The following is a 42,275-nucleotide window of genomic DNA, read 5'->3' as shown; positions in this document are numbered from 1 at the left end:
CGCGGCCGGGACGGCTTCGGCCTGGGCGCGCGCGATCAGCGAGGCGACATCCTCGGTGGCCGGCGCGCCTTCAGGCTGGGGGTCGGGCTCGGCCTCTGCGGCCGCGCCGCCCGCCACGCGGGCCAGCAGAGCGTCAAGGTCGAGCGGGGCGTCGGCGCTGGCCTTGGCAAGGTCGTCGTCGCTCATCGGCGCTGCAGGCGCGGCCTCGCCGCCTTCGCGGCGGATGGAAAGCGTGCAGTCGTCCTCCACGAACTCGAACACCTCGCGGATCGAGGCTTCGTCCGCGTCGGTGGTGAGGCGGATGGTCCAGGAAAGGTAGGCGGTTTCGGCGGCCAGCTGGTCCAGCGGCGGCAGGGCGCTGTCGTCGAAGGTCACCTGGGTCTGGCCGAGGCGCGCCAGTTCGCGCAACACCAGGCCGGCTTCATTGGCCTTGGCGTACATTTCGGTCTTCGGCGCGAATTCGATGATCCACGCATCGCCGGCAGGTTCGGTCTCGGCGGTCGGCGCGAAGTCGTCCATCGACACCGGCGGCGGCAGATCGAGGTCGAGCGCGGCGGGCGCGGCGCCGTCATCGTCGATCGAGACGGTCATCGGCACGAAGCCGAAGTCCTCGTCGTCGCCCAGGTCGCCGTCGTCCACGCCCTCGTCGCCGATCAGCGACTTGAGTTCCGACAGCATGCCGGCCGAGCGGGCCTCGTCGACGAAGGTCCCGTCACGGGCGGCGGCCACGTGGTCGGCCAGCACGTCGAAGGCGCGCAGCAGGACCTTGGCGACCTCGTCGGTCAGCTCCATCTTGCCCGAGCGCAGCTCGTCCATGACCGTCTCGAAGACGTGGGCGAAGCGGATCAGGTCTTCCAGGCCGAAGGCGCCGGCGCCGCCCTTGACGGAGTGCACCGCCCGGAACACGGCGTTGATCGTCTCGGAGTCCGCATCGCCGGCCTCCATGGCCAGCAGACCCTGCTCGGCGTCGGTCAGGAGTTCGTCGCACTCCTGGAAGAAGGTCTGCTTGATGCTCTCGAACGGATCCAACGGAGCGCTCCGGATCGGGGTTAGGCGGCGACGCGGCGGACGGCTTCGACCAGCTTCACGGGATTGAACGGCTTCACGATCCAGCCGGTGGCGCCGGCGGCGCGGGCGCGCTCCTTCTTGGCCGCGTCGCTCTCGGTGGTGAGGACGAGGATGGGCGTGGCGCGGTGGCTGGGATTGGCGCGGACGCCTTCGATCACGCCGAAGCCGTCGAGGCGGGGCATGTTGATGTCGGTGATGACGACGTCGGCGCCGTTGGCCTGCAGGACTTCCAGGCCTTCCACGCCGTCGACGGCCTGGATCACGGTGTAGCCGGCCTGAACCAGCGCATGGTTCAGCATTTCCCGCATGGTGCGGCTGTCGTCGATGGTCAGAACGGTCTTGCTCACGAGGTACCCCCTAGGACCCGAATTGCAGCTCAGGCTCGCCGAACGCAGCCAATTGCTCTGAAAAGCCCGAAGACGGTTGATCCACAGTTAAGCTGTGGCCGTCCTCCGCCCAGATTTTCCGTGCAGCCATCAGGACTTGCAGGCAGAGGCCGCCCAGGCGGGTGACCTGCGAGGCGTCCAGCGTCAGCGGCCGGCCGCGCAGGGCCATGAGTTCGGCGCGCAGCGGCTCGGCCGCCTGCAGGTCGAGGACCGGCGGCAGGCTGACGACCGCGGGCGCTTGCGACTCCGACATTGATAGTCCCCCCACGGACCCGCGGGACGCGGGCCTTTAAAACTCTTCCCAGCCGTCGAGGTCGGGCTCCGGCTTGCGGAGCGCCGAACCGTCGCGGGACGGCCGCTTCAGAGCCGGCGCCGGCGCAGCCGGGCGGCGAGCGGCCGCAACCCCTTGCGGCTGGCCGATCTTGAACCGTGCGACGGAGCCCGCGAGCACCTCGGCCTCACCCGCCAGGGCGTGGCTCGCCGCCGTCGATTCCTCGACCATGGCCGCATTCTGCTGCGTGACTTGATCCATTTGGTTAACAGCGGTGTTGACCTGCTGCAGACCGACCGCCTGCTCCTGAGCGCTGGCGGCGATCTCGCCGACCAGGCCGTCGATCTCGGCCACGCGGCCGACGATCCGCTGCAGGGCCTCGCCGGTCTCGCCGACCAGGTGCACGCCCTGGCCGACCTGCTGGGTGGAGGCGCTGATCAAGGTCTTGATTTCCTTGGCCGCTTCGGCCGAACGCTGGGCCAGGGCGCGAACTTCGGAGGCCACGACCGCGAAGCCCTTGCCCGCGTCGCCGGCCCGGGCCGCCTCGACCCCGGCGTTCAGGGCGAGCAGGTTGGTCTGGAAAGCGATTTCGTCGATGACGCCGATGATCTGGCTGATCTGCTGGGCGGATTGTTCGATTTCGCTCATGGCCGCGACAGCCTGCCGCACCACCTCGCCGCTCTTCTGGGCGTCGCCGCGGGCGCCGAGCACGACCTCGGCGCAGGTCCGCGCCCCGCTGGCGGTCTTGTTGACCGTGGCGGTGATCTCATCCAGCGCCGCGGCGGTCTCTTCCAGGCTGGCGGCCTGCTGCTCGGTGCGGCGCGACAGGTCGTCGGCGGCGTGCGAGATCTCGCCGGCGCCGCTCTTAATGCCGCGGACATTGGTGATCACCACGCTCATGGCGTCCTGCAACTGGCCCATGGCGGCGTTGAAGTCGGTCTTCAGCTGCTCGGCCTTGGGCGCGAAGGCGGCGGTGATGCGATGGGTCAGGTCGCCGGCGGCCAGCTTGTCCAGGGCCTCGGCCAGGGCGCCGATGGCGATGGCGTCCTGCTCGGCCTCACGGGCCTTCTCGGCTTCGCGGGCCGCGCGCTCGGCCTCGGCCTGGGCGCGCTGCTCGGCGGTCTGGCCTTCCAGGCGCAGCTTCTCGATGCCGGCTTCCTTGAACACCGAGACGGCCTGGGCCATTTCGCCGACCTCGTCCTTGCGGCCCATGGCCGGGACGATGGCCGTGAAGTCTCCCTGGGCCAGACGGCGCATGGCGGCGGTCATGGCGGTGACCGGCGCGGCGATCATCCGGGTCAGCAGCATGCCCAGGCCGATGGCGATCATCACCGCCAGGCCAAGGCCGCCGGCCAGATTGATATAGGCGCTGCGGGTCGCCGAGATCTGCTGGGCCTGGAGCTGCTCGGCCTCCTTGGTCACCGCGGTCTGGACCGCCTCGATGGCGTCCTCGGCCGGGCTGATGACGGCGTCGGCCGAGCCATTGGGCCCGACCATGGCCACGGCCTGGGGCAGGGTGGCCGGATCGGCGCTCAGCCGAACCCCGGCCTCGAACACCTCGGCGTACCACTTGTCGGCCGCAACTCCGGCGGCGTCGACCTTGGCCGAAAGCTCGGGCTGGTCGCCCAGGCCCGCGCGGGCGGCGTCCAGGCGCTTCTTGAAGTTGGCGCGGTGCTTGTTGACCCGCTCGATGTAGTAATCGTCCTTCGACAACAGATAGCCGCGATAGCTGTTCTCCTGCCGGGTCATGTAGAATTTGGCTTCGTCGAGCGCGCCGAGGACCTGACGGCTTTCCTTGATCTCGGCCCGGGCATGGTCGAGCGTGCGCAGATTGACCAGCATCGCGCCGCCCATGCCGGCCATGGTCAGGGTGACCGCGGCGAAACCCAGGGTCAGTTTGCGGGAAATCTTCAGGTCGTCGAAAAACACTGGGTGTCCTCGGTCACAGGATGCGGCGCGCGGCCGGATTTCACGCCGTGGTCGAGGTCATGCGCCGGGCAGGTGACCTGGAATATGCTGCGGGCTGGGGGAGCGGCGCCGCGCTACACATTACTGTTCTTCCGCATGCCGGCGCCACGGCCGTCGCCTGGCGCTTTTTAGTTTGTCGAATACTTGAGGCTAGAAAGCTGCGCTGTCGCCGCCCTTTCGCCGCATTCCGCTCATGGGTAGGGCGTTCTGCTTGAACAAATGGTTACCACCTGGCCTGCCGATAGATGGACGCGGTTGAAAAAACAGGGTTTTGCGTCGCCTCTATGCGACAATCTGGCACGCGCCGCGCCGGCTTCGGCAGGTTTTGAGGTGGCGCAACCATGGGTTGGCATCCATGCTTACTGCGCAGTTTAGGCTGGTTCGCTGACGCTGACGTCATATTGAACTGAAGTTCAGTTTTAGATTTTTGAACGCCGGCTCTCTCCAGGGCCAAGCTTCCGAAGCGCAGCGCAAAGCGCGGGCGCGCTTGGGCTCGCGCTGGACGCGAGCGCCGGATTTGCGGCGTTGAAAAGGCGCCGATGAGGGCTCTATCGGCAGGTTTCGGCTCTCTTCGTCCAGGAACCTGCCGACGCTTGCCCGGGCGCGCCGAAGGACTAGCGTCGCGGCATGGCGCGCATCCTGATCCAGACCACCATCCCGACGACCGAGGACGATTGGCACGTCGGCCGCTTCTCGCTGCTGGCCGGCCATCTGCGCTCCCTCGGCCACGAGGTGACCGCCCGCGACCGGCAGGCGGGCGAGGACCCGGTGCTGATCGCCTTGGACCGGTCGGACTTCGACCAGCTCTGGCTGTTCGCCGTCGATGTGGGCGACGGGCTGAGCGCGGCCGAGGGCGAGGCCGTCGCGCGGTTCCGCGCCCGCGGCGGCGGGGTGCTGGCGACGCGAGACCACCAGGATCTGGGCTCCAGCCTGCTTGCCCTGGGGGAGTTGGGCCGGGCGCACCACTTCCACTCGCGCAATCCTGAGCCCGACCCGGCGCGCTGCTGCCGCGACGATCAGGAGACGACCTATATCGACTGGCCCAACTACCACTCTGGCGCCAACGGCGAGGTCCAGGCGGTCGGCGTGGCGGCGGCGGGCCATCCGCTGCTGGACGACGGCGCTGGCGGGACGATCGCATGGCTGCCGGCCCACCCGCACGAGGGGGCGATCAGCGCCCCGCCTGATGCGCCGGGGGCGCAGGTGGTGGCGACGGGCGTCAGCGCAGCCAGCGGGGCGGTGTTCAACCTGATCGTCGCCTTCGAGGCGCCGGGCCAGGGGCGGGCGGTGGCGCAGTCCACCTTTCATCACTTCTGCGACTACAACCTCGACCCGCGCCTGGGCTGTCCGAGCTTCGTCAGCGAGGCGCCTTCCGACGCCATCGTCCGCGACCCGGCGGGGCGGACTTCGGCCGAGCGCTACTTCCGCAATCTGGCCGCCTGGCTGAGCGCCTAGATCCGAGGCAGCCACATGAAGGCGACGGCGGCGGCGATCCCGACGCCCATGGCCAGGGTGGCGACCAGCAGGCCCCCGGCCATGAGACCGCGGGCCAGCGCTCCGCCGCGGTCGCGGGCGGCGAGGTAGAGCTCCATCACGCCCAGCGGAACCAGGACATGGGCGAAGGCCAGGAAGATGTCCCACGGGCCGTCGAAGGCGTCGGTATGGCCCACCGGCCCGCGGTTGACCGTGAACCAGAACATCATGCCCAGGCGGTAGAACCAGATGGCGTTGATCACGATGAAGGCGCGCAGGGCCCACCGGCGGTGCTCGGCGATGCGGCGCTGGACTGCGCGCCGCCAGGCCATGCCGCCGCAGAGCAGGATCAGGGCCGCGTTCAGGGCGTTGCCGGCGGTCATGTAGTCGCCCGCCACCGCCCCGCGGGTGAGGGCGATGAGAAGGCCGCTGACGGCGGCGGCCATGCCGGCCGACAGGAACAGCCGCCCGTTCCAGCGGTGCACAGCCGGCGCGCGGGCGCGAAGGCGAGGGACCAGTTGCAGCAGGCCGCTGGCCGTGACCAGGAAGGCGGCCGCCAGATGCACCCCGAGCGTCGTATTGCCCGGCGCGTCGCCGCGCACATAGCCGTGGCCGTCGGGCAGGACGACGTTCCAGCGGACGAGGTCGCCGCTCGCCACCCCCACTCCATAGACCGCGGCGATGTAGAGGCCGAACACCCAGAGCCCGGCGGCGGCGACGCACCACCAGAAGACGACGACGGCCCGCAGGGCGCGGTCGGCCGCTCCGTCCATCGATTGCTCGCTAAACGCCATGTATACGCACCCAGAACCTGACGGACGCCCCTGCCCGGCTGGAGAGGCTAGGCGGCGAGCGCGCGCCGTGGCCATGATCGCCGCCGCCAGAATCATGACGCCGGCGATCAGAGGATGAGATGACCAGATCCACGGTCTCGGCCGGATACGCAGGGGCGCTGCTGGACTTCGCGGTCTCGAAGGGTGCGGACAGGACCCGGCTGCTGGCCGCCGCCGGGATCGCGGAAGGCGATCTCGCCGACCGCGACAACCGCGTGGCGATGGACCGCTATGTCGTGCTGATGCGGACGGCCAAGGACATGACCGGCGACGGCGCCCTGGCCCTGCACTTCAGCGAGCACACGCGGCTGGACGCCTTTTCCATCGTCGGGCTGATCACCCATTCGGCCGCGACCATGGGCGAGGGCTTCGTGCAGCTCAGCCGCTACCGCCGGCTGATCGCCGAGGTCGACATTCCCGGCGGCGAGGACCGCTTCCACCTGGCGCGGGGCGAAGACGGCCTGTGGCTGGAGGACCGGCGGCCGAACCCCAACGCCTTTCCGGAACTGACCGAGTCGGCGCTGTCGCGGTTCGTCTGCGAGGTGCGCCGTCACCACGGCGACCTTGAGTTCGTGAAGGCGGTGGAGGTCACCCATCCGCGCCCGCCCCACGCGGCCGAGTACGACCGGGTGTTCGCAGCGCCGGTGACGTTCGGCGCCGCGCGCAACGCCATGCGGATCGCGCCCTCGTGGCTGTCGGCGCCGGTCCGGCGGCCGGACGGCTACGTCTTCGGGGTGTTCATCGAGCACGCCGAAGGGCTGATGGCGCGGCTGGCCGAGGGCCGGACCCTGCGCGGACGGGTCGAGGGCCTGCTGGCCGCGCGGCTGCACAAGGGGCCGATGAACATGGCCGAGGTTGCGGGCGAGCTGAACATGAGCCAGCAGACGCTGTACCGGCGGCTGAAGGACGAGGGGGCGAGCTTCGAGGCGGTGCTGGAGGCCCTGCGCCGCGACCTGGCCGAGGGCTATCTCTCCAGCCGCAAGCTGTCAGTCAACGAGACCGCCTACCTGCTGGGCTTTTCCGATCCGAGCGCCTTCTCGCGCGCCTACAAGCGCTGGACCGGGGCCAGCCCGAAGGCGGCGAAGGGCTGAGCGCTCGACACCCGTCATGCGCGCGCTAAGTTGGCGGCGCAACCGCGGCCCTGGGGGAGCTATGTTTCGGAAATGGGCGGCCCTGGCGGGCGCTTTGACGGCCCTCGTCGCGCCCGGCGCGGCGCAGGCCAAGTGGTATCGCGCCGAGACCGACCGCTTCGTCGTCTATGGCGAGGGGCGCGAGGCCAAGGTCCGCGAGATGGCCGCCAGGCTGACGGCGTTCGACGCGGTCCTGCGGCTGCACAATCCGCCGCCGGACGGGCGCAGTCCGCGCAAGCTGGACGTCTACATGGTCGGCGGGCTGGCGCCGGGCGTGGCTTTTGCGTCCTATATCGCCGGCGCGGTGCTGATCGGCAAGGGGCGCAAGGCCGAGGCCGACCGCATCCTGGCGGTGGTGGCCAATGCTCCGCACGGCGGGCGCATGGCCGCCCAGGCTCGTGCGCTGATGGCCGGGCGGACCACGGCCGAGGCCGAGGCGGCCGGCGCCAAGGAGGGCGAAGAGGAGGCGGAGCCGCCGCCGTCTGCGCCGGGCGGGGACAAGAAGGGGCCGGCGGACTAGGCCTGGGAGGCCGAGGCTTCGAAGTTCTTCAGGATGCGGTCGGCGTTCTCTTCGCAGGAGAGGCCGTCGGGGCGTTGCTCGATGTCGGCGACCAAAGCCTCCAGCCGCCGCCGTGTCCGCGCCAGGCGCCTTTCCATCGCGCGGATGTCGGCGAGCTTGGCGCGCAGGGCGCCGACCAGACCGCCATCGTGGACGCTGGACGGATCGCCGGGCAGGAGGCGGCGGACCTCCTCGAGGGTGAAGCCGGCGTCCTGGGCGCTGGTGATGATGTTCAGGGTGACGAGCGCGTCGGCGTCATAGGTCCGGTAGCCGTTGGCGCGGCGCGAGGCCCTGAGCAGCCCCTGGGTCTCGTAGAACCGGATGCGGGAGGCCGAGAGGCCTGTGCGCCTGGCAATGTCGCCGATCAGCATGGGCCGGGCCTCCGGTGTTGACCTTCAACCTAACTTAAAGGCTAGGGGAGGAGCCGTCGAGTGAGGAGCCGCCCCATGCGAGCCTATGTTCTCCAACGCTATGGCGGCGCCGAATGTGCGGCCCTGACCGACATTCCGCCGCCGACGCCGGGACCGCACGAGTTGCTGGTCGACGTGGGGGCGGCGGGCCTCAATCCGGTGGACGTCGGGTTCCGAAAAGGCAAGCTGCGACCCCTCTACCGGCTGGAGCTGCCGACCGCGCTCGGTTGCGAGTTCGCGGGCGAAGTGGCGGCCGTCGGCCCCATGGTCACGCGATTTGCGGTGGGCGACCGGGTCTACGCCCGGGTCGAGAAGCACCGGCCGGGCGCCTTCGCCGAACAGGCGCTGATCGGCGAGGACAACGCCGCCCCGATGCCGGCCAATCTCGATTTCGAGGCCGCGGCCGGCACGCCGCTGGCCGCGCTCACGGCCCTGCAGGCGCTGCGCGACGAGCTGAAGGTCGGGCCGGGCCGCAAGGTCTTCGTCTCGGGCGGAGCGGGCGGGGTCGGCACCTTCGCGATCCAGATCGCCAAGCTGCTGGGGGCGCACGTCACGACCACGGCGTCCAAGCGCGGCGAGGATCTGGTCCGCAGCCTGGGGGCCGACGTGGTGATCGACTATACCGCCGACGACCTCTCCGGGCTCGGGCGCGAGTTCGACGTGGCCCTCGACCTAGTGGGGGGCGAAACCCTGGAGAAGATGTTCGGCATCGTGAAGCGCGGCGGCCGGGTGGTGTCGGTGGCGGCGGTCCCCGAGCCGCGGACGGCGATGCTGGACCTGGGCGGACGCCGGGGCCTGGCGGTCCTATTCTGGCTCGCCAGCCTCGGCGTGCGGCGCAAGGCCCAGGCCGCGGGCCTCGACTACCGCTACATGTTCATGCGCCCCAGCGGCGGAGACCTGGCGACCCTCGCCGAATGGATCGAGCAGGGGCGCCTCCGCGTGATCCTCGATCGCGCCTATCCCTTCAGCGCCATCGCCGAGGCCTTCGCCTATCTCGAAGCCGGGCGGGCCAAGGGCAAGGTGGTGGTCTCTATGGCCGCCGACGCGGACTAGGCGCTCAGGCTGGCCCGCTCGTCCGGGTGGACGAGGTCGTGCAGCGCCGGGCGCGCGGCGATGTAGTCGCGGAAGAAGCTGCAATGGGGCCGCACTTTCAGCCCCTGCTCGCGGGCGTAGGCCAGGGCCGCCTCTGCGATCCGCGCAGCCAGGCCCTGGCCGCGGAAGGCCGGCGGCGTGACCGTGTGCGGAAAGACGATGGCCTCGCCGTCCAGGTGATAGTCGGCGAAGGCCACGGCTCCGCCAGGCAGGGCGATCTCGAAGCGGCGCGGCGTGCGGACGACCTTCTCCGTCGGGGGGCTCATGGCGTCGCCAGACCGGGGCGCTCGTCGGGGTGCACCATCTCGTGCAGTTCCGGGCGCTTGGAGATGTAGGCGTGGAAGAACGGGCAGTGCGGGCGCACCCACAGCTTCTGTTCGCGCGCGAAGGCCAGGCCCGCCTCGACCAGCCGCTTGCCCACGCCCTGGCCGGCGAAGGCCTCGGGCACCACGGTGTGCGGGAAGATCACGCTGTCGTCCTTCAGGCGATACTCGGCGAAGGCGATATCGTCACCGACCCGGATCTCGAAGCGCGTGTCGGTGCGGACGACGTCCGGCAGGTCGGTCATGGGCCTCTCCTTTGAGATTTCAGATAGACCCGAGGCGGCGGGGGCGGAAGGGGTGGCGTCAGTAGATCCGGTCGAAGCGCCAGCCGGTGAAGCTCATCAGGAGAAGCCCGGTTTCGCGGACCGGGCCTTCTTGGGGCATGTAGCGCATGAGGTAGCTGTAGTCGCCGCCGCGGTTCGCCTCGAATATCCAGTTCGCGCCGTCGGTCCCGCCGCGGCAGTCTCGGGGGGGCAGTTCGACGACGCGGCCCGCCGACAGCGTCTGTTCTAGCAGAGTCGCTTCGACCGGGTTGAGCGCGCGCTCTACGACGGCCTCTATGCGGCCTGGGTCGTACCCACCGTAGCCGGACAGCCGTTTGGCCGTCAGCCGCATCTCGCCGTCTGCAAGCCGGTCGACCCGAATGACGACAGGCGCATCAAAGCTGCGAAGCCAGGTGAAGCGGAGAGACTGCGCGTCATCAGATCTGGGCCGTTGGGCCGCCAGATAAAGCGAGGGTTCGTGGGCCGCCCGCAACTGGGTCGAGTACCAGTCGATTTCGAGGTCCGAGAGGGGGGCGAAATGGTCGATCCGCCCGCTCTCGGCGCCATCGCAGGGAATCGCCGCCAGCGTCCGAAGGCGGTCGGGGAAGTACTGCTGCGGCGGCGGCCAGTCGAACCGGCCGGTGCTGGCGGAGGCGACGACGACGGTGAAGCCGAGAACGACGAGGCTCATGACCAGCGCCAAGGGACTGACGCCGATATCGCCCGACGGCGCCGACCGAGGCGGCCAGGTCTGCGCCGCCCCGTATCGCGCCGATGTTGCTTGCGCGATGGGGCGGCGTGGCGGCCGCAGCGTCTCGAACGGGCGGACGTAGACGTCGGGGCGGCCGCGGCGCGCTGTCCACCAGACGTGCGCGGCGGCGCCGCCGCCGAGTGCGCCCGGGATGGCCAAGACGGTCGCGGCGGCGACGTCGCCAAGGAGTGACACGACACCCCACACGAGGAGGTATCCGGCGAGCGCGCCGCCGACGTAGTAGGACGGGCCGCTTTCCAGGCGCAGACGGCGAAGCCCGATTGCGAGCGGCAAGCCGAGCAGGGCGACACCGGCGACGGCGAGGAGGAAAGCCGCGACAGCGATGAGCATCATCGCCATCGGTACGGATAGTTCACTTCGCCAGCCGTCGAGCGCGAGGACAACGACAAGCAGCCACGGAACGACTGCGGTCGCCACGGTTCCCGCCAGCACAACTCTGAGGAACGACGCCATGGCCCAGCTTAACCCGAGCGTGTTTCTGCGCAATGGGAGGCTTGGTCTCGACATCGGCGCGGCGTGTCTCCGAAGATGTCGCCATGCCTGAAGACACGGTCGATCTCAGCCCCGACGACCTGCGCGCCGTGGCCGGCTATGCGGCCGCCTGCGCCGGGACCGTGCTGGCGATCTTCGAGACCGCGCGGCTGGGGGACGTGAGGCCGCGGGCGGCGGTCGAGGCCGCACTGGCCTTCGCGGGCGGCGCGGCGCGGAGTAAGGCGCTGCGCGGTGCGGCCTGGGCCGCGCAGGCGGCGGCGCGCGAAGCGGGGGACGGAGCGGCGAGCCAGGCGGCGCGCGCGGCCTTGGCGGCGGCGGGGGCTGGGTTCCTGCATCCGCTGGCCAAGGCGACGCAGGTCAAGCACATCCTTGGCGCGGGCGCCCACGCCGCGCGGGCCGTCGAGCTCGCGACGAGGAACGACGCGGCGGCGGGCGAAGCGCAGGTCGCGCGGATGCGGGACCTGGCGCCGCCGCGGGTCGTGCAGGTGCTGAGGCGCTACCCGCCCGCGCCGGCCGGCGGCGGGCGGGTCGGGGAGCTGATGCGCCGGCTCGACGCGGCGCTCCGCCTCACCTAGGCCTGGACGTCGAAGACCAGGTTGAAGGGGGTTTCGCTCGCGCGGCGGAAGTGGGTGAAGCCGGCTTCCTCGGCGACCTGCTTCAGGCGCGCTTCGCCGGCCTGGGCGCCGAGGCCGAGCCCCACCTCCTGGCTGAGCGAGGCGGGCGTGCAGATCATGGTCGAGGCCGAATAGAACAGCCGCCCGATCGGGTTGAGGTTGGCCGAGAGGTCGTCGTTGGCGAACGGCTCGACCAGCAGCCAGTGACCGTCGGGGGCGAGGTTCTTGCGGATGTTGCGAGCCGCGCCGACCGGATCGCCCATGTCGTGCAGGGCGTCGAAGATGGCGATCATGTCGTAGGCGCCGCCGTTGAAGTCCTTGGCCGAGGCGACCTGGAACTCGATGCGGTCCTCGACCCCGGCCTCGCGCGCCGCCGCCTTCGCCCGCTCGATCGAGGCGGGGTGGTAGTCGAAGCCGTAGAACTTCGACTTCGGATAGGTCTTGGCCATCAGCACGGTCGAGGCGCCGTGGCCGCAGCCGACGTCGGCGACGCGGGCGCCGGACTTCAAGCGATCCTCGACCCCGTCCAGGGCGGGGATCCACTCGGTGGTGAGGTGGGCGTTGTAGCCGGGTCGGAAGAACCGCTCGGTGCCGCGGAACAGGCAGGCGTCGTGCTCGTGCCAGCCCAGGCCCTTGCCGGACTTGAAAACCGCCGCGACCTTGGGTTCGTCGCGGAACATGGCGGCCAGCACCTCGAACCCGCCGGCCATGAAGGCCGGGCCGCCCTCGTCGGCGAAGACCATCGCCTGTTCCGGCGTCATGTAGAACGCCTCCTTGTCGGCGTCGTACTCGATGTAGCCGGAGGCCGCCTGGGCGGCGAGCCATTCGCGCACGTAGCGCTCGGCGGTTCCGGTGTGGCTGGCCAGTTTCAGCGGGGTCGCCGGGCCGATCTCGGCGAGCGCCTTGTAGAGCCCGAGCCGGTCGCCGAGCACGACGAGCGAGGCGGAGATCGCCGCCCCCATGTCGCCCACCATCTTGCCCATGAACGCGTCCAGCCGGGCTTGATCCACCTCTTGCATGTCGCCCTCCTTCTGGGGCGGGTTGCGGAAGACCCATGTTCTCCCACCGGCGGGCGGACGGTTGTAGACACCAGACCGTGCGGGCGTATCGCCCTGATTGCAGAGGCTTACCCGGCGCCGATCGCGACCTCGCCGCGGGGCGTGGCCAGGCGCGCATGCAGGCCCGGCGGGCCGTCATCGACGGGCACCTCGATCTCTAGCCGCTCGAGCAACAGGCGCAGGCTCCAGGCCTGGGGGTGGGTGATGCGCAGGGCCGCGAGGCGGCAGTCCCCTCCAGCCTCGTCGGCCGGGTGCGGGCTGTCGCCCCAGTCGATGAAGAACGGCGCCAGCGAGCCGTAGGGATGGCCGGCCGGGATCAGCATCCGCCAGCGCACCAGCCGCCCGTTCGGCAGGCGGCGCGACATCGGGATGACGCCCGGATGGGGCAGGCCGGCCTTCTCCAGCCTGGCGGCCACCCGGTCCAGGCGCTCGGCGGCGACGGCGAAGGCGTGCAGGCGCGGGGCCTTCAAGGCCGAAAGGCCGGCAGGGGCCGCCAGCGGGGCCTGGGCGGGATCGGGGGCCAGCACCTCCAGATAGGTCCGCGCGCCCAGGCCGAGGATGGCGTTGCGCGTTCCGGCGCCGGGATGGACGCCGCCCGCGCGCGCGGTCGCGCCGGTGAGCGCGGCCAGCTCCTCGACTGCGCGCTCGAGGTCAGGCGCGGCCCAGACCAGATGATCGACGCGCGCCATCAGCTCGCCCGGCGGCGGAAGGCGACGACGTTGTCGGCGGGCTGGGCGGCGACGTGGCGGGCGGCCGTCTGCGGCGCGCGCAGCACCAAGCCGTTGACGCCCAGCGCCTGGCCGACCAGGCAGGCCGCGGCGGGGAAGGGCGCGCGCGGGGCGTCGGCCAGCAGCCAGGTCAGATGCGCCTCCAGCCGCACATAGTCCTCGTCCTGGGCGGCGGCGAACAGGGCCAGCACCGACTGCTCGTCGCGGGTCAGGCGGTAGGAGCCGGGCGCGGCGAGCGTGATGCGCCGCCGGCCGGCCAGGCCCAGCTCGCGCACGAAGACGGAGAGCGCGGTCAGCGCCTCCAGCCCCAGCGGACCGCAGGTCTCCTCGAACTGGCGACGGACCAGGCCGCAGTCGCCGGCCCCGAAGGCGTTCGCCCGGAACGCCCAGAGCAGCATGTGCTCGCCCTGGCTCAGGTCGCTGAGTCGGACGTGGGCGTCGTCGGGATGGGACATGGCGGGCTCCTGAGGGTCCGCCGAGCGTATTGATATTGCGAATGACTCGCAAGAGTGGATTGGGGCGGCTTCTCCCTCCGCCTCGTGGGGAGGGAGAAGGCCTCAGGCCGCCGCGGCGTTCAGGGGGCGAAAGCTCTCCTCGTCGAAGAGGGCGTCCCAATCGGCCCAGCGGGCGGCGGCGTCGCGCAGGCGGGCGTCGTCGCGGACGGTCAGGACCTGGCCCTCGGCCTCGTCCCAGATCACAGTGAGGTCGGCCAGGCGATGGGCGTCGTCGGCGAGCTTGCCTTCGAACTGGAGCTTGGCGATTTCTTCGGCCGAGATGCGCAGCTTCAGGCGGCCGCCCGACTGGCGCACGGCGATGTCGGCGTGGGTGATGACCTGGTCGATCATGGCCGCGCTGGCGGGGACCATCGGGCGACGGGCGTCGAACAGAAACACCGGGTCGGCGTAGCTGCGGCGGAACGGGGTGATCTTGGCGGCGGCGGGCATCGGGGGCTCCTTTCCTGTCGGCAGGATCATGGATAAGGTGCCGGTGCGTCATAATCGGACGTAGGAAAGTTCGTGATGTGTTCTCATGCGGCATGAAAAGGCGGCGCGGCTGCTGGAGCTGGCGCGGATGCTGGCGGCCTCGGCCGAAGGCCTGACGCTGGACGAGATGGCCGAGCGGCTGTCCGTGGGGCGGCGGACCGTCGAGCGGATGCGCGATGCGGTGCGCGAGGCCTTCCCTCAGATGGAGGAGCTGGACGACCCGCCGACCAAGCGTTTCCGCATACCGGCAGGTTTGGACGGCATCTTCCAGGCGCCCAGCGCCGACGAGTTCGCCGCCCTGCGCGCCGGCGCCGAGCAGTTCAAGGCGGCGGGCGCGCGGGCGCGGGCCAATGCGCTGCTGTCGCTGGAGCAGAAGGTGCTGTCGGCGATCCGGGCCGGGGCGCGGCGCAAGCTGGCGCCGGACCTGGAGGCGCTGCTGGAGGCCGAGACCATGGCCATCCACGCCGGCCCGCGGCCGTTCGAGGACGAGGCGGTGCTGGGGGCGGTGCGCGAGGCGATCGTCTCGCTGCGGCGTCTGAAGCTGCGCTACGAGGGCGGCTCCTCGCCAGGAAGGGTGCGCGAGATCACGCCCTTCGGACTGCTGTTCGGCCGCTCGAACTATCTGGTCGGCGGGGAGGGGGATTCGCCGGAGCCGCGCACCTGGCGGCTGGACCGCATACGCGACATCGAGGTCGCGCAGACGCCGGGGACCCGGCCGCCCGAGTTCTCGCTCCAGGCCTTCGTCAACCGCAGCTTCGGCATCTACCAGGACGCGGTCGAGGAGGTGGTGCTGCGCATCTTCCGGCATGGGGCCGAGGAGGCGATGGGCTGGCGCTTCCACCCGACCCAGTCGCTCGAGCCGCAGGCGGACGGCTCGGTGATCGTGCGGTTCACGGCCGGCGGGATGCGCGAGCTGGCCTGGCACCTCTTCACCTGGGGCGACAAGGTGGAAATCATCGCGCCGCAGCGGCTAAGGAGCGTGATGCGCGAGGAACTGGCCGTGGCGGCCAGGGCGCACGGAGTGCTGACCGATGAGCGAGACTGAAGGCTTCGTGCTGAACCAGACCATGCTGCGGATCAAGGACCCGCAGAAGACGGTGGCGTTCTATCGCGACGTACTGGGGATGACCCTGCTGGACCGCTACGACATCGAGGCGGGCAAGTTCTCGCTCTACTTCATGGGCTATCCGGGCGGCGACATCCCGTCCGATCCAGGCGAGCGGGTGCAGTGGGTGTTCGAGCAGCCGGCCCTGCTGGAGTTCACCCACAACTGGGGGACCGAGGACGACCCCGACTTCACGTATCACAGCGGCAATTCCGAGCCGCGGGGCTTTGGCCATATCGGCCTGTCCGTGCCCGACGTCGAAGCCGCCTGCGCGCGGTTCGAGGCGCTGGGGGTGGAGTTCGTCAAGCGCCCGAACGACGGGGCGATGAAGGGCCTGGCCTTCATCAAGGACCCGGACGGCTACTGGATCGAGATCGTCTCCGGCCCGAACCTGCGGGCGCTGATGGGCGCGGTGCGGGGGTAGGGGCGGGTGTCATCCCGGTTTGCGAAGCAAGACCGGGACCCATGAACACCGGATGGGCGGAAGGCGGCTCGGCGGCGCCACGGGGTGCGGAATCAGGTGCGAATGGGTCCCGGTCTTCGCCTTTGGCGAAACCGGGATGACACAAGAGGATGGTCCTTCGGGCCACCTCCCCCGGAGGGGGAGGACTGGGCGAATGAAAACAACTCGCCCTTTCCGCGTTCTTCCTTCCAAACCAACCTTGGCCGGGAGCGTCCGATGAGCGAGCCGATCCTGACACCGCGGGCGGACGGGCTGGTGGAGAGCGCCGTGCCGGTGCTGCTGCCGGTGATGGCGCCGCGGCTGCAGGGCGAACTGTCGGCGGCCGGGTTCGGGGAGCTGGCGCTGTGGGGCGAGGGAGACCTGGGGCGGCTGCGCTTCACGCCGCTGGCCGGGCCCTATGTGCACGGCCCCAACATGCTGACCGCGACGGGCGGCGGGATCTATGCGGCGCAGGAGGCGCCGGTGCTGGTGATCCGCGGCGCGAGCTATCGCGGCTTCACCCCGGCGCGGCGCTGCGCGTCCTGGGATCGGATAGAGCATCCGAAGACCCGGGTCGCGCGCGAGAAGGGGCGGCGGCGGATCGACCTGCCCTGGGCCAGCGTGCTGATCGAGCAGCGCGGCGAGGACCTGGTGATCGCGGCCGGGGCGGATTTGGCCGAGGCCGAGCGCGCCTTGCACTTTCCGGTCGAGACCATCGTCGCCGAGGCGCGCAACCACGTGGCCCATTGCGACCGGTTGCCGGAGGCCGATCCGGTGCTGCGCAGCATGGTCATGCAGGGGACCCATGCGGCCCTCTCCAGCGTGCGGCGCGACGAGCGCGGACGCTTCGACGGCCTGGCCGCCGGGCTGCATTATTCGGCGCCGGCCCGTACCTATTACCGCGACGGCTACTGGACGCTGCAACTCCTGCTGGAGGTGGCGCCGGCGATCGTCCACGAGGAGATCGAGATGCTGGCCAGCGGCGTGCAGCCCGACGGCGAGGCGCCGAGCGGGGTGATCGTCTCGGGCCCCGAACAGGCCAAGGCCTGGGAGGAGCTGCGCACCACGGTGTTCGGCATGGACTGGATCCACACCCGCTCGAACGACTGGTGGAGCGACCACTTCGACTCGCCGCTGTTCTTCGTGCTGGCGGTGTCGGACTACGAGCGGGTCAGCGGCGACATCGAGCCGGCCGAGCGGCACTGGCCGCTGATCTGCGCGATCTTCGAGCGCTATCGCGGCTTTTCCGAACAGGGCCTGCCGGTGAAGCCGCGGCACGACCGCGACTGGGCCGACAACGTCTATCGCAGCGGCTTCGTGGCCTATGACCTGGGGCTCTGGGTCGGGGCGCTGGACGCCGTGGCGCGGCTCGGCGAGCGGCTTGACCCGCCGCTGGGCGAGGCGGCGGCCAGGCTGGCGCGCGAGACCCGCGTGGCGCTCGACCCGGCCCTGTGGCAGGCCGGCGGCTGGTACGCCGACTATCGCGCGCCGGAAGGCCTGGAGGAGGTCGAGCCGGTGCTGGAGGACCACCTGACCCTCGACAGCCTGACCCTGCTGCGCCACGACGCCGTGCCCGAAGGACGGGCGCTGGCGGTGCTGGAGGCCGTACGCCGACGGCTGGAGAGCCGCCACGGCGACCAGCCGTTCGGCGACTGGGGGGTGATGTGCGCCTTTCCGCCCTATCGCCACCGGGCCGACACCCGTTCGAAGTCGGCCTTCGCCTATCGCTATCACAACGGCTCGGACTGGCCCTGGCTGGACGGGATGTACGCGGAGGAACGTCTGCGCCGGGGTCTGTCCGGATGGCGCTATCCCATGACACGCTGGTGGGAGACGTCGCTGGCGAACGGCTGGATGGGGACGGTCGAATATTTCGCTCCGCCCTGGGGACGCGGCTCGCTGCTGCAGGGCTGGTCCTCGACGCCCGCCGCCGCAGCGCTGCGCTATCGCGACGTGGTGCTCAAGGGCGATCCGGACGCGGGGTGATGGGCGCTCAATTGCTCCCCCGCTGGGGGAGCTGTCAGCGAAGCTGACTGAGGGGGCCTTCGAGCTCAGCAGGCCCCCTCCGTCTCGTCGCTTCGCGCCGATCCACCTCCCCCAGAGGGGAGGAATTGGAAGCGCTCACCGCTCTACGGCCAGGGCGAAGTATTCGCGGTCGAACAGGCGGTAGTAGAGCCAGGCGGGGGCGCGGTCGTAATAGGGCTGGACGTCGGAAATGACCTTGGCCTGCGAGGCGTGAACGTCCAGCAGCGCGCGCTTGGCGCCGGCCTGGCGGGCGATGCGGACCGCGGCGGTCGGCGCGGGCAGGCCGTCGTCCTTCGGGTAATGGTCGCGGAAGGCCTGGACGAGCCGCAGCGCCAGGGCGATCAGGGCGCGCGGCAGGGTCGCCTGCCAGAGACGGCGGACCGACGGCGCTCCAGTCTCGACGATCTCGCGCACCCAGCGGCCGACGGCGACGTGGTCGGGGTGGCCATAGAAGCCGACGGCCTCGTCGAACGAGACGATGACGCTGGGGGCGTGGCGCTCGATCAGAGCGGCGATGGCGGCCTTGGCGGCGGCGGCGTCGGCCGCGGGAAGACCGCCGTCCGGGAAGTCCAGCACCTCGACCTGCGAGGCGCCGAGCAAGGCGCCGGCGGCCTGGGCCTCGCGGCGACGCACCTGCGCCAGCTCCTGACGGGAATAGCCGGTGTCGCGGGCCGCCTCGCCCGCGGTGAGGTAGACGAGGACCAGGTCGGCGCCGGCGGCGGTCATGGCCGCGAAGGTTCCGGCGCTGGTGATCTCGTCGTCCGGATGGGCCCAGATCGCCATGGCCCGCAACGGCGCGCCGGGCGGGAACAGGCTCGCGGCGACGGGCACGTCGCCGTCGTTCAGCCGTGTACGGACGAACAGGAATCCCGCCAGCGCCGCGGCGCAGAGTCCAAGGACGGCGAGCGCCGTCCAGATCACCGGAAGGCGTCCACGAACTCGCCCATCCAGACCTTCAGGGCGTCCTTCTTGTCCAGCGGCGTGGCGCCGTGGCGGACCACGACCATGTCGAGGTCGGGGACCGCGACGGTGAACTGGCCGTCATAGCCGTTGGCCGAAAAGGAGCCCTCGCCCGCGACGCCCAGCCACCAGTGGGCGCCGTAGGGACCCTCGGTCACGCCGGGCTGCTGGAAGGTGGGAGTGCGAGCGTAGTCGACCCAGCCGGGCGGCAGCAGTTGGCGGCCTTCCCAGACGCCGCCGCGCAGATAGAGCAGGCCGAAGCGGGCGAAGTCGCGTGCGCTGGCGTAGCAGAAGGACGAGCCGATGAAGGTTCCGGCGGCGTCGAACTTGGGGATCGGGCTCGTCATGCCGAGCGGGCCGAACAGGCGCGCGAACATGTAGGCCTTGAGGTCGCCGGCCGCCTGGCCGGCGGCGCGGGCGACGATGTTGCTGGTCCCGCTGGCGTAGGACCAGTAGGCGCCGGGCGCGTGCTCCAGCGGTTGGCTGGCGGCGTAGCGGGCGACGTCGCCCTTGCCGCTCTGGAACAGCATCTCGATCACGTCCGAGACGTGGCCGGGCACGTAGTCCTCGACGAACTTCAGGCCGCTGGACATGCGCAGCAGCTGGTCGAGGGTGATGGCCGCGCGCGGGTCGCCGGGCGTCTTCCATTCCGGGACGTCGGCGGGGGCGTGGATGTCGAGCTTGCCGTCGCCCACGAGCAGGCCGACCAGGGCCTGGGTGATGCTCTTGGCCTTGGACCAGGAGGGGTAGGTGTCGTCGGGACCGTGGGCCGCGTCGTAGCGCTCGAACACCAGCCGCCCGCCCTGCACGACGACCAGGGCGTGGGTCTCGCCGACCGCGTCGGTCTCGAAGGCGGTGTTCAGCAGGGCCTCGAAGCGGCGGCGGTCGAGGGCGGCCGGCAGGTCGCCGGTCGGCCACTCCTGGGTGGGCCAGGCGACGCCGGCGGGTTGGGCGGGAAGCGGGGCTAGGGTCATGTCAGGCAGACTGGCCGCGGGCGCGCGGCTTGTCACGCGTCCACGATCTCAAGGACCGGGGCGCCGTCGAGTTCGAGCCGGATCTGGCCGCGGCCGGGGCGGGCGAGGCGGACGGGGGCGGCCTTCTCTTCCAGCCGGCGGCGCAGCAGGATCAGCCGGGTCTCCAGATTGTCCTTCAGGCCGGGCAGGCGCAGGGACGGCTCCAGGCGGATCTCGCGGTTGGTGAAGTCGCGCCGGCCGTCGCGGACGTGGGCGGCCAGGAAGTGCGCCAGCAGCCGGCCGGCGACGCCCTTGATCAGATAGTCGCCGTCGATGAACAGGCTGTCGTCGTGGGCGAAGTACTTTACCTGGAAGGCCCGGCCGCCGCCCGGGCGGGCCGCGGGCAGGGCTGGGGCGGCGGCGGTTTCGGCCGCGTCGATCTCGGCCAGGCGCAGGCCGGCGGCGAGCTGGCCGGCGAGCAGGCCGAGGGCGGCCTCGTCGGCGGCGTCGAAGCGGAAGCGGCGGGCGGATTCGGCGAACAGCACGCCCATCAGCCTTCCACGCCCGATCAGGGGGACGGCGATCTGGCTGTAGGGGTCGGCCAGGCCCGGCAGGGGAATGACGGTGGCCAGCGGCTCGCCGGTCACGGCGGCGGCCATCCGGCGGCCGCGGCTCATGTCCGACAGGCGCACGATGCGGCGGGTTTCGCCGGCGATGCCGATGGGCCCATCGCCGAGGGCCACCTCGGCCCCGGCGCCGCCCTCGCGATAGCCGCGGCTGGCCACGGCCGCCAGGCGGCCCGCAGCTTCATCCAGGGTCAGCAGCATGGCGGCCTCGAAGCCGAACTCGCCGGTGAGGCCGCCGAGCACGCGCTCGATCATCGCCTCGGAATCGGTTTCGGCGGCGAGGTCGGCGGCGATGCCTGCGGCCAGCGACAGGCGCGGATCGACGCCCGGCCGGGGCGGAGGCGGTGCGGTCCCGGGCGGATCGGGGATCCGGCGCACGGCGAGCACACGGTAGATTTCGGCGCTGCGCAGGGCCATGACCTCGCCCAGACCGTGCAGGGTGGCGATGACCCGCAGGTGGGCGGACATCCGCTCGAACACCTCGCCGTGGTCGAGCGAGCGGTCGAAGGCGAGGTCGAGGGCGTACTGCTCGCCCGTCCGGCCGCTGGACACCACCACGGCGGCGCGCCCGGTGGCGCGGACATTGGCTGCGGTCTTGGAAAAGAACTGGTTGGAAAGCGCGACGTGCGCCGCATCGACCAGATAGACCTGGGAAAGATAGGTGACGTTCGGCAGGCCGGTCGCGTCGAGCGTCGCGACGACCGAGGGAATGACGCCCTCGAAGCAGTCGGCCAGGTCGCCGAGCGGGATGGCCAGCGGTTCGCTCACGCCGCGCTCCCGGTCGCCGACCCGGCCGAGGGGCCGGGGGTCTGGGTGAAGGCCGCGTCGGGGGCGAAGGTTATGCGCACCAGGGCCTCCGACGTCAGCCAGAAGGGCGTCTGGGCCGGCTGCACGCCCAGCTCGACCAGCACGCGGCGCATCATCGCGGCATAGGTCTGGGATGCGGCGAGGTCGGCTTCTCCCGCCAGCGCCAGACTGCGCACCGGGCCCTTGAGCTGATAGGCGCGGTAGTCGGCGGGCTGGCAGAAGGTGAGAGCGACGGGATCGCCGGGCCCGAGCGCCTCGACCGCCGAGTTCCACTGGAGCGTCGGCACGAACAGGTCGACCAGGGCCAGGTCCGCCGACACGCGGGCCCCGACCACGCGGGCGACGGCCGGCAGGCCGCGCGCGTCGCGCGTTCCGAGGATCATCATCACCGGCCCCTGCAGGAAGGCCGCGAGGGTCTGGTCGAGCACGCCGCCTCCGTCCGTCACGAAGGCGAAGCTTAGGCGTGCGGCGTGCGGTTAGGAAAGTCGGCGCGGCTTAGGAACCATTTAGGATGAGAACGCCGTTCGGCGGGTTTAGGAGGCCGGCCAATCGATTTGGAGACGCTTCCCATGACCACTTTCCTGACCGCCGCGGCCACGCGCCGCTGGGACATCTACGGCCCGGTCCACAAGGGCCTGCGCCTGGGCCACATGGACCTGATGGTCCGTCTCGGCCGCGCCGGGTTCGACGGACCCGAGGCCGAGCTGCTGGCCGACCTTGCCGCGCACCTGGCCCATGCGCGGCTGCACATCGCGCACGAGGAGAGCGTCATCCATCCGGCGCTGGAAGCGCGGGCGGCCGGCGCCTGCGCCGCGTTGGAGGCCCAGCACCAGCATCACCGCGACACGGTCGCGGCCCTGGCCGCCGCGATCGAGGCCGTGCAGGCCGCCGGGCCGCAGGAGCGGCCCGCGCTGGGACGGGCGCTTTACCTCGCCTTCAGCGCCTTCGTCGCCGAGGACCTGGAACACATGCGCCAGGAGGAGACGGCGACCTGGCCGCTGCTCTGCGCGCACTTCACGGACGAGGAACTGGCGGGACTGGAGATGTCGATCATCTCGACCCTGACGCCCGAGGAGAACATCGCCTTCATGCGCCTGATGCTGCCGGCGATGAGCGCGGCGGAGCGGGCGGGCCTGCTGGGCGGCATGAAGGCCGGGGCGCCGCCGGAAGCCTATGGCGCGGTCATCGAGCTGGCCGCGCGCGCGACCCTTTCGGCTGGCGACATGGCCGAACTCGAGCGGCTGGGCCTGGCCGCCTAGGCCTTGCGTCGAAACATGGCCGCAACAAATCCTGGCCTTCATGCGCTCCAGCGTGAGCGGGCGAGCAGGGAGATGCGGCCATGTGCGACGACGACATCCACCAGGGACTGATCGAGGACACGAGCCTTTCGCGCCGCACGTTCGGACTGATGGGGGCGGCCGTCGCGGGGCTGGCCGCCACCGCCGCCGGCGCGGCGACCTCGGTCGTCGAGAAGGACGTCGAGGTGAAGACGGCGGACGGCGTGGCCGATGCGGCGCTCTATCATCCGGAAGGCAAAGGATCATGGCCGGCGGTGGTGATCTGGACCGATGTCGTCGGCCTGCGCCCGGTGTTCCGCGAGATGGGCCGGCGGCTGGCTGCGTCCGGCTATGTGGTGCTGGTCCCCAATCCTTATTACCGGGTCAAGCGCGCGCCGGTCGTCGAGGGCGGCTTCAACTTCGCCAATCCCGACGACCGCGCCAAGCTGGCCCTGTTGCGCCCCGCGGTGACCGCGGACGGAACCGCGCGCGACGCGGCCGCCTTCATCACCTATCTCGACGGCCTGCCGCAGACCGACCGCAAGAAGAAGGTCGGAACCCAGGGCTACTGCATGGGCGGGCCGCTGGCCTTCTACACCGCAGGCGCGGTTCCGGGCCGGGTCGGGGCGGTGGCCAGCTTCCACGGCGGCGGGCTCTATACCGAAGCTGCCAACAGCCCGCACCTGACCCTGGCCAAGACCCACGCCGAGTACCTGGTCCTGATCGCCGACAACGACGACAAGAAAGAACCGGCGGTGAAGGACCAGCTGAAGGCCGCCTTCGCCGAGGCCAAGCGCCCGGCCAAGGTGGAGGTCTATGCGGCCGGCCACGGGTGGACCGTGAAAGGCGGCCAAGTCTACGACGAAGCCCTGGCGGAGAAGGCGTGGGCCGAGCTTCTGGCGCTCTACAAGCGCTCGCTCTGAGCAAGAATAATTGCGTTCGTCGAGTGGAGTTTCTTGACCATGGTTACCTGAGGGTTAAGGCTTTGCCCGAGCGCCGGTCGGCTCGGACCGGAGCACCTCAGGGGTCAAACATGTTCAGGATTCTCGCACCGGTCGCGCTGGCGGCCGCACTGGTTCTGCCGGCGGCCGCCCAGGCCGACACCTATACCTCGGCCAATTTCTCGGCTGGCGCGTTCGGCGGCGGCGCCAACGTCTCGGCGCCGTTCCTCGGCGTCGACATCTATCCCGGGGCCAGCTTCTCGGGGAACCTCGTCTTCGACAACGACCTGGTTCCGGCCGCGGGCTCGGGTTTCGTCAACGTCTTCTATTCCGACTTCCCGGACATCGGCGCCATTCCGGCGGGCGACGCCTTCACGCTGAACTTCGGCTCGAAGACCTTCACCCTTGCGGACGCCAATCCGGGTTCGGCCGCCATCCAGTACAACAACGGCAAGTTCAACGGCTTCTTCTACGTCTCGGACTTCCTGTGGAGCGGCGCCTGGTACCAGCTCAACATCCAGGGCGGCTCGCTCAGCGTCTACGCGCTGGACGGCCAGAAGAACCCGATCCTGGGGAAGAGCTACGTCAACGGCTACGTCAACATCGGCAACACCGGTCTGACGAACCAGCAGCCCTATGGTATCCCCTCGGCGGGCGTGCCCGAGCCGGGGACCTGGGCGATGATGCTGATCGGGTTCTTCGGCGCCGGCTTTGCGGTGCGCCGTGGACGCCGGGCCCTGGTCCTGGCTCGCGCCTGACCCTGATTTGAGACGAAGGCGGCCCGTCCCGCGACGGGAGGGGCCGCCAGGCGAGGTCGCGCCGCCCTAGACTGCGGCGCGACAGGCCGCCCGATTTCACCTTCCATCGCCGGCCACGACCGACGCCGACTTCGGTGAGGCGCGCCGCTTCGCGCGCCGGCCGCGGCCGGCCGAGCAACCGATCCCTGGGGCGAGGGGTGGGGAGGGGCGGCGGGGGCCAAAAAGCGTCGCCCCTCCCCGTGACAGGGCTCCGGACGGGCCGGAGCCCTGCGGGTCGGCCTAGAACCGCAGGTTCAGCTGGGTGAAGACCCGCCGTCCGATCACGTCGTAGAGCGAGGGCTCGGTGCCGGACTGGACGTTGGGCTGGTAGACCGGCGGCTGCTTGTCGAAGGCGTTGTTGACGCCCACGCGCAGGGTGACGTTGTCGGTGATGTCCCAGGCGCCGGCGAAGTCCCAGTACCAGACCTTGGGCACGCCCACGAACGAGGTCTCGCCCGGGAACTGCACCGAGGCGCGGTTCTTCATGGCGTCGATGAACCGGGCGCGGGCGTTGAGGGTCACCGGACCGACCCGCCAGGCGGTGTTCCAGTTGACCTTCCACTTCGGGTTGGAGACCCCGAAGTTGGTGCCGAGCGCCTCACCGAAATAGGTCACGGTCCCGGCGAAATCGAGGGTCGGGGCGCCGACCTCGCCATTGTACTGCTCGAAGGTCGAGATGTGGTTGACCAGGAGATTTGTGGTCACGCTGCCCCACTCGGCCGGCGCGCCCAGCCATTCGAGGTCGAAGCCCCAGTCGACCTGGATGTCGAAGCCGGTGGTCTTGATGTGGCCGTCGTTGCGGCCGGTGAAGGCCTCGTCCGCGGCGGCCGGATTGACCAGGCCCAGGATGTCGCCGCCGGCGCGCGAGATGGTCTGGCAGGCCGGATGGGTGACAGAGTAGTTCGGGTTGGTCCCATAGTAGTTGTAGCAGGAGGCGATCACCTGGTTGACGCCCATGCCCAGGATCGCCTCCTTCACCTCGATCGAATACCAGTCGAACGAGCCGCGCAGGCGCGAGAGCCACTGATTGTCCCAGGGCGAGGAGGCGGTGGCGCCCAGGGTGATGGTGCTGCCCGTCTCCGGCTTGAGGTTGGGGTTGCCGTTGATGTCGATGCTGACCTGGGTGCCCGGGGTCTGGACGTAGGTGTTGATCGCCGAGGCCGCGAGGTTGGTGGCGATGCAGAGGTTCGCCAGCTTGGCGCCGGCGACGGCGCGGGCGTTGGAGGTCACCGAGCAGGGGTCGAAGTACTGGGGCGCCGAGCCGGTGCCGGCGAACAGCTCGCCGAAGTTGGGCGCGCGGACCGAGCGCTGGTACGAGGCGCGCAGGCGCAGGAAGTCCACCGGCTGCCAGTTCAGCTCGACCTTGTAGGCGTTGGAGGAGACCTCGTCGCCTTCGATCCCGGTCAGCTTGTCGGCGAACTCGCTGGTCGAGCGACGGTAGCCCAGGTTGAGCTCCAGGGACTTGGCCAGCGGCGCTTCCTTGAGCAGCGGCAGCAGGGAGTCGGCGAAGATGTCCTTGAAGCTGTTGGTGCCGCTGGCCGGATCCTGGGCGTTGAAGCCCGATACTGCGCCGCCGGCCGCGCCCGGGTCGAAGTCGAACTCGAAGCCGCGGTATTCGGCGCCCAGCACCACCGACAGCGGGCCGGCCGGGAGCTGGAAGGCTTCGCCCGTGATATAGGCCTGGCCGATGTCCTGGACCATCCGGGTGCGGATGGTGGTCTGCAGCTCCAGCAGTGCCGCGCAGGCCGCCGAGATCGGGTTGCGGCCGAAGGGGTTGTAGCCGCCGGCGCACATGCCGCGGCCCCCGTTCGGATTCTCCAGCATCTCCTGCAGCTTCTGGGTGTCGATATTGCCCGACTGCGTCTGGGTGATGGTGGTGATCCCCTCCGAGACATAGGCTTCCCACCGCCAGCTGGTGTCGCCGATCGGGCCGCGGGCGCCGCCCAGGTACTGGACGACGCTGTTCTCGAAGTCGGATTGGCGCAGGCCGGTGACCAGGATGCGCGAGCGCATGCGGAAGGGCTCGGTCGCGCCCGATCCGACCAGGGCCGGGTCGTCGCCCGTCCGCGAGTTCAGGATCGCGCGCAGGTCGGCGGGGAGGAACGGGTTGGTGACGGGCACCACCAGCTGCGAGGCCACCGAGGCGCCGCGCGAGATGAGGGCGGAGCTGTACTCGTTGACGTCGTTCTCGCCCGGCGGACGGCCGGTGATGGTCGAGACCGGCGAGGGGGCGAGCGCGCTGGTCGACTGGTAGCGGGTCCAGCCGACCTGGGCGAAGATCTCGATCCCGTTCTCCAGCTCGTAGTTGATCTTGCCGGTGAACGAGGTGCGGTCGAGCGGCATGGACAGGATGTTCACCGCGTCGAAATTGTAGCTGTAGACGTCGGGGAACAGGGTGGTGTTCACGGCCAGGTCCACGGGATAGCGGAAGTTCTGGACGTTGAAGGGGCTGTTGAAGATGCCCCGGTAGAACAGCGTGCCGTCGGTGTTGAAGCCCAGCGTGCCGGAGCCGATGGCGACCTTGCCGGGGGCTACGCCGTAGCCGGCGAAGACGGTGTCGATCGAGGCCTGGGTGGGGGCGTTGGCGCCGGCCCAGAACACCGTGCCTTCCGGCAGGAACGAGGTGGTGGCTGTGGCGACCGAGGCGAAGGCCCGCTGACTCTTGATCAGCTGCTGGCGCACCGCGCGGTCGAAGGCCAGCACGCCGTTGCCGCGGCCTTCGGCGAAGTTGCCGCCCAGCACGCCCGAGACCGACCACTCCTTGGCGTCCCAGTGCTCGGTCGAGTTCGAGTAGTTGGCGCGCAGGTCCAGCCCCTCGAAGTTGCGCTTCAGCTTGATGTTCACCGCCCCGGCGATGGCGTCGGCGCCGTAGGCCGCCCCGGCGCCGCCGGTGATCACCTCGACGCTCTCGATCAGGGCCGCGGGGATGGTGTTGAGGTCGACGGTCAGGGTGTTGGCCGAGACCATCGGGCGGCGGCCGTCGACCAGCACGACGTTGCGGTTGGAGCCCATGCCCCGCAGGTCGATGTTGGACTGGCCGCCGTTGCCGGGGTTGTTCGAGGTGGTGGTGCCCGAGGGGGCGACCTGCGGCAGGGTGTTCAGATAGGTGTCGAGCGTGATGTCGGCGTTGTCGACCAGCTTCTCGCCGGCGACGGTGGTGACCGGGCTGTTGGCGACATAGTCCTGGCGCACGATGCGCGAGCCGGTGACCACGACCTCCTGGACTTCCCCGGCCTGCTGGGCCTGGGCGGTGGTGGCGAGGCCGACAAGGCCGGTAAGCACAGACGTGGCGAGCAGACGCCCGCGTACATGGCGACGGATCATTTCATCCCCCAATGACATGACAGTGTCGAGCGCGACGGCGTCGGCCTGTCGATTTGCGTTTTACTTTTGAGAGCGCAGTTCATCCCGGCGCAAAGCGCGCAAAGGTCCGTTCGACGCCAAGACTAGGCGGCGGCGAATTCTGGCGAGGCGTTGGCGGGACGATCTTGTTACATTTGCAACATGAGATATGTTTCGAACTAGGGCGGCTTGCGCCGGACGCAGGCGTGCGAGGGGAGTTCAGGCGACATCCAGCCATCCCCTCGGATGCTCGGACGACATCGCCGCCTCGCGGGAGATCTGGCCGAGATAGATGCGCAGGCGCTCCAGGCCCTCGGGGCGCACGGAGTAGATGTTCAGCGAGCCGACGCGCCGGCAGGTGACGAGGCCCGCATCGAGAAGGACCCTCAGATGGCGCGAGATCGCCGCGCGGACCACCGGGAAGCGGCTCGCCAGCTTGTTCACGCTGAGCGGGCGCATGGCCAGCTGCACGATGATCTTGTGGCGCACCGGATCGGCGATGGCGCTGAGCAGCGACTGTTCGACGTCGTCGGGCGAGCGGGGCATGCGCGGATACATCAGGCGGTCTCCCAAGGCGGCGCGGTCGCCGCAGGAGAGGAGGCTGGCCCCGCGGCCGCGCCGCGGCTTGGAGCCAGATCGGATTTTTGCCCGATGGGAGCCCGATGATGGCTGACGACGGGAACCTGAAACCCGCAGAACTCGCGCCCCAGCGGCGCCTGGACCTGGCTAACGAGCACGACTTTCAGCTCGGCGCCTTCCGGGTGCGGCCGGCCTATCGCGAGGTGCGGCGGGGCGACGTGATCGACATCCTCGAGCCGCGGGTCATGCAGGTGCTGGCGGCGCTGGCGCGGCGCATGGGGGCGGTAGTGTCGCGCGACGAGCTGCTGCGCGAATGCTGGGGCGACGTCTCGGTGACGGACGATTCCCTGCACCGCTGCATCGGGCGGCTGCGCAAGCTGGCCGAGAGCGACGGCGGCGCCTCGTTCGCGATCGAGACGGTGCCGCGGGTCGGCTACCGGCTGGTTCCGGCCCAGCCCGCCGCCGAGCCGAAGGCGGAAGACGGACAGGCGCCGGCCGAGCGACGGATCGGCCATGCGCCGCTGCTGATGCTGCTCATGGCCGTGGTGGTGGTCGCGGGCCTGGCGCTGTGGTGGCGGCTGGCCGACCAGCCCGAGGCCTGGCGAGTGGCCAGCTATGAGAGCCTGATCGACAGCCGGCGGACCGAGACCCTGCCCGCCCTGTCGGCGTCCGGGCGGCAGATCGCCTACGCCCTGGGGACCGAGGGGGACAGCCGAGACGTGATGGTCCGCAATATCCGCGACGGATCGATCGCGGCGCTGTCCGAAGGGCCGGAGGACGACACCGCTCCGGCCTGGTCGCCGGGCGGCGACCGCGTCGCCTTCGTGCGGGTGCGGGCCGGCGCGCCCTGCGAGATCCTGGTCAAGACCCTGCCGGCCGGGCCGGTGCGCAGCCTGGCGCGATGCCAGGGCGAGGAGGCCGCGCGGCTGATCTGGTCACCGGACGGGACGAAGCTGTTCTTCAGCGAGCGGGCGGGCCGCCGCGAGCCGCGGATCATCAAGGTGGTGGCCGCGGACGGCGGGCCGGTGAGGGCGCTGACCGCCCCGCCCGCGATCAGTCGCGGCGACATGGAACTGGCGGTGTCGCCCGACGGCAAGCAGCTGGCCTTCACCCGCTGGCTCAACATCGGGGTCTCGGACATCTTCATCCAGGACCTGGACGGCGGGCCGCCGCGGCAGGTCACGCGCGACGGGGTGGAGGTGGCGGGCCTGGCCTGGTCGGAGACCGGCCGCACGCTGTTCTATTCCTCCAACCGCAGCGGCGACTTCGCGCTGTGGTCGATCCCGGCCGAGGGCGGGACCTCGACCCGCCTGGGGCCGGGCCTGCGCGAGGTGCGGCGGATGTCGAGCGCACCGGGCGGGCTGCTGGCCATGGAACTGGCCGACCTGCGGGCCAATCTCACGCGGATCGCGCCTGGCGGGGGCGAGGGCCAGGCCCTGACCGACTCGGCCGGCGTGCAGTGGGCCGGGGACTATTCGCGCGACGGGGCGCTGGCCTATGTGGCCGACACCCGCGGCGGACGTTCGGTCTGGCTCCAGCAGCCGGGCGAGGCGGCCCAGAAGATCACCTTCTTCGCGGTCAGCCACATGGACGACGTGCGCTGGTCGCCGGACGGGCGGCGGCTGGTCTTCGTGGCGGCGACCAAGGGGCGCTGGGCGCTCTACGAGATCGCCGCCAGCGGCGGGCGCCCCCGGGCGCTGCTGGCCGGCGCGTTCACCATCGAGTCGCCGTCGTGGGAAGCGGACGGGCGGCACGTGGTGTTCGTCTCGCGCCGCGACGGCGAGAACCGCATCTGGCGGATCGACGTGCAGCAGCCCGAGCGGTTGCAGGCGCTGAGCGGGCCGGGCTGGAAGGCGGCGAAGGCGACGGCGGCCGGCGTTCTGGCCATCAAGGACGGCGCGCCGGGGATCTGGCGCCTGGCGCCGGACGGGAGCGTGACACAGGTCGCCCCCTATCCCGCCGAAGCGCCCCACGCCTGGACGGTGCTGGGCGAGCGGCAATACTGGCTGGAGGTCCCGCGCCGCGGAACGCCGCAGGTGATGTCGGCGTCGATCCATGGCGGACCGGCCGAGGTCTTCGCCCAGGCGCCGCAGGCGGCCTGGTTCTCGGGCGTGGCGGTCGACCCGAGGGGCGGGAGCGTGGTCTATACCCGCATGATCGAATTCAACCAGGACATCGGGCTGATGACGCTGACGCGGAGCGGTTCGTGAGCGCGCCGGAACTGCGAGCGCTGCGAATGGCGGACATGGCCGCCGCCGCCGACCTGCAGGCGCTGGCCTATACCGAGCTCTATCATGAGCCGCAGGACATCCTGGCCAGCCGGGTGGCGGTGGCCGCGCCGTTCTGCTGGGGCGCCTTCGAGGGCGAGACCCTGCTGGCCTATATCCTCAGCCATCCCTGGCCGGCCGGCAGCCCTCCGGCGATCGGGATCGTGCTGCCGCCGCCGCCGCCGACCGACAACTGGTTCATCCACGACCTGGCGATCGGGCCGCAGGCGCGAGGCCTGGGGCTGGGCAGGGCGCTGGTCGCCGCCGCGGCCGGCGCGGCGCGCGACGCCGGTCTGGTTCGCGGCGATCTGGTCGCCGTGCAGGGGGCCTGGCGCTTCTGGGAGAAGTTCGGCTACGCGTCGCCGTCAGTGGTCCCTGAGGCCCTGAAAGCGAAGGTCGCAGGCTACGGCGCGGACGCCCGCTACATGGTTGTTGCGATTGATTCTCTTAAGCTTTTCGCGCCTTGAGCGAATGTAAACTCTTTCCCCCTCGGGTTGAGTTTAATTGCCCCCGGAATTTGGCACGACTATTGCTGTATTTCTCGGAATACGGCGGCGACGCCGATTTCTCACAATGCTCGGTCGCTCGGAACGGCCGTGAGAAGGAGTGGGGTATGAACAAGTTCTTTGGCGCCGTGTGCGCTGGCGCTGCGTTGTTCCTGTCGGCTGGCGCCGCCGACGCGGCCTCGGTGTGGCAATCGACCTTCCAGGGCGCGACCTTCACGCTGACCCAGAACAGCGCTACGAGCGTCACGTTCGACATCGCCGGCGTCAACGCTCTGACCGACAACTGGGCCGGCGCCCAGTATCTGGGCGCGTTCTCGTTCAAGGGCCTGGGCACCACCTCGGTGACGGCGACCCGCAGCGGCGTCGACACGGTCGGCCAGGCCGGCGGCCTGAATGCGGGCGGCTGCAACGGCAATGGCGCGGGCTTCGTCTGCTTCAACCTGTCGCCGAACGTCGCTACCGCGGGCAACACCAACCTGACCTTCAACCTGACCGCCACCAGCGGCGCGTTCGACTTCGTCGAGGCCGGTCCTCACCTGAAGATCCTGTGGTCGAACAACGCGACCAAGGACAACAAGGTCGGCGACCTGTACTCGCAGGACATCCCGGGCGTGCAGACCGGCGTGCCGGAACCGGCCACCTGGGCGATGATGATCACCGGCTTCGGCCTGGCCGGCGCGGCCATCCGCCGTCGCCGCGGGGCGCTCGCGGTCGCCTAAGGCGCCGCAGGAAGCACTTCGTTCAGCGTACTTCTTTACCGAACGTACGCTGGCTATCGACTAAGAAAGCCGTCCCGTCATGCGGGGCGGCTTTTCTTTTGCGTGCGCAGACAGGGCGGGGACCGCGCCATCAGCCTGAGGCGTCCATCCCGTGGGGGTTGGCACGCCGATTGCTCGGTTCCGGACATCAGCCTGGCGCCTGTGCCAGTTCGGACGAGTTTCACGGCCACTCGGAATGGCCCATTGAAGGAGTGGGGTATGAAGACGCGGTTTGTGGCGGCCCTGGCGGTCGCGGCGATGGCTCTGCCGGCGGCGGCGAATGCGGCGCTGGTCTACGACAACACGATCACGGCCTCGGGACAGGGCTTCGGCAACGCGCCGCGCCTGCTGACGATCCAGGGCGGCGGCTCGGGGTGCGTCAAGGTCGGCGGCACGGGCAGCAGCCTGGTCGGCGGCGCCGGCGCGTGCGACGGCACTTTGTACAACAACCTGGGCGGCCATGAAGCCAACCCGCTGACCGACAACCAGAAATTCGGCATCCCGACGATCGGCGACGTGGGTTGGGCGAGCGCGGCCGATGTCGGCCTGCTGTTCAACGCCGTCGAGCCGGGCAACGCCAACAAGAGCGGCATCAACGTCGACGACGTGACGCTGAAGTTCTACAGCGGGACCTCGCTGATCGCCCAGATCAACGGCAGCTACAAGTTCCCGACCACCGATCAGGGCAACGGCAGCGCCGGCCTGGTCTTCGTCGCCGATCAGGCCTCGCAGACCTACCTCAACCAGACGGTCTTCGGCCGCCAGGACTTCGCCAAGGTCCGCATCGCCCTCGAAGGTTCGCTCTCCAAGGCCGATGGCGGTCCCGACAGCTGGGCGGCCGTCAATCTGGAGCGCACGCCGACCGGCGCGGTGCCGGAACCGGCCACCTGGGCGATGATGATCACCGGCTTCGGCCTCGTCGGTACGATGGTGCGCCGGCGCCGTGGGAAGCTGGCCCTGGCCTGAACGTCTTCTCCCGCCTTCCGATAGAGCCGTCCGGGGCCGCCTGGGCGGCTTTTTCTTTTGCGTTTCAAAGGGAACTACGGCCGCGCTTGGCCATTCTACCGGAGAGGGAATACGGGCTCTTCGGGAGGACTTCATGCGAGTTCGAGTGATGGCGGCGGCGGCGATCGCCCTGGCCGCGACCGCGCCGGCGGCCGCGCAGGACCGGATGGCGCCCAATGCGCAGTTCTTTTCGGGCGCGAACTACACGGGCCGCAGCCTGACCGTGACGCGTGAGATGCCGATCTTCGCCGCCACCTGGGCGCCGCGCAGCGTGCGCATGGGCGGGGGCAGCTCGTGGGAGGTCTGCGAGCAGAGGTTCTTCCGCGGTCGCTGTACGGTCGTCACCGGCTCGTCTTCGAACCTGATGGCGCAACTGGGCGTGCGCGGCGTCGGGTCGGTGCGCCAGGCTAGCGGGGTTCCGACTCCGCTGCCCCAGCCGGTTCCCGACCGGCCGGGCGGCCAGTCGCTGAAGGGCATGGCCGCGGAGTTCTTCCCCGCCCCGGAATACGGCGGCCGGCGGATCGACGCCTGTCAGCGCGAGGGCGGCGGCGCGGCCTGCATCACCCGCGAGGCGGACAACTTCTGCAAGGCGGCGGGCTATGTCCGCGCCAAGAACGGCGCGGCCCAGACGGTGGGCGGACGCATCTATCTGGCCGACGTGCTGTGCTCGAAATGGCAGTGATGCGAAGCGCGACAATGGCGGGCGTACTGGCGCTGGCGGCCTGCGCCACCGCGCCGGCGCCGGCCCCGCCCGCGCACCCGGGCGGCGCGCCGCTGGTCGGTCCGGAATGGCGCCTGGAAGACCTGTTGGGCGGCGGGATCATCGACAACTCGCATGTGACCCTCACGCTGGCCCCCGATGGGACAGGCGGCGGGGCCGGCGGCTGCAACCGATACTTCACCAGCTGGAAGACCAAGGGCGACAAGCTGACCCTGGGCAAGGGCGGCTCGACCTTGATGGCCTGCGCCCCGGCGCTGATGAACCAGGAAGGCAAGTACCTGCGCGCCCTGGAGACCGCCCGCAGCTACAGCTTCACTCCCGACGGCGCGCTGGTGATCGCCACCGCCCAGGGTCCGCTGAAGTTCCGCAAGGACTAACTCCCCAGCACCTCGCGCGCGGCCTGAACGAAGCCGTCCGTGCGATGGCGGGCGGCCTCGTCGGCGTAGCAGAGGCCTAGTGTGCGGCGCGGCGTGAAGCCCTCCAGCGCCACGCGGGCGACGCCGGGGGCCTGGTAGCTGTCGGGCATGAGCGTCAGGCCCAGGCCCGCGGCGACCAGGGCCAGCACCTTGTCGTCGCCGGCGCCGCGATAGCTGAAGAACGGGCGCACCCCCCGGTCGGTGAAGTAGCGGCTGGTCTGGGCCAGGACCTCGCACTGGCGGCGCACCATCATGACCTCGTCGGCCAGATCCTCTCCGGCCACCGACCTGAAGCCGGCCAGGCGGTGGGATGCAGGCAGCGCCAGGCCGTAGCCCTCCTCGGCCAGCCGCTCGCTGGCGAAACGATCGGTCGACGGACCGACGATGGTGAGGGCGAGATCGGCCCGGCGGCGGTCGAGCAGGGCGGCGACCTCGCGCTCGGTCCCGTCGAGCAGTTCGATGCGCTCGCCGCCGCCGGCGCAGAGCGACAGCGCCTGGCCGACCAGGGCGGTCGGGATGGTCGAGAGCACCGCCACGCGCAGCAGCTCGCCGGGCGCCGCGCCCGACACCGAGGCCTGGGCCAGGTTGTACTCGTGCTCGATGCGGCGGGCGTGCACCAGGAAGCGGCTTCCGGCCTCGGTCAGGTGGACGCGGCGGTTGGTGCGGTCGAACAACCGGGCCTTCAGCTCGGCCTCCAGCTTGGCGATGCCGGCCGAAAGGGTGGGCTGGGCGACGTTCTCGCGCGTCGCCGCCCGGCTGAAGTTGCCGGTCTCCACGACCGCCAGGAAGTAGCGCAGCAGATAGCGGTCCATGATAGATGTCATCTATCATATGGATCATGGGCATTCAATTTTGTGGATTGTTCTTCGGGCGCTAGGTTTGCGAGGCTGACCCTTGATCAGCCCGCAGAAGGCAGCCCAGGAATGTCCGGTCCCAACTTCCAGTTCGGTCTCGGCGAGACCGCCGACGCGATCCGCGAGACCACCGCGCGGTTCGCCGCCGACAAGATCGCGCCGATCGCCGCCCAGGTCGACGCCAGCAACACCTTCCCACGCGAGCTGTGGCCGCAGATGGGCGAGCTCGGCCTGCACGGCATTACGGTCGAGGAGGAGTTCGGCGGTCTTGGCCTCGGCTATCTCGAGCACGTGGTGGCGATGGAGGAGGTCTCCCGCGCCTCGGCCTCGGTGGGCCTGTCCTACGGCGCGCACTCGAACCTCTGCGTCAACCAGATCCGCCGCTGGGGCAGCCCCGAGCAGAAGCGCCGCTATCTGCCCAAGCTGATCAGCGGCGAGCATGTCGGCTCGCTGGCCATGAGCGAGGTCGGTTCCGGCTCGGACGTCATCTCCATGAAGCTGCGGGCCGACCATCGCGGCGACCGCTACGTACTGAACGGCACGAAGTTCTGGATCACCAACGCGCCGCACGCCGACACCCTGGTGGTCTACGCCAAGACCTCGCCGGACGAGGGCAGCCGCGGGGTCAGCGCCTTCCTGGTCGAGAAGGGCACGCCGGGCTTCAGCGTCTCGCCCAAGCTGGACAAGATGGGCATGCGCGGGTCGGACACCGCCGAGCTGGTGTTCGAGGACTGCGAGATCCCGGAAGAGAACGTCATGGGCCCGCTGAACGGCGGGGCCGCCGTGCTGATGAGCGGCCTCGACTACGAGCGGGCGGTGCTGTCGGCGGGGCCGCTGGGCATCATGCAGGCCTGCCTGGACGTGGTGCTGCCCTATGTCCGCGAGCGCAAGCAGTTCGGAAAGCCGATCGGTTCATTCCAACTGATGCAGGGCAAGGTCGCCGACATGTACGTCGCGCTGAACTCGGCCCGGGCGTACGTCTATGCGGTGGCCAAGGCGTGCGACGCCGGGCTCACCACACGGTTCGACGCGGCCGGCGCGATCCTGCTGGCCTCGGAGAACGCGGTGAAGGTCAGCCTGGAGGCGGTGCAGGCCCTGGGCGGCGCTGGCTACACCAAAGAGTTCCCGGTCGAGCGGCTGGTGCGCGACGCCAAGCTCTACGACATCGGGGCGGGCACCAACGAGATCCGCCGGTTCCTGATCGGCCGGGAGCTGCTGGGCGCATGACCAGGCTTTCCACCGACATCGACAAGGCCGGCGCGGCCTTCCAGGCCAACGCGGTCCATAACCGCGCCCTGGCCGCCGAGCTGGCCGAACGCACCGCCAAGGCCGCCCTGGGCGGGCCAGAGGCCTCGCGTCAGCGGCACACGGCCCGCGGCAAGCTGCTGCCGCGCGAGCGGGTGGAGCGGCTGCTCGACCCCGGCTCGCCGTTCCTGGAGGTCGGCGCCCTTGCGGCGAACGGGCTCTATCACGACGAGGCGCCCGGCGCGGGCGTGATCACCGGCATCGGACGGGTCAGCGGCCGCGAGGTGATGATCGTCGCCAACGACGCGACGGTGAAGGGCGGGGCCTATTTCCCGATCACGGTGAAGAAGCACCTGCGCGCCCAGGAGATCGCCCAGCAGAACCGCCTGCCGTGCGTCTATCTGGTCGACAGCGGCGGGGCGAACCTTCCGCACCAGGCCGAGGTCTTCCCGGACCGCGACCATTTCGGCCGCATCTTCTTCAATCAGGCGCGAATGAGCGCGCAGGGCATTCCGCAGATCGCCTGCGTGATGGGCTCGTGCACGGCCGGCGGCGCCTATGTGCCGGCCATGAGCGACGAGACGGTGATCGTCCGCGGCCAGGGCACCATCTTCCTCGGCGGCCCGCCGCTGGTGAAGGCCGCGACCGGCGAAGTGATCAGCGCCGAGGAGCTGGGCGGCGCCGACACCCACGGCCGCCGCTCGGGCGTCGTCGACTACGTGGCCGAAGACGACGAGCACGCCCTGACCATCGTGCGCTCGATCGTCGCCAACCTGAACTCGACCAAGACCGTGGAGCAGGACGTGGCCGCTCCGCGCCAGCCCGCCTACGATCCGGACGAGCTCTACGGCATCGTGCCCACCGACGTGCGCGCGCCCTATGACGTGCGCGAGGTGATCGCCCGCATCGTCGACGGTTCGGACTTCGACGAGTTCAAGCCGCTCTACGGCACGACCCTGGTCTGCGGCTTCGCGCGTATCTGGGGCTACCCGGTGGCGATCCTGGCCAACAACGGTGTGCTGTTCTCGGAGAGCGCGCTGAAGGGCGCGCACTTCATCGAACTGGCCTGCAAGCGCAAGATCCCGCTGGTCTTCCTGCAGAACATCTCGGGCTTCATGGTCGGCGGCAAGTACGAAGCCGGCGGCATCGCCAAGGACGGCGCCAAGCTGGTGACGGCGGTCGCCAGCGCCGAAGTGCCGAAGTTCACCGTGCTGATCGGCGGCTCCTTCGGGGCCGGCAATTACGGCATGTGCGGGCGGGCCTATAGCCCCCGCTTCCTGTGGACCTGGCCCAACAGCCGCATTTCGGTGATGGGCGGCGAGCAGGCCGCGAGCGTGCTGGCCACCGTCCACCGCGACGCGGCCACATGGAGCGCCCAGGAGGAGGAGGCCTTCAAGGCCCCGGTCCGAGAGCGCTACGAGCACGAGGGCTCGCCCTACTTCGCCACCGCCCGCCTGTGGGACGACGGGGTCATCGACCCGACCCAGACCCGCGACGTGCTGGGCCTGTCCATCTCCGCCGCCCTCAACGCGCCGATCCCGGACACCCGGTTCGGCGTCTTCCGGATGTGACCATGATCAAGAGCATTCTGGTCGCCAATCGTGGCGAGATCGCCTGCCGCGTGTTCCGCACCGCCCAGGCCATGGGGATCGCCACCGTGGCGGTCTATTCCGAAGCCGACGCGGACGCTCCGCATGTGCGCATGGCCGACATCGCCGTGCCGATCGGCGCGGCGCCGGCGCGCGAGAGCTACCTCGTGGGCGAGAAGATCATCGACGCGGCCCTGGCGGCCGGCGCCGACGCCATCCACCCCGGCTACGGCTTCCTGTCGGAGAACGCGCAGTTCGCCGAAGCCGTCACGGCCGCCGGCCTCACCTGGATCGGCCCGCCGCCCGCCGCGATCCGCGCCATGGGCCTGAAGGACGCGGCCAAGTCGCTGATGGCCAATGCCGGCGTGCCGGTGACGCCGGGCTATCTGGGCGAGGACCAGAGCCCGGAGCGGCTGAAGGCCGAGGCCGACCGCATCGGCTATCCGGTGTTGATCAAGGCCGTGGCCGGCGGCGGCGGCAAGGGCATGCGCAAGGTCGAGCGGGCGGAGGATTTCGCCGCGGCGCTCACCTCCTGCCAGCGCGAGGCGGCCGCCGCGTTCGGCGATGACCGCGTGCTGCTGGAGACCTATGTCACCCGCCCCCGGCACATCGAGGTGCAGGTGTTCGGCGACGCGCACGGCAATGTCGTGCACCTGTACGAGCGGGACTGCTCGCTGCAGCGCCGCCACCAGAAGGTCATCGAGGAGGCTCCGGCCCCTGGCATGAGCGAGGCCGCGCGCGCCGCCGTGACCAGCGCGGCGGTGAAGGCGGCCCAGGCGGTCGGCTATGTCGGCGCCGGCACGGTCGAGTTCATCGCCGACGCCAGCGACGGGCTGAAGGGCGAGCGCATCTGGTTCATGGAAATGAACACCCGCCTGCAGGTCGAGCATCCGGTGACCGAGGCGGTGACCGGCGTCGACTTGGTGGAATGGCAGATCCGCGTCGCCTCGGGCGAGCCGCTGCCGCTGAAGCAGGACGAGATCACCCTCAGCGGCCACGCCCTGGAGGCGCGGCTCTATGCCGAGAACCCGGCCGGCGGCTTCCTGCCCTCGATCGGGGTGCTGGAGCACTTCAAGCTGCCCGAGGACCTGATCCGGGTCGACACCGGGGTGGAGGAGGGCGGCGAGGTCTCGCCGTTCTACGACCCGATGATCGCCAAGCTGATCGCCCATGCGCCGACCCGCGAGGGGGCGAGCGACCTGCTGGCCCAGGCGGCCAGCGAGGTCGAGGTCTGGCCGGTGAAGACCAACGCCGGCTTCCTGGCCCGCTGCCTGGACCATCCGGACTTCATCGCCGGCGACGTCGACACCGGCTTCATCGAGGCGCGTATCGAGGCCCTGGCAGCCACGCCAGCGCCCTCGGAACACGCCCTGGCCTCGGCCGCCATGGCCGTGACCCTGGACGAGGAGGGCGGCGCGCCCGAGCCCTGGACCCACCTGACGGGCTTTAGGCTGAACGCCCCGCCGCGCACGGCCATGAAGCTCTATCTGGACGGCGCGGCCCTGGACGCGCCGCTGGAGAGCGAGGACCTGCCCGGGGACGTGCTGCTGACCGACGAGGGCGAGATCGTGGTCTTCGACGCGGGCGAGACCTTCGTCCTGACCACCCGCCCGCCGGTCAGGGACGCGGCCCACGGCGGGGGCGGCGACGGGGCCGTCCGCGCGCCGATGCCGGGCAAGGTGGTGGCCGTCTCGGTCAGCGTCGGCGACAAGGTCGCGCGCGGCCAGGCCCTGCTGACCCTGGAAGCGATGAAGATGGAGCACGCCCTGACCGCGCCGTTCGACGGCGAGGTCGAATCCCTGGCCGTCAGCGTCGGCGACCAGGTCAGCGAGGGCACGACCCTGGCGCGGCTGACGGCGCCGGCGAGCTAGACTCTATACGCGCCCTCCACGCAGCCTCCACGTAGAGGTGGCACGAGGCTTCGGGTGTATGATGAAGCCGACCATGTGCGCGACTATGTGCGCCTGATGCTGGAGGCCGCCGGGCTCGACGGCGGCGTTCCGGTCGAGATGGTCGGCCATGGCCAGTCGGGCGACATCGTCGCCCTCACGCCCGAGGTCGCGGTGAAGTTCGCGCCGGGCGACATGCCGGGCAATGTCGCGCTGCTGGCGCGCGAGATCGAGGTCGCGCGCTGGCTGGACGGCCGCGTCCCGGTCGCGCGCCCGATCTGGACCGGACCGTTCGACGAGGGCCTCTTGATGGTGGCCGAGCGGGCGGCGGGCGCGGCGGTCTCGCACCTGCCGGAGGGCCAGGTCCGCGCGGGCCTCGTGGCGACGGTGGAGGCGATGGCGCATCTGCACGGCCTCGATCCCGCCGGCTGCCCGTTCGACATGAGCCTGGCGGCCAAGTTCGCCCTGGCGGAGCGCAATGTCGCCAAAGGCCTGGTGGATGAGGACGATTTCGACGACGAGCGCGCCGGCTGGACCGCCCGCCAGGCCCTGGACGCGGCGCTGGCCGCGCGCCCGGCGGTGGAGCGTCTGGCCCTCACCCACGGCGACGCCAGCCTGCCGAACTTCGTCTGGACGCCGGGGCGCAGCCCGGTCCTGGTCGACCTCGGCCGCTTCGGCCTGGCCGACCCCTGGCAGGACCTCGCCCTCTTCCTGCGCTCGGCGAAGTTCAACTATCCCGATATCGACGCCGCCGCGATCCTGCGCGAGGTCTATCCTCTGGAGGCGGTGGACGAGGCGGCCTGCGCCTTCTACCGGCTGATGGACGAGTTCTTCTGAGGGGGCGAGCCTCGACGAACATTACTCAGTCATTAACAATCGCTTTGCTCGTTGCGAATCAGTCTAATGATCCGAACAGGTCCGGGTTGTTTCTAACGCTCAGGGCCTCTGTCGCCTCGTTTCACCCTCGTCCCAATGGTCCCCGTATGGGTTGCCCGTGGGCGCGGACACCGGTTCCGATCACGCATCGCATGGTGCGCCTGGATCGGGATCGCACTGGAATGGAGGATGCGGGTTGCTCGACGAGCTAAACCGGGATCGGGCTATCAGCTTAAGTGACGGGGGGTCGGGGGGCGAGGAGGCTTTTCGCGCCGAGATTGCGCACCGTTCACGATTTGTTCTCCGCCTCCGGGCGGGGGCGCGGGTTGCAATCGCGGGGTTTCTCGCCACAATCCTAGTGGCGGGAGCGACGGTTGATGTGACCTCAGAGCGAACTGAGGTGTCGCGGATAGATCGTCGCCTCGTTTCACCCTCGTCCCAATGGTCCCCGTATGGGTTGCCCGTGGGCGCGGACACCGGTTCCGATCACGCATCGCATGGTGCGCCTGGATCGGGATCGCACTGCCAAACAGTCCCCAAGGAGCTCAACCCGGAACCTTGGGGAGGATTGGTGTGAGGCGACTACCAAGCAGTCTCTCCGTCGAGGCCCTCAAGTGGGTTTGGCATGATAGCCGTGATGGTGCACCCTCAACTGCCGGGGCCCCTGGCGTTGATGGCGTTAGCGCTATGGCCTTCTCGTCGTCCCTTGCAGATCATGTCGCGAATATTCGGAGTTCGATTAGGTCTGATACCTATCGCTTCAGCCCGCTGCGGTCTGCGCGGGTTCTGAAGGCTTCGGGCGGGCATCGCATAATAGCGATCCCGACCGTTCGGGACCGTCTGCTTCAGCGGGCTCTACTGCGTCACTTGGAGGCCGATCCGCGCTTCGTTGCGACCTCCGAAGTTAGCTATGGTTTTACGAAAGGGCGAACGCTCGCTGACGCTCAACGACGGGCACTTTTCCTTCGCGAACAGCGCCCGTGGATGTTGCAGGCGGACATCATCCGGTTTTTCGACCGAATTGAACGACCACTCATGAAGGCGCTCGTTCGGCGACGCGTCTCCCGAAAGCTAATCGCTGATTTGATGAGCGCAGCTATTGATTGTGAATTGGAGACGGCGGGGGAAGGCGCAGACGGATCGGAGACTGCAATTCAGCCCGGACGGGGGCTTCGGCAGGGCATGCCCATTTCGCCGGTGCTTTCCAATTTGTTGCTCAAGAAATTTGACGATGCTCTAGCAGTGCGCGGTTTTTCGGCAATCCGCTATGCTGATGACATAGCAATATTTGGAGAGAGCGAGCGCGAGTGCTTGGATGGGCTCGATTTCGTTCGCCAAAATCTTGCAAGGTTATCGTTGGATTTGCCGGATCTTGCCGTGGACGGGAAGACGACACTTCGTAATCCATCGGAAAGCGCGGTGTTTCTAGGTGTTGAGATCGCACCTTTTGGGAAAGGTGCTTATCAGCTCCGTGCTCCGACGAAGAAGTTAAATGATATAGAGGCGGCGATGTCAAATATCGCTTCTCTCGAAAAATGTACCAAGCAAAAGAAGAATTTGACGCAAGTTGCTCGATCTTTAGATTCTTTTGTTGTGGGACACGCTGCTTCGATGATGGTCCTGGAGGATGGTGGTGAATTTCGATCTCGGATCGAAATTTTAAAGCAGCGTCAGCTTCGACGGCTTCTCGAAGAACTCATCGGGAAAAATGCGGTGAAAAAATTGAGTGATATCCAACTGGCCTTCCTAGGCTCAGGACTCATAGCCAGAAGAGCACGGTAGCGGCGAGGGCGATGGCGGACAGGAAGACGGTCGGGCATCGATCGTAGCGGGTGGCGACGCGACGCCAGTCCTTGAGCCGGCCGAACATGA

Annotated in this window: 41 protein-coding genes and 2 pseudogenes; 22 read left to right on the top strand and 21 right to left on the bottom strand. The window is 69.8% G+C overall.

The genetic code is table 11. The features are described 5' to 3' along the window. From ACE3T2_RS18850 to ACE3T2_RS18835, 4 genes are all read right to left on the bottom strand, one after another. Positions 1 to 1,029, bottom strand: a 1,029-nt coding sequence (locus ACE3T2_RS18850; protein ID WP_374660185.1) for an Hpt domain-containing protein, incomplete at its 3' end; no start/stop codon positions are given. A 20-nt stretch (positions 1,030 to 1,049) separates the two neighbouring features. Beyond that, the gene (locus tag ACE3T2_RS18845) at positions 1,050 to 1,415 is read right to left on the bottom strand and encodes a response regulator (RefSeq protein WP_374660183.1); all 366 of its coding nucleotides are present in this window, start codon (positions 1,413 to 1,415) and stop codon (positions 1,050 to 1,052) included. A 10-nt stretch (positions 1,416 to 1,425) separates the two neighbouring features. Continuing rightward, the gene (locus ACE3T2_RS18840) at positions 1,426 to 1,707 is read right to left on the bottom strand and encodes an STAS domain-containing protein (protein ID WP_374660181.1); all 282 of its coding nucleotides are present in this window, start codon (positions 1,705 to 1,707) and stop codon (positions 1,426 to 1,428) included. A 36-nt stretch (positions 1,708 to 1,743) separates the two neighbouring features. After that, entirely contained in the window at positions 1,744 to 3,654 is a 1,911-nt protein-coding gene (locus ACE3T2_RS18835) for a methyl-accepting chemotaxis protein (protein WP_374660179.1), read from the bottom strand. 666 nt (positions 3,655 to 4,320) lie between these two features. Between ACE3T2_RS18835 and ACE3T2_RS18830 the strand changes: the two genes are divergently transcribed. Further along, positions 4,321 to 5,148 carry a hypothetical protein gene (locus ACE3T2_RS18830; RefSeq protein WP_374660177.1) on the top strand — a complete coding sequence of 276 codons (828 nt, stop codon included), beginning with the start codon at positions 4,321 to 4,323 and terminating at the stop codon, positions 5,146 to 5,148. On the opposite strand, the gene ACE3T2_RS18825 is transcribed toward ACE3T2_RS18830, so the two are convergent. After that, complete coding sequence (locus ACE3T2_RS18825) at positions 5,145 to 5,939, bottom strand: DUF2306 domain-containing protein (RefSeq protein ID WP_374660175.1); 795 nt, start codon at positions 5,937 to 5,939, stop codon at positions 5,145 to 5,147. The genes ACE3T2_RS18830 and ACE3T2_RS18825 overlap by 4 nt on opposite strands. Before the next feature lie 140 nt (positions 5,940 to 6,079). On the opposite strand from ACE3T2_RS18825, the gene ACE3T2_RS18820 reads away from it, so the two are divergent. Together ACE3T2_RS18820 and ACE3T2_RS18815 are read left to right on the top strand one after the other, a co-directional pair. Continuing rightward, on the top strand, positions 6,080 to 7,090 hold the full coding sequence (locus ACE3T2_RS18820) for an AraC family transcriptional regulator (protein WP_374660173.1): 1,011 nt from the start codon (positions 6,080 to 6,082) through the stop codon (positions 7,088 to 7,090). A gap of 61 nt (positions 7,091 to 7,151) precedes the next feature. Beyond that, the gene (locus tag ACE3T2_RS18815) at positions 7,152 to 7,649 is read left to right on the top strand and encodes a hypothetical protein (RefSeq protein ID WP_374660172.1); all 498 of its coding nucleotides are present in this window, start codon (positions 7,152 to 7,154) and stop codon (positions 7,647 to 7,649) included. On the opposite strand, the gene ACE3T2_RS18810 is transcribed toward ACE3T2_RS18815, so the two are convergent. Beyond that, positions 7,646 to 8,059 carry a MerR family transcriptional regulator gene (locus tag ACE3T2_RS18810; protein ID WP_374660171.1) on the bottom strand — a complete coding sequence of 138 codons (414 nt, stop codon included), beginning with the start codon at positions 8,057 to 8,059 and terminating at the stop codon, positions 7,646 to 7,648. The two genes, ACE3T2_RS18815 and ACE3T2_RS18810, sit on opposite strands and share 4 nt — an antisense overlap. 75 nt (positions 8,060 to 8,134) lie before the next feature. On the opposite strand from ACE3T2_RS18810, the gene ACE3T2_RS18805 reads away from it, so the two are divergent. Further along, the gene (locus tag ACE3T2_RS18805) at positions 8,135 to 9,151 is read left to right on the top strand and encodes an NADP-dependent oxidoreductase (RefSeq protein WP_374660169.1); all 1,017 of its coding nucleotides are present in this window, start codon (positions 8,135 to 8,137) and stop codon (positions 9,149 to 9,151) included. On the opposite strand, the gene ACE3T2_RS18800 is transcribed toward ACE3T2_RS18805, so the two are convergent. Genes ACE3T2_RS18800 through ACE3T2_RS18790 form a run of 3 tightly spaced genes read right to left on the bottom strand, consistent with a single transcriptional unit; the run spans position 9,148 to position 11,001 of the window. After that, entirely contained in the window at positions 9,148 to 9,456 is a 309-nt protein-coding gene (locus ACE3T2_RS18800; RefSeq protein ID WP_374660167.1) for a GNAT family N-acetyltransferase, read from the bottom strand. The two genes, ACE3T2_RS18805 and ACE3T2_RS18800, sit on opposite strands and share 4 nt — an antisense overlap. After that, a complete protein-coding gene (locus ACE3T2_RS18795; RefSeq protein WP_374660165.1) occupies positions 9,453 to 9,758 on the bottom strand; it encodes a GNAT family N-acetyltransferase in 306 nt (101 codons plus the stop codon). Before ACE3T2_RS18795 ends, ACE3T2_RS18800 begins: the two co-directional genes overlap by 4 nt. A gap of 58 nt (positions 9,759 to 9,816) precedes the next feature. Next, complete coding sequence (locus tag ACE3T2_RS18790) at positions 9,817 to 11,001, bottom strand: hypothetical protein (protein ID WP_374660163.1); 1,185 nt, start codon at positions 10,999 to 11,001, stop codon at positions 9,817 to 9,819. An 83-nt stretch (positions 11,002 to 11,084) separates the two neighbouring features. Here ACE3T2_RS18790 and ACE3T2_RS18785 point away from each other — a divergent pair, with 83 nt between their 5' ends. After that, on the top strand, positions 11,085 to 11,615 hold the full coding sequence (locus ACE3T2_RS18785) for a putative immunity protein (RefSeq protein ID WP_374660161.1): 531 nt from the start codon (positions 11,085 to 11,087) through the stop codon (positions 11,613 to 11,615). Here the strand turns inward: ACE3T2_RS18785 and ACE3T2_RS18780 are convergent. The 4 genes from ACE3T2_RS18780 to ACE3T2_RS18765 all read right to left on the bottom strand — a co-directional run bounded on the left by ACE3T2_RS18780 (position 11,612) and on the right by ACE3T2_RS18765 (position 14,384). Further along, positions 11,612 to 12,673 carry a class I SAM-dependent methyltransferase gene (locus tag ACE3T2_RS18780; RefSeq protein ID WP_374660159.1) on the bottom strand — a complete coding sequence of 354 codons (1,062 nt, stop codon included), beginning with the start codon at positions 12,671 to 12,673 and terminating at the stop codon, positions 11,612 to 11,614. The genes ACE3T2_RS18785 and ACE3T2_RS18780 overlap by 4 nt on opposite strands. A 107-nt stretch (positions 12,674 to 12,780) precedes the next feature. Further along, a complete protein-coding gene (locus tag ACE3T2_RS18775) occupies positions 12,781 to 13,401 on the bottom strand; it encodes a VOC family protein (protein ID WP_374660157.1) in 621 nt (206 codons plus the stop codon). After that, positions 13,401 to 13,895 (bottom strand): hypothetical protein, encoded by a 495-nt coding sequence (locus ACE3T2_RS18770; RefSeq protein WP_374660155.1) that lies wholly within the window; start codon positions 13,893 to 13,895, stop codon positions 13,401 to 13,403. Before ACE3T2_RS18770 ends, ACE3T2_RS18775 begins: the two co-directional genes overlap by 1 nt. Positions 13,896 to 13,997: 102 nt before the next feature. After that, on the bottom strand, positions 13,998 to 14,384 hold the full coding sequence (locus tag ACE3T2_RS18765; protein ID WP_374660153.1) for a hypothetical protein: 387 nt from the start codon (positions 14,382 to 14,384) through the stop codon (positions 13,998 to 14,000). Positions 14,385 to 14,469: 85 nt separating this feature from the next. Here ACE3T2_RS18765 and ACE3T2_RS18760 point away from each other — a divergent pair, with 85 nt between their 5' ends. The 3 genes from ACE3T2_RS18760 to ACE3T2_RS18750 all read left to right on the top strand — a co-directional run bounded on the left by ACE3T2_RS18760 (position 14,470) and on the right by ACE3T2_RS18750 (position 17,956). Continuing rightward, the gene (locus ACE3T2_RS18760; RefSeq protein ID WP_374660151.1) at positions 14,470 to 15,468 is read left to right on the top strand and encodes a helix-turn-helix transcriptional regulator; all 999 of its coding nucleotides are present in this window, start codon (positions 14,470 to 14,472) and stop codon (positions 15,466 to 15,468) included. Further along, a complete protein-coding gene (gloA, locus tag ACE3T2_RS18755; protein ID WP_374660149.1) occupies positions 15,455 to 15,952 on the top strand; it encodes a lactoylglutathione lyase in 498 nt (165 codons plus the stop codon). Before ACE3T2_RS18760 ends, gloA begins: the two co-directional genes overlap by 14 nt. Before the next feature lie 255 nt (positions 15,953 to 16,207). Then, the gene (locus ACE3T2_RS18750) at positions 16,208 to 17,956 is read left to right on the top strand and encodes a hypothetical protein (protein WP_374660147.1); all 1,749 of its coding nucleotides are present in this window, start codon (positions 16,208 to 16,210) and stop codon (positions 17,954 to 17,956) included. A gap of 135 nt (positions 17,957 to 18,091) precedes the next feature. On the opposite strand, the gene ACE3T2_RS18745 is transcribed toward ACE3T2_RS18750, so the two are convergent. The 4 genes from ACE3T2_RS18745 to ACE3T2_RS18730 are packed head-to-tail and all read right to left on the bottom strand — an operon-like array spanning position 18,092 to position 21,769. Then, entirely contained in the window at positions 18,092 to 18,916 is an 825-nt protein-coding gene (locus ACE3T2_RS18745) for a PIG-L deacetylase family protein (protein WP_374660145.1), read from the bottom strand. Further along, positions 18,913 to 19,929 (bottom strand): serine hydrolase domain-containing protein, encoded by a 1,017-nt coding sequence (locus tag ACE3T2_RS18740; protein WP_374660144.1) that lies wholly within the window; start codon positions 19,927 to 19,929, stop codon positions 18,913 to 18,915. The genes ACE3T2_RS18745 and ACE3T2_RS18740 overlap by 4 nt, the downstream gene beginning before the upstream one ends. Before the next feature lie 32 nt (positions 19,930 to 19,961). Then, positions 19,962 to 21,302: a GAF domain-containing protein gene (locus ACE3T2_RS18735; protein ID WP_374660142.1), complete on the bottom strand. Its 1,341-nt coding sequence runs from the start codon at positions 21,300 to 21,302 to the stop codon at positions 19,962 to 19,964. After that, positions 21,299 to 21,769: a pyridoxamine 5'-phosphate oxidase family protein gene (locus ACE3T2_RS18730; protein WP_374660141.1), complete on the bottom strand. Its 471-nt coding sequence runs from the start codon at positions 21,767 to 21,769 to the stop codon at positions 21,299 to 21,301. Before ACE3T2_RS18730 ends, ACE3T2_RS18735 begins: the two co-directional genes overlap by 4 nt. 141 nt (positions 21,770 to 21,910) lie before the next feature. Between ACE3T2_RS18730 and ACE3T2_RS18725 the strand changes: the two genes are divergently transcribed. The 3 genes from ACE3T2_RS18725 (at position 21,911) to ACE3T2_RS18715 (ending at position 24,317) form a co-directional block, all read left to right on the top strand. Next, a complete protein-coding gene (locus tag ACE3T2_RS18725; protein ID WP_374660140.1) occupies positions 21,911 to 22,600 on the top strand; it encodes a hemerythrin domain-containing protein in 690 nt (229 codons plus the stop codon). An 80-nt stretch (positions 22,601 to 22,680) separates the two neighbouring features. Further along, entirely contained in the window at positions 22,681 to 23,541 is an 861-nt protein-coding gene (locus ACE3T2_RS18720; RefSeq protein ID WP_374660138.1) for a dienelactone hydrolase family protein, read from the top strand. A gap of 110 nt (positions 23,542 to 23,651) precedes the next feature. After that, on the top strand, positions 23,652 to 24,317 hold the full coding sequence (locus tag ACE3T2_RS18715) for a PEP-CTERM sorting domain-containing protein (protein WP_374660136.1): 666 nt from the start codon (positions 23,652 to 23,654) through the stop codon (positions 24,315 to 24,317). Between the two features lie 279 nt (positions 24,318 to 24,596). Here the strand turns inward: ACE3T2_RS18715 and ACE3T2_RS18710 are convergent, their stop codons facing one another. Both ACE3T2_RS18710 and ACE3T2_RS18705 read right to left on the bottom strand, forming a co-directional pair. Then, positions 24,597 to 27,680: a TonB-dependent receptor domain-containing protein gene (locus ACE3T2_RS18710; protein ID WP_374660135.1), complete on the bottom strand. Its 3,084-nt coding sequence runs from the start codon at positions 27,678 to 27,680 to the stop codon at positions 24,597 to 24,599. A gap of 237 nt (positions 27,681 to 27,917) precedes the next feature. Further along, positions 27,918 to 28,256, bottom strand: coding sequence for an ArsR/SmtB family transcription factor (locus ACE3T2_RS18705; RefSeq protein WP_374660133.1), 339 nt, complete (start codon positions 28,254 to 28,256; stop codon positions 27,918 to 27,920). A 107-nt stretch (positions 28,257 to 28,363) separates the two neighbouring features. On the opposite strand from ACE3T2_RS18705, the gene ACE3T2_RS18700 reads away from it, so the two are divergent. The 6 genes and pseudogenes from ACE3T2_RS18700 to ACE3T2_RS18675 all read left to right on the top strand — a co-directional run bounded on the left by ACE3T2_RS18700 (position 28,364) and on the right by ACE3T2_RS18675 (position 33,911). Further along, positions 28,364 to 30,487: a winged helix-turn-helix domain-containing protein gene (locus tag ACE3T2_RS18700; protein ID WP_374660131.1), complete on the top strand. Its 2,124-nt coding sequence runs from the start codon at positions 28,364 to 28,366 to the stop codon at positions 30,485 to 30,487. Next, the gene (locus ACE3T2_RS18695) at positions 30,484 to 31,011 is read left to right on the top strand and encodes a GNAT family N-acetyltransferase (protein WP_374660129.1); all 528 of its coding nucleotides are present in this window, start codon (positions 30,484 to 30,486) and stop codon (positions 31,009 to 31,011) included. The genes ACE3T2_RS18700 and ACE3T2_RS18695 overlap by 4 nt, the downstream gene beginning before the upstream one ends. A gap of 146 nt (positions 31,012 to 31,157) precedes the next feature. Beyond that, complete coding sequence (locus ACE3T2_RS18690; protein WP_374660127.1) at positions 31,158 to 31,769, top strand: PEPxxWA-CTERM sorting domain-containing protein; 612 nt, start codon at positions 31,158 to 31,160, stop codon at positions 31,767 to 31,769. Positions 31,770 to 32,669: 900 nt separating this feature from the next. Beyond that, a pseudogene (locus ACE3T2_RS18685) lies at positions 32,670 to 32,774 on the top strand (PEPxxWA-CTERM sorting domain-containing protein); the annotation flags it as partial. Positions 32,775 to 32,907: 133 nt separating this feature from the next. Continuing rightward, positions 32,908 to 33,495 (top strand): hypothetical protein, encoded by a 588-nt coding sequence (locus ACE3T2_RS18680; protein WP_374660125.1) that lies wholly within the window; start codon positions 32,908 to 32,910, stop codon positions 33,493 to 33,495. After that, positions 33,495 to 33,911 carry an META domain-containing protein gene (locus ACE3T2_RS18675; RefSeq protein ID WP_374660123.1) on the top strand — a complete coding sequence of 139 codons (417 nt, stop codon included), beginning with the start codon at positions 33,495 to 33,497 and terminating at the stop codon, positions 33,909 to 33,911. The genes ACE3T2_RS18680 and ACE3T2_RS18675 overlap by 1 nt, the downstream gene beginning before the upstream one ends. On the opposite strand, the gene ACE3T2_RS18670 is transcribed toward ACE3T2_RS18675, so the two are convergent. Further along, the gene (locus tag ACE3T2_RS18670; RefSeq protein ID WP_374660121.1) at positions 33,908 to 34,762 is read right to left on the bottom strand and encodes a LysR family transcriptional regulator; all 855 of its coding nucleotides are present in this window, start codon (positions 34,760 to 34,762) and stop codon (positions 33,908 to 33,910) included. The genes ACE3T2_RS18675 and ACE3T2_RS18670 overlap by 4 nt on opposite strands. Before the next feature lie 111 nt (positions 34,763 to 34,873). Here ACE3T2_RS18670 and ACE3T2_RS18665 point away from each other — a divergent pair, with 111 nt between their 5' ends. The 5 genes from ACE3T2_RS18665 to ACE3T2_RS18645 all read left to right on the top strand — a co-directional run bounded on the left by ACE3T2_RS18665 (position 34,874) and on the right by ACE3T2_RS18645 (position 42,185). Next, positions 34,874 to 36,031, top strand: a complete 1,158-nt coding sequence (locus ACE3T2_RS18665; protein ID WP_374660119.1) for an isovaleryl-CoA dehydrogenase — start codon at positions 34,874 to 34,876, stop codon at positions 36,029 to 36,031. Further along, positions 36,028 to 37,620 (top strand): carboxyl transferase domain-containing protein, encoded by a 1,593-nt coding sequence (locus tag ACE3T2_RS18660; protein ID WP_374660117.1) that lies wholly within the window; start codon positions 36,028 to 36,030, stop codon positions 37,618 to 37,620. Before ACE3T2_RS18665 ends, ACE3T2_RS18660 begins: the two co-directional genes overlap by 4 nt. 2 nt (positions 37,621 to 37,622) lie before the next feature. Then, positions 37,623 to 39,509, top strand: coding sequence for a biotin carboxylase N-terminal domain-containing protein (locus tag ACE3T2_RS18655; RefSeq protein WP_374660115.1), 1,887 nt, complete (start codon positions 37,623 to 37,625; stop codon positions 39,507 to 39,509). 54 nt (positions 39,510 to 39,563) lie between these two features. Next, positions 39,564 to 40,364 carry an aminoglycoside 3'-phosphotransferase gene (locus ACE3T2_RS18650; protein WP_374660112.1) on the top strand — a complete coding sequence of 267 codons (801 nt, stop codon included), beginning with the start codon at positions 39,564 to 39,566 and terminating at the stop codon, positions 40,362 to 40,364. A gap of 480 nt (positions 40,365 to 40,844) precedes the next feature. After that, positions 40,845 to 42,185 (top strand): reverse transcriptase domain-containing protein, encoded by a 1,341-nt coding sequence (locus ACE3T2_RS18645; RefSeq protein ID WP_374660110.1) that lies wholly within the window; start codon positions 40,845 to 40,847, stop codon positions 42,183 to 42,185. On the opposite strand, the pseudogene ACE3T2_RS18640 reads toward ACE3T2_RS18645, so the two are convergent. Next, a pseudogene (locus ACE3T2_RS18640) lies at positions 42,163 to 42,275 on the bottom strand (IS5/IS1182 family transposase); the annotation flags it as partial. The gene ACE3T2_RS18645 and the pseudogene ACE3T2_RS18640 sit on opposite strands and share 23 nt — an antisense overlap.

The sequence above is a fragment of the Phenylobacterium sp. genome (assembly GCF_041919955.1).
Classification (GTDB): Bacteria; Pseudomonadota; Alphaproteobacteria; order Caulobacterales; family Caulobacteraceae; genus Phenylobacterium.
The sequence above is the reverse complement of the archived record's forward strand: the minus strand, read 5'-3'. Positions and strand labels throughout refer to the sequence as shown.

What these genes read in the sequence shown, in the direction of transcription:
- ACE3T2_RS18765 (WP_374660153.1), bottom strand. Translation starts at nt 14,384, where the DNA reads ATGCCCGCCGCCGCCAAGATCACCCCGTTCCGCCGCAGCTACGCCGAC.
- ACE3T2_RS18680 (WP_374660125.1), top strand. Translation starts at nt 32,908, where the DNA reads ATGCGAGTTCGAGTGATGGCGGCGGCGGCGATCGCCCTGGCCGCGACC.
- ACE3T2_RS18830 (WP_374660177.1), top strand. Translation starts at nt 4,321, where the DNA reads ATGGCGCGCATCCTGATCCAGACCACCATCCCGACGACCGAGGACGAT.
- ACE3T2_RS18720 (WP_374660138.1), top strand. Translation starts at nt 22,681, where the DNA reads ATGTGCGACGACGACATCCACCAGGGACTGATCGAGGACACGAGCCTT.
- ACE3T2_RS18660 (WP_374660117.1), top strand. Translation starts at nt 36,028, where the DNA reads ATGACCAGGCTTTCCACCGACATCGACAAGGCCGGCGCGGCCTTCCAG.
- ACE3T2_RS18750 (WP_374660147.1), top strand. Translation starts at nt 16,208, where the DNA reads ATGAGCGAGCCGATCCTGACACCGCGGGCGGACGGGCTGGTGGAGAGC.
- ACE3T2_RS18840 (WP_374660181.1), bottom strand. Translation starts at nt 1,707, where the DNA reads ATGTCGGAGTCGCAAGCGCCCGCGGTCGTCAGCCTGCCGCCGGTCCTC.
- ACE3T2_RS18665 (WP_374660119.1), top strand. Translation starts at nt 34,874, where the DNA reads ATGTCCGGTCCCAACTTCCAGTTCGGTCTCGGCGAGACCGCCGACGCG.
- ACE3T2_RS18700 (WP_374660131.1), top strand. Translation starts at nt 28,364, where the DNA reads ATGGCTGACGACGGGAACCTGAAACCCGCAGAACTCGCGCCCCAGCGG.
- ACE3T2_RS18710 (WP_374660135.1), bottom strand. Translation starts at nt 27,680, where the DNA reads ATGATCCGTCGCCATGTACGCGGGCGTCTGCTCGCCACGTCTGTGCTT.
- ACE3T2_RS18780 (WP_374660159.1), bottom strand. Translation starts at nt 12,673, where the DNA reads ATGCAAGAGGTGGATCAAGCCCGGCTGGACGCGTTCATGGGCAAGATG.
- gloA (WP_374660149.1), top strand. Translation starts at nt 15,455, where the DNA reads ATGAGCGAGACTGAAGGCTTCGTGCTGAACCAGACCATGCTGCGGATC.
- ACE3T2_RS18740 (WP_374660144.1), bottom strand. Translation starts at nt 19,929, where the DNA reads ATGACCCTAGCCCCGCTTCCCGCCCAACCCGCCGGCGTCGCCTGGCCC.
- ACE3T2_RS18725 (WP_374660140.1), top strand. Translation starts at nt 21,911, where the DNA reads ATGACCACTTTCCTGACCGCCGCGGCCACGCGCCGCTGGGACATCTAC.
- ACE3T2_RS18800 (WP_374660167.1), bottom strand. Translation starts at nt 9,456, where the DNA reads ATGAGCCCCCCGACGGAGAAGGTCGTCCGCACGCCGCGCCGCTTCGAG.
- ACE3T2_RS18825 (WP_374660175.1), bottom strand. Translation starts at nt 5,939, where the DNA reads ATGGACGGAGCGGCCGACCGCGCCCTGCGGGCCGTCGTCGTCTTCTGG.
- ACE3T2_RS18645 (WP_374660110.1), top strand. Translation starts at nt 40,845, where the DNA reads ATGGTCCCCGTATGGGTTGCCCGTGGGCGCGGACACCGGTTCCGATCA.
- ACE3T2_RS18805 (WP_374660169.1), top strand. Translation starts at nt 8,135, where the DNA reads ATGCGAGCCTATGTTCTCCAACGCTATGGCGGCGCCGAATGTGCGGCC.
- ACE3T2_RS18690 (WP_374660127.1), top strand. Translation starts at nt 31,158, where the DNA reads ATGAACAAGTTCTTTGGCGCCGTGTGCGCTGGCGCTGCGTTGTTCCTG.
- ACE3T2_RS18775 (WP_374660157.1), bottom strand. Translation starts at nt 13,401, where the DNA reads ATGGCGCGCGTCGATCATCTGGTCTGGGCCGCGCCTGACCTCGAGCGC.
- ACE3T2_RS18760 (WP_374660151.1), top strand. Translation starts at nt 14,470, where the DNA reads ATGCGGCATGAAAAGGCGGCGCGGCTGCTGGAGCTGGCGCGGATGCTG.
- ACE3T2_RS18705 (WP_374660133.1), bottom strand. Translation starts at nt 28,256, where the DNA reads ATGTATCCGCGCATGCCCCGCTCGCCCGACGACGTCGAACAGTCGCTG.
- ACE3T2_RS18790 (WP_374660163.1), bottom strand. Translation starts at nt 11,001, where the DNA reads ATGGCGTCGTTCCTCAGAGTTGTGCTGGCGGGAACCGTGGCGACCGCA.
- ACE3T2_RS18655 (WP_374660115.1), top strand. Translation starts at nt 37,623, where the DNA reads ATGATCAAGAGCATTCTGGTCGCCAATCGTGGCGAGATCGCCTGCCGC.
- ACE3T2_RS18820 (WP_374660173.1), top strand. Translation starts at nt 6,080, where the DNA reads ATGACCAGATCCACGGTCTCGGCCGGATACGCAGGGGCGCTGCTGGAC.
- ACE3T2_RS18715 (WP_374660136.1), top strand. Translation starts at nt 23,652, where the DNA reads ATGTTCAGGATTCTCGCACCGGTCGCGCTGGCGGCCGCACTGGTTCTG.
- ACE3T2_RS18810 (WP_374660171.1), bottom strand. Translation starts at nt 8,059, where the DNA reads ATGCTGATCGGCGACATTGCCAGGCGCACAGGCCTCTCGGCCTCCCGC.
- ACE3T2_RS18770 (WP_374660155.1), bottom strand. Translation starts at nt 13,895, where the DNA reads ATGTCCCATCCCGACGACGCCCACGTCCGACTCAGCGACCTGAGCCAG.
- ACE3T2_RS18670 (WP_374660121.1), bottom strand. Translation starts at nt 34,762, where the DNA reads ATGGACCGCTATCTGCTGCGCTACTTCCTGGCGGTCGTGGAGACCGGC.
- ACE3T2_RS18815 (WP_374660172.1), top strand. Translation starts at nt 7,152, where the DNA reads ATGTTTCGGAAATGGGCGGCCCTGGCGGGCGCTTTGACGGCCCTCGTC.
- ACE3T2_RS18785 (WP_374660161.1), top strand. Translation starts at nt 11,085, where the DNA reads ATGCCTGAAGACACGGTCGATCTCAGCCCCGACGACCTGCGCGCCGTG.
- ACE3T2_RS18675 (WP_374660123.1), top strand. Translation starts at nt 33,495, where the DNA reads ATGCGAAGCGCGACAATGGCGGGCGTACTGGCGCTGGCGGCCTGCGCC.
- ACE3T2_RS18795 (WP_374660165.1), bottom strand. Translation starts at nt 9,758, where the DNA reads ATGACCGACCTGCCGGACGTCGTCCGCACCGACACGCGCTTCGAGATC.